Genomic DNA, 57,671 nt, shown 5'->3' with positions numbered 1-57,671 from the left:
CGCCGGTCTGATCGGGCTGGACGGCGAGAAGATGTCGAAGTCCAAGGGCAATCTCGTGCTGGTCTCCACGCTGCGCCGCAGCGGGGTGGACCCGGCCGCCATCCGCCTCGGGCTGCTGGCCGGGCACTACCGGCAGGATCGGATGTGGACCGACGCGGTGCTCGAGCAGGCGAAGTCCCGCCTGGACCAGTGGCGTCGCGCGACCGCCCTCACCTCCGGGCCCGCGGCTGCCGACACCATCGCGCGTGTCCGTCAGCATCTGGCCGATGATCTCGATACGCCGAAAGCTCTGGATGCGCTGGACAATTGGGCTCGTCAAGCGTTGGATTACGGTGGGGCGGACGATGATGCTCCGGCGTCGATCAAAGCGGCTGTCGACGCGCTTCTCGGTATAAGCCTGTAGTTTTCCGCGGATCAGTCACCTCGCGGATGCGCGAGGTGACTGGTGAAGTGTGCGGAATGGCAGTCGAGTCTGCGACGCGACGGCGGGCTTTGCGAAGGGGGCGGCAGGATGGGCAATCCGTTCGACAGTGCGGCGATCGCCGAGCGTTATGTGCGCGGGCGGCTTTACTATCATCCGCAGGCGCTGCGGATTGCCCTGCGGCAGTTGGCGATCGATCGAGCAGGTGTCGCGGTGGACGTCGCCTGCGGTACGGGACTGTCGACCCGCGCAGTGCTCGACGTGGCAAGACGGGTCGTAGCCTGCGATGCGTCCGTGGCGATGGTGCGCACCGCCGAACGGAACCCGCGGGCGCAATTCGTCACCGCGGCAGCCGAACAGCTTCCGCTGAAAGACGGCATCGCCGAGTTGGCCACTGTCGCTGCGGCATTCCACTGGTTCGACCCGGCGCAGGTGCTCGCCGAGCTGGCCCGCGTGCTGCGACGCGGCGGTGGGCTCGCCGTCTACAGCGACTACTTCCACGGCCGCCTGGTGGAACGGCCCGCGTTCGCGGAGTGGATGCGCGGCGAGTACATGTCCCGATATCCATCGGTACGCCGCCGGCCGCACTTCGACCCCGACGCCGCCACCGCAGCGGGCTTCGGCCCCACCACCAGCTCCGACCATGAATGGCGAGCTCCGATGACCTGCGAGGCGGCAGCGGCCTATCTCGTGAGCCAAAGCAACACGGCCGCCGCGACCAGCGAGGCGAACCTGCCGGAGCTACAGCACGCGCTCACCGAAGAGATCCGGCCGTTCTTTCCCGAGAACGGTCCTGCCGAGGCCGTGTTCACCCTCCGGGTCTGCACCACGACGTTGCGGCGTTGAGCGAGCTCGCGGGAGACGGAACTGCCGCGATGAGGCATGGTGCGTAGGCGAACGGTTCGCCTGAAATGGTTGCCGGGGGAGACGTTCCGTGATGTGGTACTGCGGTGTGCAACATTCCTGGGCGGGGCTTGATCGGCCGGCGGACAATGCTGGGTGGCGTGTTCGGAGCGGGGGTTCTGCTGGCGGCGGGACGGTTGACCGCCGCTGCTGAACCGGCGGCCCCGAAGACCGTGGCCGCTAGGCAGCGGTTCTTCGGAGTCGACACCGTCGATGCGGCAACGGGTGCGGTGCGCGCCGATCGGGTGGTGCTGGCATGGGTGGGGTGCACCACGTATGCGATGGCCATCGGCGGGTCGGTCTTCCTGCTGGACGCGTGGGTGCCGCGGCTGACCAGCACGGGGTACGTGCCCGCGACACCGCAGGATTTGGCTGACCTCGCACCCGAGGCGATCTTCATCGGGCATGGGCATTTCGATCACGCCGGTGACGCGGGGCGGATCGCGCAGGCGTCCGGCGCGGTGGTCTACGGGACCGCCGATCACGGGGTGAGTATCCGTGCGCAGGTGAGCGATTCGGCGTTCCGGACCGTCGCGCTCGGCGACGCGAATTCGGCACCGGGGGAGCGGCACGACTTCACCGTCGGCGCCGTCGAGGTGACCGCAATCCGGCACGTGCACTCCGCCCCCACCGCACCGGAACGACCAGGCGGCTCGTCCCCGTTCTTCCCGATGCCGGACCTCTGTGCCCTCGTGCAACACCCGCCGACCCTGGGCGGTGTCTTGCAGAACGTGCCCCGGCTGAACGACCCGGAAGGCGGATCCCTCCTCTACCAATTCCGCGTCCCCGGTTTCTCGCTGGTCTGGCACGACTCCACCGGCCCGCTCACTGAGAAAGCCCCGAACGTCTTCGACGTCTTCGCCGCCCTACCCCCGACCGACGTCCAAATCGGCGCAGTCCAAGGCTTCAACCAAATCACCAACGGGCTCCGCGACCCCCGCCGCTACATCGAAGCCATCGCCCCCGCCCTGTTCGTCCCCACCCACCACGACAACTGGCTCCCCGGCATCACCGCAGGCGCCGCCACCTACGACCCACCCCTGCGCGACGAACTGACCCGAATCCCCACCCCCGACCGTCCCGAACTCCGCGCCCTCTACGACCCCACCGACTACATCCGCCCAGAACGCCTGACTTTCCCGCTATGACGTAGCCCCGAACACCTTCCAGCTCCCGTTCGGCGACTGCTCGCTTGCCGGGTGGGACGTGGTGGCGTGAACGTGCGAGTGCTCCCGCCGCGACGTCCCGTTCAGCGACGGCCCTCGCGTGTCCCTGCTCGGGAAGCGGTGGGCTACGTGGTGGATTCGACTGGGACGGTGGGTTCATGGACTCCGGGGAGTAGGTCGGGGGTGTACAGGCGGTCGATGTCGAGGGCGTACTTGGCGGCGATGGGTTTGCGGCGGAGTTTCATGGTGAGGGTGATTTCGTCGCCGCCGGGTTCCCAGAAGGTGGGCAGGACGGTGAAGCGTTTGATCTGTTCTACCCGAGACAGTTTGGTGTTGCCGGCGGCGACACCGCGGGCGATCTCGGCGATCACTCCGGGGTCGGCGGCCAGGGCGGCGGCGGAGGCATCGGGTAAATCGTGTTGGGCGGCATAGGGTTCGGCGGTTTCGGCGTCGATGACGATGAGCGCGGTGTTGAACGGACGCTGATCGCCGACGGTGGCGATGGAGCCGATGAGTGGGGTCGCCGCTTTGATGGCGTTCTCGATGTTGGCCGGGGACATGTTCTTTCCGGCGGAGTTGATGATGAGTTCTTTCTTGCGGTCGACGACGCGTAGGTAGCCGTCGGGGTCCTGGGTGAGGATGTCGCCGGTGTGCAGCCAGCCGTCGGCATCGAGAGCTTCGGCGGTTTTGACCGGCTCTTCGCGGTAGGCGCGCATGATCGACGGGCCGCGGACCAGGAATTCGCCGTCCTCGGCGATGGTGGCCTCGAGGCCGGGTAGCAGCTTGCCGACCGTGCCGAGCCGGGCTTGCTCGGGCGGGCTGACGCTGCCGATGCAGGTCACCTCGGACATGCCCCACACTTCGGAGATGGGGATGCCGAGTCCGTAGAAGAAGCCCAACGTCTCCGCCGGAATCGGGGCGGCACCCGACATCGCCCACTTCACTTGGTCGAGACCGAGTTTCGCGCGCAGCGTGGACAGCACGGCGGCGTCGGCCTTCGCCCACTCGGCGGCCAGCGCGTCATCGACCGGCTCGCCGGTGAGCCCCGCGCCGGCCTTGCGTGCGGCGACGCCGAGCGCCCACTGCAAGCCGGCCCGGGTGGCGTCGTCGGGTTCGTTGGCGACCGCGAATTCCAGTGCGGCCTTGAACTTTTCCCACACGCGGGGGACGGCGCCCCAGATTGTCGGCCTGGCATCGAGCAGTGCGGCGAGCAGTTGGTTGCGGTCGGGCACGACGGTGATCTGGATACCGAACACCTCCTGCAAGTACAACGCGGTGAAGCGGTCGGCCATGTGTGCGGTGGGTAGATACGAGGTTTGGCGGTCGCCGAAGTCGACGGGCAGGACCGAGGCGAAGGCGTGGGCGTCGAACAGCAGATTGGCGTGCGTCAGTTCGACGCCCTTCGGATTGCCGGTGGTCCCGGAGGTGTAGCACAGCGTCACGATGTCGTCCGGCTGCACCGCGCGCCAGCTGGCTTCGAAGTCGAAGTCGCTGCGCCCCAATGACTTCAGTTCGTCAACGCCGATCGTTCCTGGCGGCGTGCCGTCCAGGCAGACGATGGTCTCGATCGGCACCCCGCACGACCGGATCCGGTCCACGTACTGCGCCTCGCAGAAAACCACTCGATTGCCCGCGTTGCCGAACACGTAATTCAGCTGCTCCGGGACGAGTGTGTTGTACACGGAAAACGAGGTCGCCCCGGCGTGCTGCGCGCCCACCTCCAGCGGATAGAACTCGACCCGATTGGCCATCATCAGCGCGACCGTGTCACCGCGGCCGATCCCGAGCGCGCTCAATCCCGCCGCGACTTCCCGCACCTGCGCGGCATAGTCCCGCCAGGTCAAACTCTGCGCACCGCCGATCGACCGGACCGCGACCGCGTCGGGATCGATGGCCGCGACCCGCTGAAAAGCGGCACAGGAGGTGTTCGGTTCGGTCATGGTGCAACCCCGTTCGATCCAGCTGTCTATCTCTCTGAGACGGTAAATGGCGAGAACTGGCACGGGGACGTTTCGAGTGATTTCCGTGCCGACGGGTGAATGCGGCGGGTGGTGCTGCTGCTGAGATGCACGCCGCGAGCTCACCTGGCATCGCCGCGACTTGGTTGCAGCCTCGGAGACGGCGATTCACGTTAGACACCTACCCCGTAGGGGTATATGGTCAGACAGGTCAACCGCACGCCTCGGTTCGTCCCCTCGAGCCGAGCTCTGCGAACGAGGAGTGAGCTACGTGAACCACGACACGCACCGCCGCACCGCAGTTCTCGATGTGCGCGGCGTCCGCTGGGCCAGCCAGGCCAACGTCGTCACCGCCGTCCTCCGCCGCAGACCGGGCGTGCTCGACGTCGCCGCCAACCCCACCGCCCAAACCGCCACCATTTCCTACGACCCCACCCGCACCTCGGTCGCCGAACTCGCAGGCTGGATCCGCGACTGCGGATACCACTGCGCAGGCCGCTCGGTCCCCACCCACACCTGCGACCCGATGATCGAACCGGACGCGCGCGGTGACGTGCGCAGTTCCGCCGGGGCTACGCCTGGCTACGCCGCGCAGCAGGCGAGTGATGGGGACGGCGATCGGGCTGAGCGCGGCGGGCGCACTCGACACGTGGAACGGGATGGGAGCGCTGACCGTGCCGACACCGGCGATCGACGCGGGCAACTGCAGGCTGATCACGGCGATCACGGCGATCACGGCGATCACGGCGATCACGGCGATCACGGCGGACATGGCGGACATGGCGGACATGGCGATCATGCCGGACATGGCGGACATGCCGGAATGTCCATGGCGGACATGGCCGCCGATATGCGAAACAGGTTCGTTGTCGCGGCCGTGTTCTCCGTGCTGGTGATGCTGTGGTCGCCGATGGCTACCGACATGTTCGGGTGGCATCTGCCGGTGCCGTTCGGGGTGCGGCAGGACATTTGGGCGCTGGTGTTGAGTTTGCCGGTGGTCTTCTATTCGTCGGCGATCTTCTTCACCGGCGCGGTGGCGGCGTTGCGTGCGCGGACGTTGGACATGATGGTGTTGGTCGCGGTGGGGATCGGGGCGGGCTGGCTGTATTCGCTGGCGATCACACTGACCGGCGGCGGTGAGGTGTTCTATGAGGCCTCGACGATGCTGGCAACCTTTGTGCTGCTCGGCCATTGGTTCGAGATGCGGGCGCGCGGCGGGGCCAACGACGCCATCCGCGCACTGCTGGATCTCGCGCCGCCCAAGGCGGAGGTGCTCCGCGACGGCGTGCCGGTCGAGGTACCTACCGCCGAGGTGGTGGTCGGTGACCTGCTGCTGGTGCGACCCGGCGCGAAGATCGCCGTCGACGGCGTGGTCGAGGAGGGCGACAGCGAGGTCGACGAGTCGATGGTGACCGGCGAAAGTATGCCGGTCCATAAGGAATCAGGCGCGACGGTAATCGGTGCGTCGTTGAACACGAACGGCACGCTGCGCGTCCGCGCGACCAAGGTCGGCGCCGACACCGCGCTGGCGCAGATCGTGGAACTGGTTCAGCAGGCACAGAATTCGAAGGCACCCGGACAGCAGCTCGCCGATCGCGCGGCATTCTGGTTGGTGCTGGTCGCCTTGTTCGGCGGGGCATTGACGTTCACGGTGTGGCTGCTCGTCGGTGCGTCCTTCGCGAAGGCGATGCTGTTCGCGATCACTGTCGTGGTGATCACCTGCCCCGACGCCCTTGGCCTCGCCACCCCCACCGCGATCATGGTCGGCACCGGCCTCGGCGCGAAACGTGGCGTGCTGTTCAAGAATGCGCTGGCGCTGGAGTCCGCGGCGCGCATCCAAACGGTGGTGATGGACAAGACCGGCACCCTGACCAAGGGCGAGCCCGAAGTCACCGATGTAGTTACCGCCGAAGGATATTCAGCCGAGCGGGTGCTGCGCTTGGTCGCCGCCGTCGAGCGCGAATCCGAACATCCGCTTGCTGCGGCGATCGTCCGGCACGCCGAAAACCGCAGTGTCGCACCGGAGACCGCGAGCAAGTTCGAGAATGTTCCGGGTCACGGTGCTGTCGCCGAGGTAGCTGGACATCGGGTAGTGGTCGGAAACCGCCGGTTGTTCGATCGTGAAGGTATCGACATCGGATCGCTCGCCTCGGCACGTGATCGGCTGACGGACTCGGGACATACCGCGGTCCTCGCCGCGATCGACGGCACGGCGAGCGCTGTTATCGCCCTTGCCGACGCACCCCGCGACACCTCCGCGGCCGCGGTCGCGGAGCTGCACGACCTGGGTGTCGAGGTGGTGATGCTGACCGGCGACAATCGCGCGACGGCCGAACGCATCGCCGCCGGCCTCGGTATCGACACCGTGATCGCGGAGGTCCTGCCGAAGGACAAGGCCGCGAAAATCGCTGAGCTGCAACGTGATGGACGCAAAGTCGCGATGGTCGGGGACGGCGTCAACGACGCTCCCGCGTTGGCGGGTGCGGATCTCGGTATCGCTATCGGTGCCGGAACCGATGTCGCCATCGAAACCGCTGACCTGGTCCTGATGCGCTCCGACCCGCTCGATGTACCGACCGCCCTGCGGATCGGCCGGGGCACGCTACGCAAGATGCACCAAAACCTGGCTTGGGCAGTCGGTTACAACACCATCGCGTTGCCCATCGCCGCAGGCGTATTCGTTCCCGCCTTCGGCTTCACGCTGCGGCCCGAGATCGCCGCCATGTCGATGTCGGGTTCCAGCATCATCGTCGCCCTGAATGCGCTGTCGCTCAAACGTCTTCGCCTCCCGGGGCGAGAACCGAGTGCGTCCGCACGCGAGACCACCGAGCTGCACCCCGCGCACCGCTGACAACCGGCGTTCGATCACGGCACCGCGGCGGCCTGACCAGCCGCGCCGGAGCGCCGTGTTCGCGGGCGATCGGTCCCGTCCCTGCGCACTCGATAGGCTGCACGCGCCGGTCGCTATGTGCGGACCGGGCTGCACGAGCAGTTGCTTATGTGCGGACTACTGGGAACGTGTGACCATGCACGGCGCTCGCTATCGCTCACGCCTTCGTGAGTTGCGTTCTTTCCCCAGCCCGCCCTGTACATGTCTGAGACACTGACCTACATTCGATGGCCATGGACACGATTGAGCTCACCGCACCGGATGGACGGCTCGAGGCAATCCTGGCGCGGCCGTCCGGAGACGGGCCGTGGCCTGGGGTTGTCGTAATCCACGATGGGGTGGGGTTCGGTGCGGATTTGCGACGGACCGTGCGCATGCTGGCCGACTACGGATATCTGGTCATCGCGCCCAACTTGTTCTCCCGCGGCCGGGTGCGCTGCATCCGGACGATCTATCGAGCCTTGGTGTTCAGCGGCGACGGCCCGCCGGTGCGTGATGTCCTGGCTGCACGCGACCGGTTGGTCGCCGAACCGGACTGCACCGGTCGCACCGCCGTCGTCGGGTTCTGCATGGGCGGTGGCTTCGCATTGCTGGTCGCGCCGAAGGGTTTCGACGCCGCCGCGCCGTTCTACCCGAGCCTCTACGGCGACTATCGCGCCATGCTCGAGGGCTCGTGCCCGGTGGTCGCCAGCTACGCACAGCGCGACCCGATCCTGATCGGCGCGCCCCGCAAACTGGACGAAGCGTTGACCGAGCTCGGCGTGGAGCACGACATCAAGGTCTATCCGAAGGTGACCCACGCCTTCGCCAACCTCACGCCCGCCGACCCGGTCCTGCGCGTCACCGGCCTGGGCTACAACGAGGATGCGACCCGCGATGCGTGGCAGCGCATCTTCAGCTTTTTCGACACCCACCTCAACGGTGCGGAGAATGCCTGACGCCCAGTCGATCTGTCGAACGCGCCGCCGGCTACTCGCCGCGCCACTGCGGTGGGCGCTTTTCGGCGAACGCACGGGGACCTTCGAGGGCATCCTTGCTGACGAACACCGGACCGGCTTCCGCCACACTCATCTCCCAGATCGGCGTATCCCAGTCCGAGCCGAACTCGTTGACGCGGTGCATGATCCGCTTGGAGGCGCGCACCGACAGTGGTGCGTTCGCGGCGATGGTTTCGGCGAGCCGCAGGGCAGTAGGCAGCACCTGATCGGCGGGCACCACGCGGTTGACCAACCCCCAGTGCGCCGCGCTCGCGGCATCGATCGGCGTGCCCGTCAACGCCATCTCCAGCGCGATCTTCGGTGGCACCGCACGCGGCAACCGCAGCAATCCGCCTGCCGCGGCGACCAATCCGCGCGTCACCTCCGGTAAGCCGAGCGAGGCGTCCTCGCTCATCACCGCGAGGTCGCTGGCCAGCACGATCTCGGTGCCGCCACCGAGCGCGAACCCGTTGACCGCCGCGATCAGCGGCTTGTCCACGAAATGCTGTACCAGTCCGGCGAATCCGTACTCCGGATGCTCCGGATCGTGAATCCCGTTGCCACGCGCCAACTCTTTGAGGTCGGCTCCGGCACAGAAAGCGCGCCCGGCTCCGGTGATCACGCCGACCCGCAGTTCCGGGTCGGCGGCGAGCTCGTCCAGCGCGGCACCTACCGCAGTGGACAACGCGGCATTCACCGCGTTCATCGCCTCGGGGCGATTAAGGGTGATAACGGCGATGTGCCCGTGGCGTTCCAGTGTGGCTGCGGCGGTCAAAGTGCCCTCCTTCAGAAGATCACTCGAACCTACCGGGACAGTGCTGCGGCGCGGGTCGAGATCCCGGTCAGCGGACGGCCGGTGGGACGTATCAGGCTCAGCGCCGACCGGTCGAGATGATGCCATCGTGGGCCCGCAGCGAACTGCCCGCGGAACTCGTGCGGCAACCGAACACAAAGGCGGACCTTTCTGGTGTCGCCGAGTCGAACCCCTTGGCCGGTGCGCTGTGCGGGCCGGCAGGGTGATTGCGTTGACGCAGCGCGGCGGTGCTCGGGAAGCGAGGTGGTGGGTGCCCGGTCGGCGTGGCGCCTGATCGGCGTGACGAGGTGGTGCAGCCTGATCGGCCCGGCGGCACGTGCGGCCGAATCGGTCTGGCGGCGATGACGGGACCGTGCCGGTGCGGTGGAAACGATGCAGCTGTTCGCCGTGGGACCGCCCAGAGTGCTCTGGGACACCGCGGCGCGCGGTAGGTAATGATCTGCTCACGCCGCACCCTCGTGCAAGACTTGGCCCGTGAGTGGGCCGAGCGAAGACATTCAGCACAAGACCAGCAAAGGTCGCGACCAGACCGGCAAGACCAGCGGTAGCCACGCGGTACCGGATCGCGGCGACGTGATCGGGTCCGGCATCATGTGGCTCGCGAAATGGGCGTTGTGCATTGTCGCGATCGCCGCGGGCGCGTGGGTGCTGATGTACGTTTTCGCGAAGCTGTGGGTGGTGCTGCTGCCGGTGGCACTGGCTATCGTCGTCGCGACCGTGCTGTGGCCGCCCACGCGGTGGCTCACAGGGAAAGGCTTGCGGCCGGCTTTGGCGGCGTCCATCACGATGGTCGCGTTCGTCGGCGCGCTGGCCGGCGTGATCGCGCTGATCGTGCCGTCGGTGGTGGACCAGGCGCCGGACCTCGCGGACAAGTCCACCGAGGGTGTCAATCGGGTGCGCGATTGGATGCAGGGACCCCCGCTGCGGATTCGCGACGAGCAACTCGACTCCGCGGTCGACGCGATCGTGTCCCGGTTGCAGTCGAGTGCCGCGCAGATCGCGGGGGGCGTGTTCAGCGGCGTGTCCACCGCGACGTCGGCGATCATCACCCTGTTCCTCGTGCTCGTGCTGAGCTTCTTCTTCGTCAAGGACGGCCCGCGGTTGCTGCCGTGGCTGCACGCCGTGCTCGGCAGCCGGAGCGGCCGTCATGTCGAAGAGGTACTGAATCGGGTGTGGGGCACGCTCGGCGGATTCATCCGGACCCAGGCGCTGGTCAGTTTGATCGATGCGGTGTTCATCGGCGCCGGGCTGGTGATCCTCGGTGTCCCGCTGGCAATGGTGCTCGCGGTGATCACCTTCATCGGTGGCTTCGTCCCGATGGTGGGCGCCTTCGTGGCCGGCGCGCTCGCGGTGCTCGTCGCGCTGGTCGGCAACGGTTTCACGACCGCGTTGATCGTGCTCGGCATCATCATCGCGGTGCAGCAGCTGGAAGGCAATGTGCTGCAACCGGTTCTGCAGAGCCGGAGCATGAAGTTGCACGCGGTGCTCGTGCTGCTCGCGGTCACCGCGGGTGGGTCGATCTACGGCATCGTCGGCGCGTTCCTCGCCGTCCCGGTGGTGGCGGTGATCGCGGTGGTAGTCCGCTACATCGGGGAGCAGATCGATGTGGTCACCGCCGCGCCACCGGAGTCCGACGACGAGGTTCAGCCCGCGACGGAGTAGCTCACTCGGACTGGCGGGCCGCCAGCAGCGCGGTGACCGCGCCGGCGAACATGGTGTTCTTGATAGCGCCGAGGGTGCCGGGATCTTTGCCGCCGAGCGGGGCGAGCAGGGCCAGCGCGGTGTCGGTGATCGCGCCCTCGGCGGCGGTGGCGTCGACGATATCGACTGCGAGAGCGTCGGTTCCGCCGAAGCGCCGGCCCGTCGTCATCGAGGCGACAGCGGTCTTCGGGGTGAGCTTGGCTTGGATGAGCGCGGCCATGCCCTCGGTGAACGGGATGCGGATGTCGACCTCGGGGAAGCAGAAGTAGCCGCGGTCGGCGCGCATGACCCGGTAGTCGTGGGCGATGGCCAGCATGGAGCCCGCGCCGAAGGCGTGACCCGGGAGTGCTGCGACGGTGGGCACCGGCAGGGTGAGCACGCGCGCGAACAGCGCTTGAACTTCACCGACGTACCACTGGCTGCGGTCGCCATTGGCGCCGAGCCAGTCCAGGTCGAGGCCGTTGGAGTAGAACTTGCCGCCTGCGGTGGTGATCAGACCCTGTGCGCCGTCGGCGAGGACGGTGTCGAGTTGGGCGTTGACGGCTTCGATAAATGCTGGCGAGAAACGATTTTCGTCGTCGCCGAGGTTCAGGACGGCGATCTTGTCGTGGTAGCTGAGTGTCGGCATGGGGTTCCTTGTGTTGTGCGGATCGGGACTTGGTGGGACTGCTTTGCTGTCATGGTGGTGGGCCTACATCCAAGACCGCACGCACCGCCGCGCGAAGTTGCCCGCGGGCCAGGGGATTGGCGATCCTGTTGCGGCGCAGCAGGATCGCGGTAGGCAGGTCGACCATGCACACGGTGAGTACGTCGACCGCGCGGCCGTCGCCGCGACCCCACAGATGCCGGGACAGTCGAATCAGTAACTCCACCAACACTTTGTCGGTGTCCGCGAGCTCGGTGGCGATAGCGTCGGGGACGTCACCGAGCAGTTCGTCGCGCTCGACGGTGAGCAGCAGCCGCGACGAGGTCGGGAACTTTTCGGCGAACACCACGGGCGCTTCGGCGGCGGCGATCACCGCATCGATGCCGTCCTGCTGATCCGGTCCGTCCAGCGCGGCGTCGACCAGTTCGGACTGCAAGGCCAAGAAGCGGTGAGCGGCGCGTAACCAGGTGCGGCCGAGCAGCTCCGCGCGCGAACCGAAGGTGTGGTAGATCGCGCCGTTGGATACGCCGGTCGCTGCCGCGACGGCGCGGGTGGTGACCGCGGCCGGGCCTGACCGCACGGCCAGCGACTCCGCGGCATCGAGCACGATGTCGGGGTCGTGGGTGCGGGGGCGAGGCATGCCGGTCACTATAGCAGAGCGCTTGCTCTGTTATCTGGGGTGTGCGTTGATATCCTGTGGCGGCTCTGTGCATCCCTCAAATCAGACCTGCCCTGAACTTGGAGCGAGTGTGTTCACTTCGACCGCTCAAGCTGTGGCCCGACCAGCTTGATTGAGCTGATTCTGGACGGTCCTACGTCCTACGTCGTGCGGTTAAGTGTGACTGTCCTGCCTTTGGGGGTGTAGCGGGTGGTCCAAACGCCGAGATGGCTCGACAGACGTGTTGATGAAGAACTGAGTGCGATCATTTACGACCTGGCTGAGGATGAATGACCAAAACCTCTGTACGATTTCTCGACCCTGGCTAGACTGGGAGACGTCGGGAGCCTCCGCCACGGTGGGGAACCTCCGGCGGCGTGCACGTGCCCGCCTGTACGTAGAGTGAATTATTCGAGTCGGGGAGATAGGGGCCGCATAGGTCGCCTAGTTCGTCGGTGCTGTGCGCGGATCACGGCGGTAGTCCCGTTTGGATCGGGCGAAATCGACCCTTTAGGTCCGCATGTTCGAGCGTAAGCATATCCTTTCTTGATTTCGATCGCTCTGGTGCGTGTCAGGCGAAAACCTCTGTAACGAACCAGGGAATCTACCTTTTGCTTGCACGAGCTGGGAGTGCAAAATGGTTACGGTTCAAATGAAGTCTCAAATTTACACTGCACTCATTCGCGGGGAAGCTGTGTTGGTGACAGGTGCGGGATTTTCGCATGGAGCAGTGGACCGAAATGGTCACCCAATCCCGTTGGGGAGAGAGCTTGCCGAGCAGATTTGGCCCATTGCCTTCGGCAACTCTGCCTTCGATCGAAGTTCTAATCTTGGGGAGGTATTTCGGCTTGCGAACCGAAAGTCTGGAAGGTTGCTGCGTGACCACCTCGAACTAGTTCTTTCCGTTGATGCCGAAAAAGTTCCACGCCGCTACCACGATTGGTTCTCGTTGCCATGGCATCGGATATACACTTTGAATATTGACGACTTGGATCAGGCGGTCGCCAATACGCTCAAGTCGCCTAGGGCGCTTCGTATTCTATCTGCATTTACTTCTACACCCGGCGATGCGGCTTCGCGCGATCATCTTGCGATTGTGCATTTGAACGGGCGGATGGTGGATTTTCCTAACCTCACGTTTGATCCGCCGAGCTATGGCGCCCGCACCAGTCTCCCAGACGCGTGGTATCAGCAGTTTGTGACCGATATAGTCACGCGGCCAACCTTCTTTATCGGAACGGTTCTTGAGGAGCCACCGTTCTGGCACTACCTAAGTCAGCGGGGCTCCAAAGGTGCGACAGCTGAGACCAGACCACGTTCTTGGCTCATTACTAAGAACCTACCAGCTGCCCGTCGCGAGTTACTCTCCGAATTCAACATCTTTCTAGTCGAGCAATATGAAGAAGAATTTTATAGAGAGTTCATTGCTTCAAATGTTGGAGAGCTCAAGCAGGTAGCTAAAGATAGAAGAGCTCGAGAAAATGCTGCCGAGGAATCATATCTTGTGGATGTTGCCGGTGTTATAGCTTTGGGTCCCAAGGGGGATGCCAACTTTCTTCTGGGCCGCGAGCCCACGTGGGGAGATGTGCACGATGGTTTCGCCGCTCAGTTTGACTGGGATGCCGAGGTGATAGAGGATCTGCGGCAAATGAGTGATGGGACGTACATTATTCACGGTGGTTCGGGTACGGGAAAAAGTACGACGATGCTTCGAGCTGCGGCAGTCCTAGCGGCAGATGGGAATCGAGTTCTGTGGGTGTCAAGAGACACGGACAAATCGCCTGGCGAGATCAGATCAAGGATTCTCGATAGGCAGCCCGACTATGTGTTTATTGACAACCTGGACCGGTTCGGCGACTCTGGACCTAGCTTCATGGATTCGCTGATGAATAAGCTCGATACGAGTGTTTTTGTCGGCGCTATGCGTACTCAACGACTCTACAGGCTCGAACTGCCGACAAGGCTGGCAGCGAAATTCAAACCTGCGCCACACCTATCTGACTCGGATGCGATTGGTCTCATAGCCACGCTGGAGAAGGGCAATCGACTGGGTGCATTGCTGCAACTGACGGCATCGGACCGTGTCGATGTAATAACGCGGCGCTCTGGTCGGCAATTGTTGGTGTCGCTCATTGAAGCTACATCAGGGCGCAAATTTCACGACAAGGTCGCCGATGAGTGTCGAAATCTGACCGGAGTGGAGCTTGCCGCCTATGGGGTAGCTTGCTGTGCGGATGCGGCGGATGGCCAATATCTTACAAGCAGCGATATTATGATCGCAATCGGTGCCGCCAACAACGAAGGGGTAAAAGCGGTGCGCGCATTGGCGAGAGATGGCCTATTGACCGATGTTGAGGGAAAATTGAGAGTGCGGCACCGTGTGATTGCCGAATCTGCAGTCAACTACTTCAGATCTGAAGGCAGGTTGCAGGAATGGATGGAACACCTCATTTTTCTGTTTGCTGTCCAGTACACTCCATCCGCAATGACGCGTGGTCGGTACGGGCGCTTGCTGATTCGATTCCTGAATCACGATTTCCTCAAAGAGCAATTGGGCAGTGTAATTGCAGTTCAAACCCTATACGGGTCGGTTGAGGCAATATTAAGTAGCGAGTTCCATTATTGGCTTCAGCGTGGCAGTTTCGAAGTAGAGGTTGGTGATCTAGGCCAGGCCGAAACATTTTTGCTACAGGCGCAAGCCTTGGAGCCTGATGACTTCTTACTCGAAACTGAGTGGTGCTATCTTTTGTTGAAGAGGGCTCTCTGCGCGCCCGAATCGGCCTCATCTGCACCCGATGCCGCGGATGCCCTTCGGCGTCTTGAAGCGCTTATGTTGACGAAATCTGAGCGGTCTCCTCACACGTATCATGTCTACTTAAATTTGGGATTGAAATGGTTGTTGGCCGCCTCCCTGGGGGTGGGTGAAGCTCGCTTGTTGCGAGATAATCTCAGGCGATACGCAGAAATCGCACGACTGCAGTTCCGAAACAGCAGTATGATAAATGACGCTGCCTCACAGGTCGAGCGTAGGTTGATGACCTTTTCACTCGATAGGCAAATCAGCGAATAGTTCCGATGTGGGAAACGGCGCAGTTTAGCGAGGATCGAGTTGGATCTCGATGGCCCCAAGTGAGCTTCTGTCCCTCCAGGCAGCGAGAGTTCGCGGCGCTCGCATTGGTCATCGTGGACTGAAGCAACGATGGGCGGCGGCCGGTCCAGGCGACGTGTTTCTGCGCCGTTGCCGACTCTTCCGGCGGCAACGGCACGGATACGTTTACCGGCTTGATGCCCTCCCGGATCGCTCAGCGAGCTCTATCGAGAAATGCTCCGCAGGCCAATGCATTCATGGATCGAGGGATTCCAACTCGGATCTGCGTCATTTTGAAGGCCGAATGTGACCGACGAGGTCGCAGCCGACGTGTAACGAGCATTGAGTGCAGCATTACTTCTTGGGTTGGGTCGTTACCCGCAGTGTGCTTAGGGCGAGCGCGAGACTTCGCGAACACGAATCTAGGAATACGCAGGAATCCGTTGACTAGAGGGCCCGCGGCGAGGCATGACTGAGCATCTTAACGATGATCATCCCTGTGAGAGGATCAGCAAGAAAGCTCCCCCGAGTTCTGGGGGCGGAGAGAGTCAGGTAGCGGCGGGTCAAATCTTGTTCGCGCGACACTATCGCGGTTGTCTCATGGGTTCTGCGCGGTTGACAGTCGCGGTCGAAAGGCTCCGGTCGTGGAGACCTGCGAAGGTGGGTTGTCTACGCGCACTAGGTATTTCACCAGGTAACAGGTACTTGGGGTCGCTTGAACGGCACGGTAGCGGCTTGGTTATCCTCGTACGAGCCGGCGAGACAATGGGGTACTGTTCGGTCCTCCCACTCCTGCCCGAACGAACAGAACGGCACCCGGCATGTCACGTGTGGTCACCAAGGAGCAGTACTTCGACACCGCTCTGGAGGTGCTCGCCGAATTCGGTTTCAAGGGTCTCAATATCGGTGTGCTGTGCCGACGGCTGGGCGTCACCAGCGGCTCGTTCTATCACCACTTCGGCAGCTGGCAGGGTTTCGTCGACGCGCTGCTCGAGCACTGGGAGAACCGGCAGGTGCTGATCCTGCGCACCCTGAAGTTCAACCAGGGCAACCCCGATGACGACATCCGCGCCATGTCCGACCTCGCCTCCGGCCTGCACCACGCCGCCGAAGCCGCGATCCGCGCCTGGGCCGCCAACGACGAATCGGTGAACCTGGCGCTCAAGCGCGTCGACGAATCGCGCAGGCGCACAGTGCATAAGGCCATCAAGGGCGTGGTCGGCGACGACGATACCTCGGCTGTGGTGACCGGGCTCGGTATGGCAATGCTGATCGGCTACCAGCAGATCGCGGCCGGTGGCGAAGATGTGTCGCTGGACAAGTTGCTCAACGAATACGCGCGCCTGATCTATTCGCACGCCCGCCGCTGAGTACATAGCCCGTTGCGCGTGCGCCCTGCCTGAGTCCCGTTGGTGTGCTGGTCCTGCGGGTTGCGAGTGTCACTCGGCTCGTGCCTCCGCCGGGCGGGCGCGTCTGATCGCGCCGAGCACTCAACCCAACAGCTCGTCCACATAACACCACCGCCATGCCTCCCCGGGTTCCACGCTGCGCATCACCGGATGCCCACTACTGCCGTAATGCGTGGTCGCGTGATTACCGACGGACGAATCACAGCAAGCAATGTGCCCGCAGGACAGGCACATTCGCAGATGAACCCAGCTCATCCCCTCCGCCACGCATTCGGCGCAGACATCCGGGCTCGCCGGGTCCATCACCAGCGGAGCGGCCCGAAGATGTGCGCACGTATCACCAGCCGTAGGCGCGGCGAGCGGTTCGAGACGTTCCTCTTCCGTCTCGTCATACCGGTCGATCATCGACTCCTCGAGGTCGAGCCGAGCCAGCACGTACTGCAGGATCTCGTAGTCGGCGGAGCCCGAATCGCGCACGCGCAGTACGGTTTCCCGTTCCACGCGTAGCATCGCCAGCCGCAGCCGCCGGTATTCCGCTGTCGGAGTGGCCAGCTCGGATTCGGATCGGCCGAGTCGTTCCCACGCCGCGTTGGTCTTCCAGGTGACCCGGTCGCGCAACGAATCGACGACCGAGGCGGGTGTGTCCGGGGTGATCCGCTTGTCGAGCTCGGCGAGCCCCGCCGTCGTCGCCTGCTGAAGCAGGTTCGCCTTCTGTAGCGCCATCTCGGCACGGCTCGGCCCGCGCAGGTGCAGCAACCGCACCAACCACGGCAGCGAAGTACCTTGCAGCAGTAGTGTTCCCGCGACAACGACCAGCGCGAGCAGCTTCAACACCGGCAACTGTGGCGTGTCCTCCGGCAACAGCAGCACCGCGGCCAGCGTGACCACCCCGCGCATCCCCGCCCACGACACCACCGCCGAATGCGTCAACGGAACGCCGCCCGTGGGTCCGATTCGGCGAATCAGCAAGGACCAGGGCAAGACCCACAGCGGTCGCGCCAGCATGGTCGCCAGCAGCACACCGATGGCGGCGACCACCACGGTCCGGTGATCGAGCCCGCTACTCCACGCACCCTCGAGGATCGCGCGCACCTGCAATCCGATGATGACGAATACCGAGCTCTCCAAGATGAATTGGATGGTGCGCCAATTGGTGCGCTCCGCGATCCGCGACGCCGCGCTCTGCCATACCGGCGCACCGTGCCCGAGGATCATGCCGCAGGTGACCACCGCGATCACGCCGGACGCGTGGATCCCTTCGGCGGGCAGGTATGCCGCGAACGGCGCGAGGAACGACAGCGTCGTGTCCAGCACCGGGTCGGTGATCCGACGGCGCAGCAGCGCAAGCAGATACGCCACGACGACGCCCACCGCGGCACCGCCGCCCGCCGCGAGCAGGAAGTCGCCGCCTGCCTGCCACACCGTCACCGTTCCGGCCGACGCGGCGATCGCGGTGCGCAAGGCCACCAGTGCGGTCGCGTCGTTGAACAGCGACTCGTCTTCCAGGATGGTGACGATCTGGCGTGGCATCCCGATCCGCCGGGCCACGGCCGTCGCGGCCACCGCGTCGGGCGGCGCCACCACCGCGCCGAGCGCGACCGCAACCGCGAACGGCACCGGCAGCAACCACCACACCACCGCCGCGACCGCGAAGGTGGTGAACAGCACCAACCCCACCGACAGCGACGCGATGGTGCGCATATTGGCGCGGAAGTCCACCAGCGAAGTCCGGATCGCCGCTGTATAGAGCAGCGGCGGCAGCAATCCGAGCAGGATGATCTCCGGGTCGGGATGGATCTCCGGCACGAACGGCAGATACGACGCCGCGACTCCGGCCAGGGTCAGGACGAGCGGTTCGGATACACCGAACCGGCGGGCCAGCGCCGCCAGCGCCGCCGCCGAGGCAACGAGAACCACCAGGCCGATCGCGACATGCACCGTCGCATTCTCGCAGAGCGCATCTCCGGCAACTCTGCCCGCGGTACATGACACGTCCGCTGTCGACGGATTTCCTGTGCCGGAGGGGTTCAGGGGCCATGCTTGTCGGCGACAAGGAGGTAGGCATGGAGGAGTTTGCGTCCTGGCGGGCGAACGGCAGGCGGTTCACCCACCGCGGCCATCAGATCTTCTATCGCGACGACGGCGGTGGGGCCGACGGCACACTGCTCTGCATCCACGGTTTCCCGACCGCGTCCTGGGACTGGCACCTCGTCTGGCCGGGCCTGTGCGAGCGGTTTGCTCGGGTGCTGGCGCCGGACATGATCGGTTTCGGCTGGTCGGCGAAGCCGCGCAATTATCAATATTCGATCGCCGATCAGGCCGACATTCACGAGAATCTGCTGCGGGAACAGGGCGTGGATCGGGTCCACATCCTGGCTCACGACTACGGGGATACCGTCGCTCAGGAGTTGCTCGCCCGCGATGCCGAGCGCCGCGCCGCGGGGGACGAGTCGCTGGTGATCGAGTCGGTGTGCCTGCTCAACGGTGGATTGTTCCCCGAGACGCACCGGGCGCGGTTGGTGCAGCGGCTGCTGGCGAGTCCGCTCGGACCGGTGTTCAGCTTCCTGGCCAGTGAGCGTGCCTACACCGCGAGCCTGTCCGCGGTCTTCGGCCCCGATACCAAGCCGACGCGCGAAGAGCTGGAGCAGTTCTGGACGTTGTGGTGTGGCAAGCGCGGTAAACGCAACGGCCACAAGCTGATTCGCTATATGGGTGAACGCCGCAAGAATCGCGAGCGCTGGGTCGGCGCCCTCCGTGACACCGTCGTGCCGCTACGCCTCATCGACGGTCTGCTCGACCCGGTCTCCGGGGCGCATATGGCTCGCCGCTACCGCGAACTGATCCCGAATCCCGACGTGATCGAACTGCCGAAGGTCGGGCACTACCCCCAGGTGGAAGCTCCCGCCGACACCCTGTCGGCCTTTCTCGACTTCCATGCCACCCGGGTCGGCCATCGGGCGACGTGAGTTTCGACGGGACATGATGGCGGCATCTCGCGAGTAGGGCCGCCGCGGTGTCCCGTCGACCATGAGTACCGCCTCGGCTGGGGACATCGTCGAGCCGTTATCAGCCGGATCCGTGCGCATCGCGGAGCTGTGTGGTCGGCGCTGCCTGCGATCACTCGACCCATGCCGCGTCACCTTTATGGCACATCCCATAACATGGCGGTATGGCAGGGACACGCCGAGCGCGTAGTGACGGATCCGTACGCCCGCGGCCGGGTGATGCGCGGCGGCGCATGATCGAGGGCGCGGTGGAGTCGTTGCGGGTGCACGGTGCCAGCGCTACGAGTGTGGATCGGGTGCTCAGCAGCACCGGGGCGCCGCGCGGCTCGGTGTATCACCACTTTCCCGGCGGGCGCACGGAGCTGGTCAATGAAGCGGTCGTGACGGCGGGGACCATCATGTCCGAGTTCATCGAGCGGCTGACCAACGACAATGACTCGGTGACGGCGCTCGACCAGTTCGGCGCGATGTGGCGGCGCACCTTGGTCGACAGCGAGTTCCGCGCCGGCTGTCCGATTTTCGCGGTTGCGGTCGAAACCAACGACGACGCACCGGAATTCGCCCGCGCCGCAGCGGAAACCTTCGCTCGCTGGCAAACCTCGCTGGCCGACATGCTTGTCCGCGAAGGGGTTTCGGAAGCGCGCGCCCGCCGCCTCGCCACCCTCACCGTCGCCGCCTTCGAGGGCGCTATCGCGCTGTGCCGAGCCCAGCGCGACATCACACCGCTCGACAACGTCATCGCCGAGCTGCGTGAGCTGCTCCCCACCGCTACCGGCACGGCGGAATCTGGTTCGCAGCAGTAGGTGGTCCACCGCCTCGGCCCCGTCTGGTGACGTGGTCGGTCGTCGACCCGGCTCTAGTGTCAGTCAATCAGGCCGCTACGAGCATCCGAGCGCGAAATGGCCCTCGCGGGTGGCAAGGCCGAGTGAACATCCACCCTGCGTGGTACCCCTTGACACACCTATTATGGTGGACACCATAATCAGAACGGGTTCGGGTGAACCGGGTTTGCGTTGCCGCATTCTCGTGGTCCGGCCGTTGCCATGCGCATCGAAGGAGCCGCCGATGTCCGCCGCCGACCTCCAGCTGGAGACCATCGAACTGGTCCGAGACAGGCGGGTGCTGACGGCGCGGGTCGTCGCGCCACCGCTCAACTTCGCCACTCCCGAATTCGTGCGTGATCTGGATGTGTTGACCGCGGCGGTGGATGCCGACGACACGGTGGGCGCGGTCGTGCTCACCGGCGGGCTGCCCGGCCGGTTCCTCACCCACGCCGACCCGCGCGCGCTGACCGGCATGATCGAACTGCCGCATCCGTTCATCCCCGCGCGAGTTGCCGCGCCGTTCCTGCGGTTCGGTGATGCGGCGATGCGGTTGCCGGGAGCGGCCCGGCTGGCGGAGCGTTTCGGTGGTGGGCTCGGCGCCGGCCTGGTGTGGGGGCATCGGTGGAAGAAGACCACGCTGCGGATGAATCGCTCCGGCGTGGTGTACCTGGCCGCGATCAACGGCCCAGCGCTCGGCGGTGGGCATGAGATCGCGCTGGCGTGTGACCTGCGCTATGCGGCCGACGCCGACCACGTCGAACTCGGACAGATCGAGACCTTGGCCAACCTGATCCCCGGTGGCGGCGGAACTCAGCGGCTGACCCGGCTTCTGGGTGCTGCCAAGGCAATCGAGGTGACTCTCGAAGGCGCACCGCTGTCGGTGCGGGAAGGCTATCGACTCGGTCTGGTGCACCGGCTGGTCCCGGAAGAACAGCTGCTGGCCGAAACCCAAGCGACTGCAGCGAGATTGGCAACTCGCAATCCCGTCGCCGTCGCGGAAGCCAAGCGCGCCATCTACTTCGGCACCGACAAGTCGCTGTCTCGCGGCCTCGACCGTGAGCAAGCCGGGTTCATTTCCGCGGGCACCACAGCCGCGGCCGGCCGCACCACAACGGCCTTCCTCGAGGACCTCGAACGCCTCGGCGACACACCGTTTCTCGCCGATCTCAAACCGTGGCTGGACGGCACCCGCGTGGACCAGGTCAGCAAATGACCGCGGCAGCAACAGGCCGGACCGAGGGTAATGGCAACCGGTCTCACGACGCCAAAACGACGGCATCTCGAGGCGACGCCGCAAACACCGAGTGGCACAAGACCGCCTGCATCCTCTGCGAGAACAACTGCGGCCTGCTGATCCAACTCGACGACCGCCGCTTCGCCAAGATTCGCGGCGACAAAGAACATGTCGCGTCCGCCGGCTACACCTGCAACAAGGCGCTGCGCCTGGACCACTATCAGAACGGTGGTGTCCGCCTCACCGCACCGCTGCGCCGTGAACCCGACGGTAGTTTCACCGAAATCGATTGGGACACGGCCATATCCGAGATCGCCACGCGTCTCGTCGAGGTCAAGAATCGCTACGGCGGCGACAAGATCTTCTACTACGGCGGCGGGGGACAGGGCAACCATCTCGGCGGTGCCTACAGCGGCGCCCTGCGCCGCGCGATCGGCGCCCGCTACCGGTCCAGCGCCTTGGCTCAGGAGAAAACCGGTGAAGGCTGGGTCGACGGGCACCTCACCGGCGGTCACACCACCGGTGACTTCGAGCACGCCGAAGTGTCGGTGTTCCTCGGCAAGAATCCCTGGCAGTCGCACGGCGTCCCGCGGGCCAGAACGGTGTTGCAGCAGATCGCCAAAGACCCGGCTCGCAGCATGATCGTGCTGGACCCGGTGCGCACCGAAACCGCCGATCTCGCCGACGTCCACCTGCAACTTCGTCCGGGCACCGACGCCTGGTGCCTGTCCGCGGTCCTCGCCGTTCTGGTGCAGGACGACCTCGTCGATCATGGTTTCCTCGCCGAACACACCACCGATTCCGAGTCGGTGCTGCGGGAATTCGCCGGAATCGATGTCGCCGCCTATGCCGAAATCTGCGGCGTACCCGAACAGCTCGTACGCGCCGCCGCGCACCGCATCGGAACTGCCGCCAGCGTCGCCACTTATGAAGACCTGGGCGTACAGCAGAGTCCCAACAGCACCCTCATCTCGTATCTGAACAAACTGCTCTGGTTGCTCACCGGGAACTTCGCCAAACCCGGTGCCATGCAGCCACACTCGTGGATGGCACCGCTCGCCGGATACAGCCGCGACATCAAACGCACACCGGTGACGGGTGCGCCGATTCTCGGCGGCATGGTGCCGTGTAACTCCATTGCCGAGGAGATCCTCACCGATCACCCGGACCGTTTCCGCGCGATGATCGTCGAGTCCGCCAATCCCGCCCACTCCCTTGCTGATTCGGCCAAGTTCCGGCAAGCGCTCGACGCGCTCGATCTGGTCGTAGTCTTGGACGTCGCCCTCACCGAAACCGCGCGTCACGCCGACTACGTGCTGCCCGCAGCCAGTCAGTTCGAGAAATGGGAAGCCACCTTCTTCAATCTCGAGTTCCCGCACAACACCTTTCACCTGCGCGCACCGGTGGTCGACCCGCTACCGGGCACGCTGGCCGAGCCGGAGATCTACGCCCGGTTGCTGCGCAGACTCGGCACCGTCGGTGCTGGGAAACTCGCCGTACTACGGACGGCCGCGAAACTCGGTCGCCGACCGTACAAATGGGCGTTCGCCGCGATGCTCGCGGTCGACAAGTCCCTCGCGGGTGTGGCGCCGTATGTGCTGTACGAGACCCTCGGCCCCACCCTGCCCGACGATGCGCGCGCCGCGGCGGTGCTGTGGGGGTTGGCCCAGCGCGTCGCCAAGGTGTACCCCGCCGCCATGCGTCGCGCCGGGCATCGTGACGCCGACGCGCTCTTCGACGCCATCCTCGCAGGCCGCTCCGGGGTCACCTTCACCGTCGACGACTACGCCGACGCCTGGGACTACGTACCGCACCCCGACAAGCGAATTCCGTTGGCAATACCGGAATTACTGCACACACTGCGCGAGCTCGCCAGCACTGCGTCCGTCCACACCAGCGCCGAATTCCCGTTCGTCCTCGCCGCGGGGGAGCGGCGTTCGTTCACCGCCAACACGATCTTCCGCGACAGCACCTGGCGCCATCGCGACCCGAACGGCTCCCTGCGGCTCAACCCCGACGACGCCGCCCACCTCGGCCTCGTCACCGGCGACCGCGCCCGCATCACCACCCGCCGCGGCACCGCCATCTCGACCGTGGAGGTCAACGACCGCATGCAGCGCGGTCACGCGTCGCTGCCCAACGGCCTCGGCCTCGACCTGCCCGATGGCGACGGCACCCAGCGCACCGGCGTCGCCGCCAACGAACTCACCGACGTCACCTGGCGCGACGCCATCGCGGGAACCCCGTGGCACAAGCACGTTCCAGCTCGCATCGAGGCACTTCAGGAGGTCTGAGGGCGTTGCGCCGGGATTCGGCTGCATGCCGGAACGCGGCTGCTGCTGAACCCGACATCGGGTACACGAACGCCCTGGCCGCGTACGTATCACCGTTGATACATACGCGGCCAGGGCGTTCGTTCCTCGCGAGCCCCTCATCGACCCGCGAAGAGCGGCGGACTAAGGCGTGTTGCGCAGGATGTCGACGCCGCGGCTGGCCAACCAGGGCAGCGGGTCGATCGGCTGGCCGCCGGGCAGATGGACTTCGTAGTGCAGGTGCGGGCCGGTGGAGAAGCCGCGGTTGCCGACCGTGGCGATGATGTCGCCCGCGCGGACCTGCTGGCCGACCGTGGCGAGGATATCGTTGACGTGGCCGTAGACGCCGATGGTGCCGTCGTCCTGCTGCACCCGCACCCACATGCCGAAACCGCTGGCCGGTCCGGCCTCGATCACGACGCCGTCGGTGACCGCGGCGATCGGCGTGCCGATCGCGTCGGCCAGGTCGAGGCCCGCGTGCAGCGAGCCCCAGCGCTCGCCGAAGGTGGAGGTCAGGATGCCCGCGATCGGGCGAACGGTCTTGGGGCGGGCCGCTTCGACGGCGAAACGATTCTGCTCCCACACGACGGCCTCCGGCACGATCTGCGGCATCTGCGCCTCACGCGGGGTGAAGGCAGTGAACGCGACCTGCTGTGTGGCGTCGGCGGAGGCGGGGGTTCCGGCGGTCAGGTGGCCGGAGGTGGTGGTCGAGTGCTGATCGGCGGCGGCTAGCACGCCGAGCGAGGCGCTGACGACCGCGGACACGGCCACCGCGCGGGTGGCGGCACGGTGGCGTCGAGTCCGGGTCGCGCCCCGACGAGAAGATAACGGAACGGTCACGGGCATGGAACGAACGTACGGGAGGTTAACGCGAGCTCCGCAATCCTGTGGTTACCGTCACAGGTCGGAAAAGCCCAGTTCGGGTATTACAAGTGTGTAACGCGATCGCGCGCCTCCGATGTTCACCTGGGGGAATTCCGTAGGGCGCCGAGTTGACCAAATGGTCGCTCGGTGATCACACTATTTCAGTGGCGACTAATGGAGTCCGCGCCCTCATGGCGCTGTCCGACCCGACCCGCCGCGCCATCTTCGAGGCGCTGCCGCAGGCTCCGCGCGCGGTCGGCGAACTGGCGGAACTCACCGGGGTGACCAGCTCGGCGGTCTCGCAGCACCTGCGGGTTCTCCGCGAGGCGCGCCTGGTGATGATGCGTCCGGAAGGTAACCGCCGGCTGTACTCGCTCGACCCCCGTGGTCTCGGCGACGCCCGCGACTATCTCGATCAGTTCTGGCCGAGTGCGCTCGCTGCCTACTCGGCGGCGTTGCAGACCGCGCGGACCGACGGCAGAGTTTGAGCGCGATCAATCTGCGCGGCGTGCATCGAGAACCGAGTCTGCCGAGCCGACCGGTGGATGCCGATGATGCGGTTGTGGTGCGGGCCTGCCGACGGTGGGTGGGGCCGTCAGCCGACGCGACGATAAGGAGTGCGGCGGGACTGGGTGGCGGACGCGTTGTTGAGCTGCTTGTCGACCGCGTTGATGACCTCGGTGACACCGATCCGCAGCAGCCCGGGGTCGGGGGTGTCGGCGTACGGGTCGCCGAGCTGACCTGCCCAGAGCACGGCGTGCCGGTTCAGCAGGTGCGGGGGTGGTCCGCCCCAGCGTGGCGGCGTCGGGCCGAACAGCAGCACGGTGCGCGTACCGAAGGCGGTGGCCAGGTGGGCGACCCCGGTGTCGCCGCTGATCACGAGCCCGGCCTCGGCGATCGTCGCGGCCAGTTCGATGAGGTTCTGATCGCCGGCGAGGACTCGGCTGATCGGCAGCCCGGCCCGCGCGGCGATGTTCAGCGCGACTTCCCGTTCGTATTCATCGCCGGTCAGCACCACCTCACGACCGAGCACCAGCAGATGCCGAACGACAGCGGCGAACCGATCGGCCGGCCAGCGCCGCGCAGGCGCACCCGCACCGACGTGTACGACGACGCAGTCGCGGTGGCTCGTGGTCGCCACCGGTGGCACCAGCCCCAGATTGCGCCGGTCGGCGACGATCCCGTCGGATTCGAGCAGGTGGCACCAGCGGTCCACGTGATGCATATCCGTCTGCCACTCGGGGCCGGACAGTTCGGGGAACGCCGGGTTGCGGTAGCTGAGGATCCGGCCCGGGGCCGTCTTCTCCAGCTGCACAATGCTTTCGGTGCTGGGCCCGTGCAGGTTGACGGCGAGCTGCGGGCCGGGCGCGTCCCAGCGCAGACCGCCGATTTCGGCGGTGGGAACCATCGTGTCCACGGACGCGATCAGGTCGACGATCGGCTTCAGCCGGTGCGGCGCGGCGAGTGCGATGTGGTCGTGCGGCCTTGCCCGGCGCAGCGCACGCAGCGCCGGGACCGCAGTGAGTAGATCACCAAGGCCCCGTGCCTGCAGCACGAGTACAACCGCCACCCTCTTCTCCTAGCCACCCGAGACTCACGATTCCCGACCCACCCGCTGCACCACATGGGCGTACACGACCAGAGTCACTTAGGGATTACTACCCGGCCCTGTCAGGCCATAAACCCCGGCGAGTCAGGCGTCACTCATCGCCGCTTTGTCCGCTGGCGCACTAACCTCGTGTCATGACCTCCCGGCTCAACCCGTACCTGACTTTCGGCGACACGGCCCGCGCAGCTCTGGAGTTCTACCGCGACGTGTTCGGCGGCACCCTGACCATCAGCACCTTCAGCGAGTTCAGCGACCAGGAGGCGCCCGGTGCGGACCTGGTCATGCACGGCGTCCTGGAGACCCCGAGCGGCTTCACCTTGATGGCCGCGGACACCCCGCCCGGCATGGAATACACACCGGGAAGCAGCATTTCGATCAGCCTCAGTGGTACGGACTTTGCCGAGTTGCACGGTTATTGGGACCGGCTGTCGGAGGCGGGCACGGTGTCGGTGCCGCTGGAGAAGCAGATGTGGGGGGACGAGTTCGGTTTGTGCCGAGATCGTTTCGGTGTTGCCTGGATGGTGAACATCGTGGCGCCTGCGACAGCGGACTCGGGCGTGTCGAGCACCGACGGGGTGGGCGGTTAGCGGGTCGGATCGGCCGGTGGGCGGGCTGTACGACCGGCAAGTCCACTGAACCGCAGCATTAGGCGAGCAAATATCCAGGAAACCCCGTGACGGGGCATAGCATCGGACTATGACGACAAACAGCGTGCTCGAGGGTCCTTTGCAGTCTCTTGCCCGCAGTGCGTGGCAAACCGTTCTGGTCACCGGCTTACTCTCGGTGATCCTCGGTGTGATCATTCTCGCCTGGCCCGGTGTGACCCTGCTGGCGGCGGGCATCCTTTTCGGAATCTATCTGGTGGTCAGCGGCTTTCTGCAGCTGATGGCCGCGTTCGGCGCACCGAGCAGCACCGGCATTCGCGTGCTCGCCTTCATCAGCGGCGTGCTCTCCATCGCGATCGGCGTCTTCTGCTTCCGTGACGAGCTGACTTCGATTCTGCTGCTTGCCATCTGGATCGGCATCGGGTGGCTGTTCCGCGGTGTGTCCGCGGTGGTGATCGCGATTTCCGAGCCGGACGTGCCGGGTCGCTGGCTGGCCGTCTTCTTCGGCGTGATCACCGTGATCGCCGGCATCGTGCTGATCGCCTGGCCGTTGACCTCGGTGGCCACGTTGGCAGTCGTGGTCGGCGTGTGGTTGATCGTGCTCGGGATCATGGAGGTCATCTTGGCGTTCGGCGTTCGCAAGGATGCCAAGAGGTTCCAGGGAACTGGCATCTGACAGATTCGTTCTCGGCCTGCGGCCGCCGCGTCCACTCGACGCGGCGGCCGTTGTGCGTCCGCGGGGTTGGTTCGGAGGATCTCGCCCGGATGTGCCGGCGAGTGGCTTACGCGGGATGCGAACGACAGCGGTACCGCAGTCGTGTCACGTGACGCCACTGACGACCTCCCCTTCGGTCCCGCTCGGCGAGGGACGAAGGTCCGTTCGGAGGCGCGGGGGACATGGTGGTGGAAAAGTGCGAGTGGCGCCAACCTCATGTCCCGCTAAGTGCGGCAGCAGGGTGCCCGGACGGCCTGCGGTCGGGTCAAGTCGCGGGCCGGCGCTTCCCACCGGCGCGAATAGCAGCGCCTGCTGATTCCGCCCGCGCTCTCCCGACCGACTACGGCTGCTCAGTGGCCGTCAGGATTCGAATAGCGGCTGTCCGATATACCCGCCCGGCGACGGCACCCCCGGCGGGATGACGAACACCGCTGAACCCACCGGTGTAGTCCACACGTTCAAGGCGTCGAACTCTGCGAGTCGTTGCTGGACCGGCAGGAACTGGGTGTCTACGTCGCGTTGGTAGGCGGCGAAGAGAAGTCCGGAGTTCGAGATCGTGCCCGGTGCGGGAGCGTCGTCGTAGTTGTAACCGCGGCGTAGGAAGCGCTCGCCGTCGTGGGTGTGGTGTGCGCGGGCGATGTGGGACGACGGCGGGATGACCGGGATGCCGTTGGCGTCGACGGCGGCGAAATCCGGTTCGTCGAATTCGTCGGTGCCGGTCAGCGGGGCACCGGTGGCGACGGTGCGGCCGACGGTGAGTTCCCTTCCCTCCTGGTCGATTTCGTCCCAGGTGTCCAAGGTCATCGCGATCCGGCGCAGCACGCAGGAGGTGCCGCCGGCGAGCCACGGTTGGGCGGTACCGTCGTCCCACACGAGTCGATCGAAATCGGGGCCGGGCGCGATGTTCACCGTGCCGTCGACTTGGCCCATCAGATTGCGTGGGGTGCGACCGGGGGCGGCGTTGCGGAACCCGCGCTGCACCCAGCGCACGCTGACCAGCGAGGAGACACTCCGGCACAGCACGCGCATCGCATGCGACACGGTGGTCGACTCGTCCGCGCAGACCTGCAGCAGCAGATCGCCGTCGCTCCAGGCGGTTTCGAGACGGTCGATGTCGAACGACGGTAGCGGCCGAAGCCAGGACGGGCGGCGGTGCTCCAGGCCTGCGATGGTGAACACCGCGGGGCCGAGGCCGACCGTGATGGTGAGGCTGGCAGGTCGTTGCGCCAGCTCGGGTTCCGTGTCAGCGAGAGCGGGGTTGCCTTGGGTCAGCCGGGCTGCGTCGGCGGTCCAGATCTTGAGGATGCCGATGATGTCGTCCCTGGTGCCGCCCGGCTTCAGGTCGAACGCGACGAATGCCGCCTGCGCTTGCGGATCGGTCGCGATGCCGGACTGGTGTGGTCCGTAGAACGGTTCGGTCGCCGAAGTCCGGGGCGCCTCGTCGCGGCCGGTGAGCGCGACCGCGCCCCACCCGAGACCCGTCGCGCCCGCCACGGCGGCACCGCCACCGAGCAGGCGTCGACGGTTGAGGCGTCCGGGGTGAGACTCAGCCACCGTGCGCCGGCATCTGCGCGCCGTTCGCGTGATCGGGCGCGTAATTCTCCTGGTTGCCGGAGAAATCGCGGACCTGTGCGGTGAACGTAGTCGTTGACCCGTCCTCGAAGGTGAGGGTGACGGAAGTTTCGGTACCGGTGCGCAGCGGACCGTTGAGACCCATGAACATGATGTGGTCGCCACCCGGGCGCAGCTCGGTCTTACCGTGCGCCGGGATCACGAAACCGCCCGCCTTGGGTCGCATCGTCTTCACACCGGTCGAGTCCGCGACCACCTCGTGCAGTTCGACCTGATTCGACGCCGGGCTCGTCGCCGACACGATCGTGCGCGGCTTGTCGCCCGCATTGCTGAGCTCGCCGAACGCCGCCGACATCCCACCGTCCGCCGCCTTCACCCACTGGTCCGTGACCGTGACCGAGTCGGCGGCCTTGGCTTCCGGCTTGTCGTTGGACGAACAGGCAACCAGGAGTAGTGGGGCTGCCAAAGCTGCTGCTGCGGTGCGCAGTACACGCGCTGTGGGGCGGAGATGGGTGGTCGAGTTCGTTGTGCGGATACGCATGAAAGTCTCCAATTCTTGGGAATGTTTGTCGTGAGCTGCGCGGCAGACAGTGGTGCGTCGACACGCTGCTGGTGTCGGCGAGCGAGCTGTCCGAACCCGTCCTCCGTGCGCTGCGGCGGCCTCGCCTGCCCATGCGGTCGGCGACCACGTGAGCTGCCGTGTGGACTGCGCGCTGTCGTGAGTGCTACGCACCGACCGCGCGGACCACGCCATCGACCGCTCGAGCTGCTGTGCGGACTGCGCGGGCGGTCGTACGAATTACGCGTGAGGCGCTGCACCGCCCGCCGCCACCGACCAGCCCATACCCCGGCTCTTGGTGAGCGCACTCGTGCGGGATGGTGCTGGTGCCCGTGTAGGCGGCCGCACGGGCTGCGTGGCTACCTGTGGACTGCACAGCGGCCGTACGGACTACACACGCGAGCTGTCGGACTGACCGCGAGCTGTCGCACTGACCACGAGCTGTCGCACTGACCGCAAGCCGTTGCGCCACCCGCGAGCCGTTGCACTGACTGCGCGGGTCGCGCACAGAACGGGTGAGCTGCCGCAAACCGACCGCACGGACTGTCATGGTGACCGCCTGGGCTGTCGCGCCGACCGCGCCGCTGTCGCGCCGACCGCGCCGCTGTCGCGCCGACCGCGCCGCTGTCGCAACGACTGCGCGGCTGCCACACCAACTGCGCGACCTACCGCACGAACCGGCCCGTGCTGCCGAGTCGACTGCGTGAGCTTCGCACCAGCAGTGCACGGTTGACGAACCTCGGCCCTACCAGCGCGATATGGCCCACCAGCAGTGTGCGTCGGCCAGGCGAGCTGTGATCAGCGCTGACAGGGCATGCACGTGCCGCGTATTCGCGCGAATCGCATTGTCCAGCAAGCTTTGCGTCGAGTCGGGCCTTGGCGCGAGGAGGATGGGCTCAATGGCTCAGCGGTGGCCCGCGCAAGCCGAATCCAGAGCTGAACAACAATCGTCTAGCCGGGACAAGCGGCCCGATCGGGACGGTGTAGGCGACCGCGAAAGGTACAGCGGGGCGGGTGCTGAGTACGCGGGCAGTACGGTTCGCGGCGGATATCCCGCGCGTGACAGCGATTTCGGCGCCGCGAATGAGCAGCGCGCCCACCGGAATAGCGAGGAGGTGCGCCACGCCCATGATCGCCGTCGTCCCGGCCCCGTGGTGATGACCGGGCGACATCGTCAGGGCGACATGCCCGACCGCCTGCCCGATCGTCAGCAGCGCCATCACTTCGACCAGACCGTGCCGAGTCCGCCGTGCCCCGACTGCCACACCGACCGCCGTGCACGCCGCGATCAACAAGGCGATCGAGGACTGACCCGGAGCGACAACACCCCCACCGAGGGCATGTGCCGCGATGCTCACCGCACCGGACGCGGATCCGACGAACGCACCACGCAATCGCGCTGTTGCCTCCGCCGATGTTCGCACCGCGCCATACTACTTCCGGTCGTAGGTCCGGATCGCACCGGTTTGTGCCAACCCGGTGATGCGTGACAGCCGCCACCCGGCTCGAGCGTTCAGAGCGGCCGGAATCCCGACCCGACGCCGCCGGCCTGATCGATATCGTCGAGCACCATGCCGATCTGGGTCGCCACGGCCGGATCGTGGAACGGCACCGCCGGCGGATGGCACACCATGTCGAACACCGTGACACCCCCCAATTGCACGCCCATGTGTCCGACGTTCATGCCGACCAGTCGATCGCCGATGGTGACGGGTCCGCCGGAATCGCCTGGCTGGGAACAGGATTGGTTCTGGAACCACCACCGATGCGTGTCCCACACGATTCCGCAGTTGTATCCGGAGGTCCGCCCGTTCTTACACACCACATCGCCCTGCTGCGGTGGTGCGCCGATGCCGCCGATCACGGTCGCGGCCACCTGCCGGACCGGCACCACCTTCGTTCGGTCGAACTCGAGCACCGCGTAGTCGTCCTGGTGATCGACTGCCGCGACGGTGCCGACAATCCCCGCGTCCGGCATCCGCTCCGCGCGCACCGACATCCCGATTTCCGCGCAGTGTCCCGCGGTGAGCCCGACCAGGCGATCGGTGTTGTCGTAGCCGATGGTGGTCAGCGTGCATGCCGCGCGTCCGAGCAGAATCCCCGAACCGCCGCCGAGGGATGCCGTAGGCACGGCCGCGGCGACGCCGGGTACGCCGATGACAGTGCAGGTCATGGTGACCGCGAAGAGTGCCAGGTGGATACCGAACCGTCCTAGAGCGACCATTTCGCACCCTTCATTCCGGGGATGTACCAGGTCACGTGCGGGTACTCGGTGGAGCCGATCCGATCCTTTCAGACTGGTCGGTCTCTACGCGGCGTGATAATCGTTCCGTGATCAGATCTTGGGTGAAGCGCAACCACCGCAGTGCTGCTGGTGCGTCTCCTGCCAGATGTCGTCAGTGCTGCCAATGGCGGCCGGGCAGTCGATTGCTCAGTCGACAGGGCACGCACGACTCTTGTGTTGCGTTGATCGAACGCAGCACGTCAGAGGAATTCGTCCAGATGCGCCAGTAATGCTTCCGGTCGCTCCTCGGCGATGAAATGCCCGCACTCAGGAATAGCCGCGCCCCGCACATTTTCGGCATAGTCACGCCAAATCTCCAGGGCCGGAATCTCTTCGAGGAAACTGGTCGCGCCCCAGAGGGCGAGCACCGGCATGGTGAGCAGGTGCCCCGCATCGGTGTTGTCGTGTTCGTTGTCGAGGTCGGCGGCGCGGTAATCATCGAAGCCCGCTCGCAATGCCCCGGGTGTGCTGAAGGCGCGGATGTATTCGTCGATGGCTTCGCCGGGCAGACCGTGCCGGTTGACCGTCCAGGTCTCGAAGAAATAGCGCAGGTATCCGGGGATATCATGGCCGACAAGACGTTCCGGCAGATCCGGCTGCAGATGGAACAACCAGTGGAAGTATCGGCGACCGAGTGCGGCGTCCATCCGGCGCCAGGTCTCCCTGGTGGGAATGATGTCGAGCACCACGAGCTTGCTGACCTGGTCCGGCCGGTCCAGCGCCCAGCGGTGGGCCACCCGCGCGCCGCGGTCGTGCCCGACGACGGCGGCCGAGGTGAATCCCAGCGATTCGATCAGCGCGGCCACGTCGGCGGCCATGCTGCGTTTGTCGTAGCCGGTGGTCGGTTTGTCGGTGTATCCGTAACCGCGCAGGTCGGGGGCGATGACGGTGTGGCGTTCGGCCAGCGCGGGCAGCACCTTGCGCCAGCAGTAGCCGGTCTGCGGCCAGCCGTGCAGCAACACCAGCGCGGGCCCCGAGCCGGCCCGGCGGTAGTGCATGTGAATGCCGTTGACGGTGGCTACCCCGCGGCTGATCTCGACCATACGAGCATTCTCGGTCCGCCGGACATCGGTGGCAGGGGAATCGCGCCAACTGCCGTCGTCGCCTGTTGCGGCAGCGAATGTTGGCATGGCGGACGGACTCCGGTGTTCGCCGTGATCACGACGTCGGCGGGGTGACGGTGGACGTTGCCGGGGTTGTCGACGGGGTGGGCTCTGGGGGATTGGAAGTCGTCACGGGCGGTGCGCTCGACGTGGTGACGGTCGGTGTCTCCGAGGTTGTGACGGGGGCCGGGGTGGGACGTTGCGGTTCGGGGCAGGTGCCGGTTTGTTCGCCGACGGTGTTGATTTCGGCATTGGCGCGCGGGTCGCCGGTGTAGTCGACGCGGTCGGTGCACTCGACGTAGTTGTCGGCGGGTGCCCGTGGTTCGGGGCAGGTACCGGTTTGTTCGCCGACGGTGTTGATTTCGGCGTTCGCGCGCGGGTCGCCGGTGTAGTCGATCCGATCGGTGCACTTGACGTAGTCGGGGGTCGGCCCCTGAGGTGCGGCGGCGACCTGCGGGGGTGCTGTTTGTCCAGGTGGCGGAGCTGATCGGGTGGGCGTGAGCGGCCCGCTGGTCGGCGCCGGTGTCGTCGTGGCACTCGGCAAAGGCGTTCTCGTGGCAGCGGGTTGGTCAACCGACGAACACCCGGCCAGCGCTAGGAGCGTCGCTGCGAGTGCGAATAACAGTGCCGCTGAGTGCTTCTGGGCGGGTAAGTGCGCGAGCCCGGTGCGGGACATGGCTTCTCCTGGTATCCCGATCCGATCGGCGGAACGGCCGCTGGGGTGATGGGCCGGGCAAGGCTGCGCCGCGTGCAGTCGCGTCATCATGTCCCCTCCCGCTGCCGCCTCCAGATGCCGAATCGGCAACCCGCAGAACCCTAATCGCCGGTCGCGACGGACAGCAGACACCAGAATCACGGGGTTGGCGCACCGGCCTCGGTATGCCCCACCTGCGACTACGAATATCGTGACGTCACAACGCGATTGCCGCGCGCACGAGATTGTGGTCGGACAAGCCACCGGAGTCCTCGACCACTACCTCGCGCAACGTCGCATCACGCACGACAACATGATCGATGAACTGCGACTTCGCCCCCGAGGTACGCGGCCGTGTCGGCAGGGCGTCCGACGGCGGATCGGCGATAGTGAACCCCTCGCCGAGGCTCGCCGCGACGGTCTCGCGGTCGACATTGAAATCCCCGAGTAGCACCGCCGCGTATTCCGGTGTGGCGGAAGCCACTTCGGCCAGCCGGGCGAGCTGCTTCACCCGCCGTCGATCGCCGCTGACGTGTGTCGCGATGACCACCGCGCCGCCCGCGCTGATCGCCAGCAGGCCTTTGCCGCCGTCGTCGGCGAAAGACTCGGCGGCGATCTCCCGGCTCGGTCCCTCGACGATGAGCACCAGGTGCTCACTCGGATCGCGTAGCGCACTGGCGTGCCGACGGGCGGTGGGCACCCGCGGATACTGCATGGCGTGGATCGTCCGGTCGGGCAATGCGGCCCGTAGGCTGATCAGTTGGTCACCGCTGACCTCCTGCAAGGCGATGACCTGCTCGGTCCGCGCCGTCACGTGCGCGGTCACCGCGTCGATGCGCGCCGCCTCGTCCGGCCACCGGGTGGAGACGTCCTCGTACCAATTCTCGGCGTGGATGCGGTGGAGAACGTTCCACGTAGCAACGGTGATCACAGGTCGCGATGCTAGGTCACGGCGTTCGAACGCTGTCTGGCGGAGCGGTATCCGTTCGAGTGATGCCTGGTGTACATCGGGGGAGTGCGAGGTCGGTGCGTTGTCGGTCGGGGGAGGTGTTGCGGTGTCGTGGCTTTCGGGGATGTGCTGCCACGTGCGTGAAGGCTGCCAATTATGTCCGAGGCTGCCAATCTGCGTCGCGGGCGTGACACATGCCGACGCGGTCGAGTCGGAGTAAGAAGGATCTTCTCGAGCTGTGCGGGCGCGGATCATCGGCAAAACATAACTATGCATATATTGCGATCTATGCATATGATGGGAGGCATGAGCACAGAGGCGCGAGCAAGCGAACACGGCCATGGTGCCGCGTTGTTGGGGGAGCGGTCGGAACTGATCTTCGCGATCGCCTCCGGCGTGACCTATGCCGGCGGCATGACGGCGAAGTATCTGGTGTCCGCGCCGGAGTGGGTGGCGATCGCGTTGTTCGCGGCGACCTACTTCTTCGGCGGCTACTTCACCATCCGCACCGCGGTATCCACCGTGCGCCGCGGCCGGTTCGAGGTCGACTTCCTGATGCTGGTCGCGGCGGCGGGTGCGGCCATGGTCGGCAAGTGGGCGGAAGGATCAGTACTGCTGTTCCTGTTCAGCCTCGGGCACGCGCTCGAGGAGTATGCGATGGGACGCGCCCAGCGTTCGATCGAGGCACTCGCCGAACTCGCCCCGGCGACCGCGCTCGTGCGTGCTCCCGACGGGGTGGTGCGTGAAGTCGAGGTGAACGACCTCGTGATCGGCGATGTGGTTGTCGTGCTGCCGAATTCGCGGCTCGCCGCGGACGGTGTAGTGGTCGACGGTGTGAGCAGCGTCGACGAGTCGTCGGTGACCGGTGAGAGTATTCCGGTAGAGAAGGCGCCGATCGCCGACGCCGGGGCCGCGTTGGCGAGTGGCACAGCCGTGCCGGAATCGCATCGAGTGTTCGCAGGCACGATGAACGGCGCCGGGGCGATGGACGTCCTGGTGACCAGCCGCGCCGGGGACAGCATGCTCGCCAGGGTCATCACGATGGTGCGCGAGGCCGACACCCAGAAGTCGCCGACGCAGCGGTTCATCGACCGATTCCAACTGTTCTACGTGCCCGTTGTGCTCGCCGGAGTGCTCGGCGTGCTGGCCTTCGGCGTGTTCGCTGCGGCAGAGCCGTTCGCCGACAGCTTCTATCGCGCCATGGTGGTACTGGTCGCGGCCAGCCCCTGTGCGCTGGCGATCGCGACGCCGAGCGCGGTACTCGCCGGAATCGCCCGCGCCGCGCAGGCCGGTGTCCTCGCCAAGGGCGGTGGACCCCTGGAGACCCTCGGCCGGGTGCGGTCGATGGCGTTCGACAAGACCGGCACCCTCACCTGGGGACAGCCGAAGGTCACCGACATCGTCCCGGCCCGTCCGGAACTGCGCGACGAACTGATCAGCACGTTGTTCGCGGTCGAGTCCTACAGCGACCATCCGCTCGCCGGTGCCATCACCCGTGATCTCGCGCTGCTGGTGCCCGCGGGCACCGAACGAACCACGACCTCCGTGAATTCGGTGACCGGACGCGGCATCACCGCCCTGGTCGACGGCCACACCACCGAGGTCGGCAACCGCACCATGTTCTTCGAGTTGGACCCCGAGGGCGTGCCGAGCGAGATCGCCCGGACCGTCGACGAGCTACACGAGCGTGGACGCACCACGATGATCGTCCGGCACGCGGGCGTGTACCTGGGTGTCGTCGGCGTCATGGACATCCCGCGCGCCGAAGCAGCACCGGTGGTCGCTCGACTGCGCGAACTCGGCATCGACGACATCGTCCTCATCTCCGGCGACAACCAGCGCGTCGCCGACGCCGTAGCCGCGGACATGGGTCTGAACGCCGCACACGGCGGACTGCTGCCCGAAGACAAGGTCACCATGATCGGCAAACTCGGCGGTCGCAACGGCACCGCCATGGTCGGTGACGGCGTCAACGACGCCCCCGCCATGGTCAACGCCTCGGTCGGCATCGCCATGGGCGCGAGCGGTTCCGCCGTCGCGCTGGAAACCGCCGACATCGCGCTGATGGTCGACGACATCGGGCGCCTGCCCTTCGCCGTAGCCCTGAGCCGCCGCACCGCCCGCATCATCCGCCAAAACCTGACCTTCTCCCTCCTGATAGTCCTCGCCCTCGTCCCCGCCACCCTCCTCGGCCTCCCCATCGGCCCAGCCGTCTTCATCCACGAAGGCTCCACCCTCCTCGTAGTCGCCAACGCCCTCCGCCTCCTACGCTTCGCCCGCGGCGCCGAGCACGAAGGCATCACCCACGAGCCCCGCCCCTCCACATAAACGCGGATACCGAGCTCCCGTCCGACGTGGTCGCCGAACGGGACTCGGCTGTGTCCATGGGCGAGTGAGCTCACCATCGTGTCCCGTCGCACCCTCGGGGCTGAGTGGTCCGCGACTTCCGTTGGCCGCTTGCTGCAAGCAAGAGGGTGTCGACCCCGGCATAGCGCGCTGGAACCCGAGTCAGCCGCCGTCGTGCCCCGTTCGGGCCGAGCTCGGACGGGACATGACTGCGCGGAACGACGAGTGAACCCGTCGTGATGTCCCCTTGGTGGCCCGCGGTGAGTGGGCTGGGCGTGGAACGGGATATGGGGGCGATAGCTGGCTGGCAGGTAATGCGGACTACTAGGTGGCGGAAACGCGAGACCGTGCAGGGCTGGTAGCAGGGTGTGCCAGCAGTGGGTGCGAGCAACGCGGCGTGGCGGACACGACGACGGTGGCAGGGCATCGTCGTGGCGAGTGGCGAGTGGCGAGTGGGGCGTCGACACGGAATCTCCACATTTGGTGCCGGACCTCTCCACAGGGGGTGGCTAGGGTTCCGAGCATGGAACAGAGCGGAGCGGCCGGGGGACAGGTGGCGCGGCGGATTCTGGTGGTCGACGATGAAGTGACCATCGCGGAGTCGGTGGCGGCGCGGCTGCGGGCCGAAGGGTTCACGGTGGATTTGGCGCACGACGGGCCTGCCGCGGTGGCCGCGGCGTCGTCGCTCGCACCCGATCTGGTGGTGCTGGATGTGATGCTGCCGGGTTTCGACGGGCTCGAGGTGTGTCGACGGATCCAAGCGGAACGTCCGGTGCCGGTGCTGATGTTGACCGCACGTACCGACGAGACCGACCAACTCGTCGGCCTCGGTGTCGGCGCGGATGACTATCTGACCAAACCGTTCTCGCTGCGTGTCCTCACCGCACGGGTGCACGCACTGCTGCGCCGCATGGACCGCGCCGCCGACCGGGACGCCGATACCATCATCGTCGGCGACCTCCGCATCGATGTCGACCAGCGCCGAGTCTGGCGCGCCGACGTCGAAGCCCAGCTCACCCCACTCGAATTCGACCTCCTCGCCCGACTGGCTCGCCGCCCCCGCGTGGTCCTGGCCCGCGAACGTCTTCTCGAGGAAGTCTGGGACTGGGCCGATGCCGCGGGCACCCGAGCGGTCGACAGCCACGTCAAAGCTTTGCGGCGCAAGCTCGGCGCCGACCTGATCCGCACCGTGCACGGCGTGGGGTATGCGCTGGAAGCCCGATGAAGCGCCGCAACGCGACGAAACGATTACCACCCCGCACACGAGAAACCAAGAGGTGTGCATGAACCAGCGAACGACGCGAGGTGCAATGGGGAGTACTCGAGCTCGTGGACCGATGGAATGCCAGTGCTCCCGCACAGCGCTGGAGGCACGATGAGCACGAACCCGGCGGTACCCGACGAGGAGTTCGTACAGGGCGACCTTTCTGCGCAGAACGACAGCGCCCACAGCGCGCACGACCAGTCCGCCGTGCAGAACGACACCTCGTCTCCGGCGAAGGTTTCGGCGCCGAACGTGGGCGCGCAGCGAAGCACAGCATCGGACGACGGTTCGCTCAAACTAGACGGGACGGCCGACATTCACACGGCAGGTGTCGGACGGCGGGGCCGTGCGCGCGGCGAAGCGGATGACGACCACCCCACCGCGAGTGGCCTGAACCGCGGACGCGACGTCGGCCCCGTCCAGCGTCGTACGCTCGTGGACCGATTGCGTGCCATCTCGGACATGGTGGCCGAGGTACTCCCGCGACCGTTGGATCGAGTGCGCTCGATCAAGTTGAAGCTGGCGATTCTGATGCTGTGTGCCGGCGGGATCGCGTTCGGTTACTTTCGATTCAAGATCGGATGGCTGCCGCCGAAGACGACACTCGCCTCGGTGGCAATCGCACTGGTCGCCTCGCAGTTCCTCGCCCACGGCATCACCAGACCACTACGCGAGATGACGGCCGCGGCCAAAACGATGGCACACGGCGACTACACACGGCGGGTGCGGGCGACGTCCCGCGACGAGGTCGGGCAACTGGCCGAAGCGTTCAATCAGATGGCCGCCGATCTGGCCGCCGCCGACCAGCAGCGCCGCGACCTCATCGCGAACGTCTCGCACGAACTCCGTACGCCGATCACTGCGCTGAACGCGCTGCTGGAGAACGTCGTCGACGGCGTCTCCGAGCCGGACCCGAAAACGCTGCGCACCGCCCTCGCGCAGACCGAGCGGCTGAGCCTGCTGGTCTCCGAACTGCTCGACCTGTCCAGCATCGAGGCGGGCGCCTTCCCGCTCGACCGCGAAAGTCTCGACGTCGCACCGCTGTTGGCCGAGGTCGTCGCCGAGGCGGACGTCGCCGCCGCGGCACTCGGCCGTGGCGTGCGATTCACGACCGACGTGCAGCCCAGCACTATACGCGTATTCGCCGACAGTGCACGTTTGCATCAAGTGCTACTCAACCTGCTCGACAACGCCGCCCGGCACGGCCCGGCCGGGGGCGAGGTTCGGGTGACGGCCCGCAGGCAGTCCGGCAAGTTGGTGATCGAGGTAGCCGACGACGGCCCCGGTATCCCACCGGCCGAACGCGCCCGCGTCTTCGACCGTTTCACCCGGGGCGGCCGCACCGACGGCGGTGGCACCGGTCTCGGCCTCGCCATCTCCCGCTGGATCGTCGACCTGCACGGCGGCACCATCGCCGTTGCCGACCCCGGCTCCCGTATCCGCGTGGTCCTACCCGGCCACTGACCCCAGCCCTACCCGCCGACCCGGACCCAGCAGGGCCCGCGGGGCGATCCCGCACACCCACAGAAAGCGAATCATGCCCGATAAACCCGCAGCGCCGATACCGCCGGAAGCGGACAAGTCCGCGGCTTCCCAACCCCGGACCCCGGCACCCGACTCACCGCTGGGAGCGCTACTGACCGCCGACCAGCCGGTGCCCGCAACCCCTACTGGCCCGCAACCCGTTCCCGCGTATCCCGAGTACCCGATACGGCAGGTAGCGCAACCGCCGGCGAAATGGCGCCGCGTCGTCTGCCCGCCCGGCGTCCTGCCTGCGGCCTGTCTCACGGGCTTCGCCGGCGCGATGTTGATTCCGTTGGACCGTCCAGGAATCGGCTGGTTGCTCGCCGGATCGGTGGGCGTCGGCGCGGTGCTCATGGTGGATCGCAACGCGCGCAAGTCAGTGCCTGACTCCGCCGAAGCGCCGGCATCCATCGAAAGCGGCGGAAGCGGAACTGAAGTCGAAGCGGCCGGTCCGTCACAGGGTGTGCAGGCGACATCGTCGGCCGCTGCGTCGAATCCCGGAGGGGAGGATTCGACGCGTGGCGCGCGGGCCGAGAGATCCGACGCGCGAGCCGACCAGAGCTCTGAACCCGGCACGCACAAGGGTTCGGACGGAGCGAAGTCGCAACCCGATGAGCTCAGGAAGTCCACCCGGTCGGGAGCGGCAATCCCGGCAGACGACAGCGATTCGAAACTAGATGCAGCGGTGTCGAAGTCTGGTGTTTCACCGACACGCGCTGCTGGTACTGCCGATCTTGCGGGTGCAGGTGGTGCTGCCGAGGACACCGATGCACGCGTCGCACCGCTGGCTGCGACGGATTCCGCCACTGCTGAGGACGCCACTACTCGGGAGGTGAAATCTGCGGAGACGGAGTCGCCCTCCAGTCAACCCGGCGAGCTGGCCGATGCGAGCTCGCGCACGGCGGTGGGTTCCCGCATCGATGGTGCGAAGTCAGATCCTGTCGATGCCGCCGAACCGGAGGGCACTCGGCAAGAGTCGGCCATCCGTCGCCGACTCGGCGAGCACGGCGCTCGAAACTTCTGGACCGGAATGCTGCTGGCCCTCTTGGCGGTGGGCACTTTCCGCGCGGCGGGCTGGTTGTTCACCCTGTGCGTACTGGCAGCGTGTGTAGCCGGGTCGCTGGCGGTGGTGGGGCGGCGTTCGGTGCATGGTGTCCTCTATGACGTGATCGCTTGGCCGCTCGCGTCGTTGAGCAGTGTGCCGTGGGTGTATGCCGGGGCCAAACAGATGCGTGGCAGTAAGTCGCGGCGGGAGCAGGGGGTTGTGCTGTCGGTGGTGGTGACCATCGCGTTGCTCGCGGTGTTCATCCCGTTGCTCGGTGGCGCCGATGCGACGTTCGCGAAGCTGCTGGAGCCGCTGACACCGGAGATCGCGACGGACCGGGTCGTCCAGAAGATCGTGCTGTTCGTGGTGGTCGGGCTCGCTGCGGTCGGTGCACTGTATGTGCTGGCCGGACCGCCGCAGCCCGCAACGGAATCGGGGAACGAGCCGGTTCGGACGCTGCGCCGCGTGGAGTGGGCACTCCCGGTGAGCGCACTCACCGTCTTGTTCGCGGTGTTCGTCGGCGCGCAGTTCGTGGCGCTGTTCGGTGGCGACGACTACGTGCAGCGCACGGCGGGTCTCACCTACGCCGAGTACGCGCGCACGGGATTCTGGCAGCTGTCGCTGGTCACCATCCTCACCCTCGCGGTGATCCTGGTGGTGCTGCGCTGGGCCGGGCAGGAGTCGGCGGCGGACCGCTTGTGGTTGCGTGTGCTGCTGTCCGCAGTGAGCGTGCTCTCGCTGGTGATCGTCGCCTCCGCCCTCGGGCGCATGTGGACTTATCAGCAGGCGTACGGCTTCACGTTGCTCCGGTTGCTCGTCGAGGTCTGCGAGCTGTGGCTCGGTCTTGTCTATCTGCTGGTGCTCGCCGCAGTGTTCAGCCTGCGCCGGATGTGGTTGCCGCGCGCGGTCATCGGCACCGCCATGGCCACCTTGCTCGCGCTGGCCGTGCTGAATCCGGAGCGACTGATCGCCGACCAGAACATCGACCGCTGGGAACGCGGGAAGCCGCTCGACACCAGCTACCTGTCCGAACTGTCGACCGACATCCTGCCTGCGATCGATCGTCTCCCGGAACCGATGCGCACCCAAGTGCGCGAGCGGGTCCGCGCCCAGCTCGATGCCGACACCTGGCAGAGCTGGAACCTCTCCCGCTCGGACGCCGCTCGCTGACCACGGGCGAATGTGCGCTCGGCGGTTTCCATGAATCGGCTCTCGCGGAGATCGTGCCAGCCTGACACCAGGGCGTGTGCCGAGCTCTGTGACGCCGCGCGCATCGTCACCGAACGGAGTCAGGGCCGCAATTTGGTTCGGCTGCGACGAGCTTCGATCCGATGTCGACGAGCGGGCGGCTCAGCCCTTCCGCTCGTCGCCGGAGAGGAGCATCCGGGGGCGGAGCGGGCGGCTGGTCGGAGCGCGCCTCGGTAGGGGTCGACGTGCACGCGGCCGGGCGGGTGTTTGCGACTCGTAAAGCTAGCTTCCTGCCCCTAGTGCACGCGCGACGGCATCGGCCGGATCGTTCGCTGAAATGCTTGCGTCCAAAGGGTTTCCGTCGGCATCGAGTAGCTGCCAACCGCCGAGTGCGACGACCGGGATGCCGCCGCGATGTCGAGCGAGAGCGAGTTCCGACAGCGTGCCCCACGATCCGCCGATGATGATCACCGCGTCCGCGGACGCCACCAGGATCGCGTTGCGCGCCTCACCCATACCGGTGAACAGCACCGCCGACAATCCGGCGCACACCGCCCCTCGCTCGGTATCCGGCCGCACCCCGATCACGAGCCCGCCCGCACCGGATGCGCCCTCCGCCACCGCGGCCATCACCCCGCCGCCCCCGCCGCACAGCACGGTCACCCCGGCCTCGGCCAGCAACCGACCGACCGTCCGCGCCCACTGCGCCTCGACGTCACTGCATTCCCTCGGTCCACACACCGCGACTTGCCGCACCGGCCACCCTCCTCGAATCCGAGCGGGACAGCACCGAGGGAGTTACTCGATCGTTGCCGCCGCCATGTCCATCCGGCAGCGTATCGACGTGCCGGCGGAGAGTGGGCGGGTCGGCACGGCCATGCCCGGTATCGCATGCGACGGAACCGGCTCGTGACGCGGTAGCTGTTGCGGCGAATCGCGGGTTCGCGCTCCGCCCGACACCGACCGGTGAAGCGCGCCAAGGAAACCGGCAGAGTGGTCTGTAGCTCATTCGACCGGCACGCCGTGCAAAGGTGTGCAATGTTGTTACTGCGCAACGGCATTGAGGGGTGTCCGGCGGCGCTGAGTAGGCACCGGTAAAGGGGGTGCGGCGCAATGATGTCGTCGTCCAACGTCTCCGGGGGGAGTGCCGCCGCGCAGCGCAGGCGGCACACGGCAGCAGAACCGTTGTGGCCGGGCATGATTCCGCCACCACGACCCCAACGCTGGCACGCACAGCGCAGAGGGCGACCTTTCCTGGTCGGCTCGGCCGCGGTGGTCGGATCGATGGCGGCGGTGGCAGTAGTGCTGGTCTACACGGCGGCCGCGAGCCCGCCGCGACAGTCGGCCACCTATGTGGATCCGGTGCTCGGCGGCGCACCCGCCTGCCAGCCGACCAGGAACGATCAGCTGGTGCGCGGCAACGGAACCGGCTCGACCGCTTCGGGACCCGACGTCATCCTGGCCTTCCAATACGCCTACTACGTGTCCCGATCCGGCACCGACGCCCGAGCCGTGACCACCCCGGACGCGGCCGTCCCCTCGGTCGAAGTGATCAGCGCGGGCATCAACTCCGTCCCCGCGGGCACCCAGCACTGCGTACTGGTCAGCCCCATGGCAGACGGCCGGTTCGACGTGGTCATCACCGAAATCCGCCCCACTGCCGCAATCCGCACCTACCGCCAGTTCGTCACGGTCACAGCCGGTTCGGGACCGGTATCCATCGTGAAGATCGCACCACCCTCCTGACCGACCTGACCGGGACATATGATTCGTCGCAGGATCTGAACGTGGGGGTGCAGGGTGGATTTTCCGATCAGGCAGCGACGCGCGGCACTCGGTCGCAAGCTCCGGGGACGTCTGACGACCGCCGTGACCCTGACAGCTGTCGCGCTGAGCCTGGTGAGTTGCGAGACCGAGCCCGCCCGTCCTCCCGCGCCACCGGACATCGTCTACGGGGCGGCGCGACCGGCGGGTGACAAGCTGGAGGTCACCCTCACCGACAGAGGGGTGCCCACCGTGTGGCCCGATGCATGTACGACGCTGAAAGAGGAGGAGATCAGGGCGATCCTGCCGCAGGCGGCGATGATCCAGCGGACTCCGGAACCGATCAAATTTCTGCCGAGCTTCAAAGTCCGGCCAGACGGGAGTTTCGCGGGCGGCCACTCACTCGATGCGCCACGAGGAAGCTGTGTGTTCGGGTTCGATCTGCCCAGCGAGTACGCCGAGCAGCGGAGCACTTCCGCGATCACGGTAACGCTGACAGCTGTCGGCAGCCCGGAAGCCATTGCCGAGTATTACGACGACCGGGCACGGGAGCACCGCGACTACATCGACTTCGCCGAGGTCGGCGCCGTCTGGGGTGCTGAGGCGTGCTTCCTGAAGATCGAGGGAGCGCACTGCCGCAACGGACGCTTCTACTTCGAGGTAAAGCCGTGGACCACGCGGTGGCGCTTGGGCCAGCAGGAGGGCGAGGACAAGCTGATCTTCTGGCGCGACAAGGTCGTACCGCACCTCGTCACCACCTTGACCGCGCGACTGAGCTGACCTTGGACCGCCCGCCCACCGCTTACGTCGAAACGATCGCCAGCTGCCGCGACTGAGCGACCAAAACCCCGGTGCTGTCCCAGATCTCGAAGTCCTCGTCGTGGAACCCGTCCATCAGATAGTTGGTGGACACCCGACACGCCAGCCAACCGGGTGCGGGACGTTTGCGGATATGAACGGTCAGTTCTATCGTGGCCGACCCGGAGACCCCGAGGTCGAAAACGATCGGCGCGGCGGCGTCGACCAGGCACGCGAGAGCGATCGGATCGGCCGCACGGCCATCGGCCAGCCGCATCCAGAACTCGGCGGCCGTGGTGCCGCCGGGCTCACCGCGCCAGAACCCGGGTACCTCCGGCATCCGGATCTCGACCCTTTCGAAGAGCGACGGCGGCTTGCTCGGATAACTGTCGGCGGGATCGAAGCACTGCTCCGGCGGCGGCAACACCGGCGGTTCACCGCGGATCAGCGTCGGCCCTTCCGCGGCCGCCAGATCGGTGAAAGTGGCCAGCACACGCAGGATTTCGCGGTCATCGCGCAGCAGCGTCGCCTGACCGGTCGCGGTGCGGCGCCCGACCCGGGCGATCTCGGTGGTGATCCGCGCGGGCCCGGGACTGCCTGGGCGCAGGAAATGTGCTGACGCAGACAGCAAATCAGGCTGCGGCAACTCGCGCCGTAGTGCCTGCAAACAGCTGGCAAGCAGATACCCTCCATTCGAAGTGCCGATGAAGGTGGTCCACCGGTCCGACAACGTCAGCCCGAACTCATGCTCCCCAACCGGTTCGCTGGTCGTATCGCGGTCGAATACGAAACCCGCCGTAGTAGTCATCCCACGATCCTGCCTGTCGAACGGGGCTGGGGCGAGCGCGCACTCGATTTTCGCGGCCTTACCGCCCGCTCGAAAACTAGCCAGTCCTTTGCTGGCAGCAGTACGAAGTACTCGGTGAGGACCGATGGATGTGCGCTCCCGGCGAACGGCGAGCGCCCCGGCGAAAGGAGAAACAGATGCAGACAGTTGCCATGGATGCGGGTATCGCTGAGTGCGGGATCGATCCCGGCCCGATGTCGGCCGCGCGGGCTCACCGAGCCATGCAGATCCATTTGGACTGTTCGGTGGACATCTGCCGGGTCCGCCGGCGCGCCCGCAGCACCCTCGTCCAGGACGGTCTGATGGTCCTCGACCCGCGCGCTGACCGTTAGCCGAGAAATCGGCAAGAGATCCGACCCATCCGGGTCACCGACCCAGGCGAATTCCGTTCCGTCCACTCCCAGCACGGCTACCAGCCGTCTCGACGGAAGCGAAAACACGATGACTGCAATGCGACGTTCGGTCGTGGCGGCGATGCTGCTGACCGCGGTAGTGGGTGCCTCGGCCTGTTCGAGCGACAAGTCCGACGACACCGCGGCCCCCTCGACCACCGCCGCGCCGACCATGTCGACCGCCGCGTCCGGCGATCTGGTCGGCGCGGGCTGCAAGACCTACGCTCAGCAGGTGCCGACCGGCGCCGGCTCGGTCAGCGGCATGGCCCAGGACCCGGTCGCCACCGCGGCTTCACACAATCCGTTGCTGACGACGTTGGTCGCCGCGGTGTCCGGTCAGCTCAATCCGCAGGTGAATCTGGTCGACACCCTCAACGGCGGCCAGTTCACCGTGTTCGCCCCGGTCGACGCGGCGTTCGCCAAGATAGACCCGGCGACGCTGAATTCGCTGAAGACCGACTCCGCCACGCTGACCAAGATTCTCACCTATCACGTGGTGCCGGGCCAGGTCGCGCCGGACAAGATCGCGGGCACGCACAAGACGGTCGAGGGCGCGAACGTGACCGTCACCCGCACCGGTGACGACATCAAGGTCGCCGACGCCTCGGTGATCTGCGGCGGCGTGAAGACGGCAAATGCGACGGTATACATGATCGACGCCGTGCTGATGCCGCCCGCCGCGTAGCCTCGCTACGCACTGGTTCGGAATGGTCCCTCCCATCAGGAGTCGAGCTCGACGTGTTGCTGCCGCAGATCCATTCCCTGTTCGCCCCCGCCGTCGATCGACGCGGAGGTGACCATGCCGAATGAACCGAAGCTCACCGCGATCCGCCTGCGCCGCAACACCGGCGCGGGCGGGCCACCGGCGACACCGTCGTGCCCGACCCGGGAGGATCCGGAAGAGGCGGCGCGGACGCGGCGGCTGCTCGAGCTGCTCGATGCGATCGCAACCGGCGACCGCGACGCCTTCACCGAGTTCTACCGCGCGACCAGCCACCGCGTCTTCGGCTTGGCGCTGCGGATCCTGCGCAGTCACGCCGCGGCCGAGGAGATCACCCAGGAGGTGTATCTGCAGGCGTGGTCGCTGGCGACGGGATACGACCGGAAGCTGTCCAGTCCGATGGGCTGGCTGATGATGCTGGCCCATCGGCGGGCGGTGGACCGGGTGCGCCGCGAGCAGTCCGCCGCCAGCCGCGACATCGTCTACGGCCAAGCGAATCTCGGCCGCGACCACGATGTCGTCGCCGAGGAGGTCGGGCAGCTGCTCGACGAGCAGTCGGTGCTCGACTGCCTGGACACGTTGACCGCGATCCAGCGCGAAGCCGTCGGGCTGGCGTACTACAGCGGCCGGACCTACAGCGAGGTCGCCGACCATCTCGAGGTTCCGCTGCCGACGATAAAAAGCCGGATTCGGGACGGCTTGAAGCGGCTCGAGGACTGTTTGACAGGAGGTGAGACCGCATGAGCGGGAAGCGAATCCTGTCCCGGCGCGGTACTTCCGGCTGCGTGGTTCGGGCATGAGCGAGAACGGGCAGCGCGGGAGCGACCTGCTCGACCTGGCCTATCCGTACGCGATGGACGCGGTTGCCGAGCTCGAGCGGCGCAGTATCGAGCATCGGCTTCGCGAAGCCGACCCGGTTACCGTGGATGCCTTTGCCGCGATCGTTTTCGGGGTACGGGAAACGTTGGCGGCGCTGACGGTGCTCGATGCGACGCCGCCGCCGGCGGAGTTGGAGACGACGTTGCTGCGGGCGTTGGATGACGCGGCCGGTCCGTTGGGCGAGCGACGCGATGGATCTCAGCGGTCCGGGGACGCACCTGGTTCACCGGCTGCGGGTGGCGATCGATTCCAGGGGGTGGATGAAGCACCCGGGTTGCCGGGCACGGCTCGCAATTCATTCCGCCAGGGCAATGACGCATCCGGTAGTTCGGGAAGGGGCCGCAATACTTTCCACCGGGCCGACGCAGATGCTGACGCATCGGCTGCCGACCACAAACGGTTCCAGCGGCTGCGCTGGCTGGCGGCGGCGGTCGCGGTGGTCGTGGCGATCGGCGCCGGCGTGGGCGTGCTGGTGAACCGTGCCGGCGACCCGGGCGCACCGGAGTTGACCGCGCAGATGGTGCTCGAGCAGCCCGACGTCACGGTGAAGTCGGTCCCGGTCGCGGGCGGCGGCACCCTCACCGTCCGAACCTCTGCTCGAATGGCCGCTGCCACAGTATCTTTCGAGTCCGTATCGGCACCGTCACCAGGCCGGTCCTATCAGGTCTGGTTGGTGCCACTGGGTGGAAAGGCGCAATCGGCCACTGTGCTGACCGAATTGCCTTCCACCGGTCCCGCTTTGGTGACCCGCTTCGACCCGGTCGACACCTTGGCCGTCACGGTCGAGCCGTCCACCGGTTCCCCGACACCGACCGGAGACATGATCGCGAGCGTGAATCTCGCCTGACCGAGCTGCCGCGCGAGTCGCAGCTCCCCACGAACAACAGGAGCCTGCGATGAAACAGCTTGGGGATCAATCACGTCCGAAACGCGTGCTCAACAGAGAGTCGGCAGCGCTGGCCGGGGTGCTCGCCGCACTCACCGTCCTGGGTGTCGGCCATCTGGCCGCCGCACTCATCGATCCCGCCGCCTCGCCGTTCTACGCGATGGGCGCCTCGGTGGTCGACCATACGCCACATGCGTTGAAGGACGCGGCAATCCGCCGTTTCGGCAGTAACGACAAACTCGCACTGTTCCTGTCGATGGCCGCGGTGATGGTCGTCTTCGCGGCGATCCTCGGTGTGCTGGAACGAAGACGCCCGCTCGGGAGCGTGCTGCTGATCCTGCTCGGCGGTGTCGTCCTCGGAGCCGCACTGCAACGCCCCACAGCGACAATATGGTTCGCGCTACCGACGGTCGTCGGCGTCGTGGCGGGAGTGGTCGTCCTGCGCCTGCTGATCGGCTGTGGCTCGGAGGGGCGCGCTAACGAACCAGTGGCCAGGGCCGCTGTACCGACGAACGACGGGCCGGTAGCGGACGCCGATACGTCGGTGACTGTCGGCGCGGCGGCGAGCGGTGATGTGGCGGCGAACGTCCAGGGAAAAGCTTCGCGGCGTCGATTTCTTCTGTTGTCAGCGGGAGTAGGCGCCGTGGCCGTGGGCGCGGCCGTTGCCGGGCAGTGGATAGGTGCGCGGCTGCGTGATGTGGTGGCCGACCGGGCCGGTTTCGTTGTTCCGCGAGCGGTTCCGGCCGCGCCGCTGGGAGCCGGTGCGCGGCTGGCGGTTCCAGGCCTGACCGACTTCGTGACGCCGAACGATCGCTTCTACCGCGTCGACACCGCCTTGCAATTGCCGGCGCTGACGAGCGGTGATTGGCGGCTGCGCATCCACGGAATGGTAGATCGGCCAATGCAATTGGACTTCGACCAGCTACGACAACGGACGGCGGTCGAGCGGATGATCACCATGACCTGCGTGTCCAACGAAGTCGGCGGCGAGCTGGCAGGCACCGCTGTCTGGACGGGGTACCGGCTGGCGGATCTGCTCGCCGAGGCAGGTGTCCATCCCGAGGCCGACATGCTGCTATCGCGCAGTATCGACGGATTCACCGCGAGTACACCGGTTTCCGCGGTAACCGATGGTCGTGACGCACTGCTGGCGGTCGGTATGAACGGTGAACCGCTGCCGATCGCGCACGGCTACCCCGCCCGGCTGATCGTCCCGGGCCTGTACGGATACGTCTCCGCCACCAAGTGGGTCATCGACCTCGAGCTCACCCGATTCGACCGCGCCGAGGCGTACTGGACCGAACGAGGGTGGGCGGCACAGGCACTCATCAAGACCGCAGCGCGGATCGATGTCCCCGCTGCCTTCGCCACCGTACCTGCCGGCGATGTCACGATCGCCGGAGTCGCCTGGGCCCAGCACCGCGGCATCGACGCCGTCGAAGTCCAGGTCGACGATCAACCATGGCAACCGGCCACCCTCGCCGACGAATACTCCACCGACACCTGGCGCCAATGGACCTGGCGCTGGACCGCCACCCCAGGCGCCCACACCCTGCGTGTCCGGGCCACCGACCGCGACGGCATCACCCAAACCGACCGCCGCACCCCACCCTTCCCCGACGGCTCCACCGGCTGGCACAGCCGCGTGATCACCGTGCGCTGATCCGCCGCGAGCGGGAGGGCGCAACCTGGAAGCCAACCGTTCCGCCAGCCTGGCGTGGGCGCGATCGCCGCCGCCGCGGCGGCCGCCTTGGTCGCCACCGCCGCCCCTGCCGCACTGGGTGGCTGCGCGGCCGGGTTGCGACGTTCCGGAACCGGTGTCGATTACCTGTCAGGTAATCGTCGTGACCCCCGGTGCTTCGTAGGATCGGGGAGTGAACACACAAACGGCCGGTGACCTCCTGCGACATTGGCGACTGGAGCGCAGGCTGAGCCAGCTGGAGCTGGCCGGGCGCTCGGACACGTCGGCGCGGCACCTGAGCTTCATCGAGACCGGTCGCGCCAAACCGAGCCGCGCCATGCTGGTGCATCTGAGCGAGCACCTGGAAATCCCACTGCGCGAACGCAATCGGCTGCTGCTGGCCGCTGGTTACGCACCCGTCTATGCCGAACCCGCCCTCGATGCCCCCGCGATGGACGCGGTCCGCAGCGCGATGAGCCAAATCCTGACCGGCCATCAGCCATATCCCGCGCTCGCCATCGACCATAGCTGGACCATGATCGACGCCAACGCCGGTGTCACCCTGCTGCTCGACGGTATCGACCCCGCGCTGCTGACCCCACCGATCAACGCCCTGCGGTTGAGCCTGCACCCCGACGGTATGGCAGGCCAGATCGTCAATCTCGCGGAGTGGCGCGGCCACCTCTTCGCGCGACTGTCTCGCCAGATCGAGGTCACCGGCTCGCCCGAACTGGTGGAACTGCGCGACGAGCTCCGTGCTTACCCCGGTGGGGAAGTCGACCCGGCGCTGCCCGACCCCGACCAATCCGTGGTGCCGCTGCGCCTGCTGCGCGATGGTCACGAACTGTCCTTCATCAGCATCACCTCGGTCTTCGGCACACCCATGAACGTCACCGTCGCCGAACTGGCCATCGAGTCATTCTTCCCCGCCGACGAGGACACCATGAAGCGCCTCACCGCTGCGACCTCATGACGCTCGCCGACCACCTCGGCGCACTCCTCGACACCCCCGTCCGCGCCGTCACCGATCTCGGGGCCAGTCACGAGTGGACAACACACCGCGCCACCCTCGCCGACGGGCGCGAGGTTTTCGTGAAAGCCGCCGTCGAGCCGACCACTGTCTTCGCCGCCGAAGCAGCCGGGCTGCGCTGGCTCGCTACCGGATCGGCCGACGGACTGCGCGGGTCGGCGCGACCCGACTCAGGCGAGTCGATGCGACAGGCTCATTCACGCGGGCCGACAGGTGGCACCGAAGCAGACACCGCTGTCGGGCACGCCAGCGCGCTACTCCCAGCAGTACTGGCCGCCGACGACCGAATGATCGTGCTGCCCTGGCTCGACGACACCGGCGCCACCCCCGACACCGCAGCCCACCTCGGCCGCGAACTGGCAGCGCTGCACGCGAATACACCGACGAAGTTCGGCGCACCGTGGCCGGGCTGGATCGCCGAACTCCCACTGGACAACACACTCTCCGCAGGCCCCTGGCCCCAGTGGTACGCCGAGCGCCGCCTCGCCCCCTACCTACCCCGCGCCGCCGCCCACCTCGGCCCCGACGGAACCCACCTGCTGGAACAAGTCATCGACCGCATCGAGACCCTGGCAGGCCCACCGGAACCACCCGCCCGCATCCACGGCGACCTCTGGTCCGGCAACATCGTCTGGACCCCCGACCGCGCCGTCCTCATCGACCCCGCCGCCCACGGCGGCCACCGCGAAACCGACCTGGCCGTGCTCGCCCTCTTCGGCGCCCCTCACCTCGACCGAATCCTGAACGCCTACAACGAAACCCACCCACTCGCCGACGGCTGGCGCACCCGCATCCCCCTCCACCAACTCCACCACCTGCTGGTCCACGTAGTCCTCTTCGGCGCGAGCTACCGTGCCCAAACCCTCGCCGCGGCCACCGCCGCCCTACGCGGCTGACACCACCTCATACGCTCAGCTCGTCGACCGCCATGCAGGAAGGACTACCGCCGATCAAGCCACGAGGGCCAGCCCGCAGCGGCGAGCCGGGCGCATCGAGCAGCATGCGGCCGACCCGCTCCTCGGATGAACTACTCCCCGGCAGTTCGACTGAGAAACGTAGTTCCGATCTCCGGGAGCAGTTCAGCATCTCACCGCCTCTCTCGGTGACCTCGCCACAGGTCAGTTGATGTCGAACTCGTTCCCTTCGGGGTCCTTCATCCCGACCGCATAGTGGTCGATTTCTTCCTGGTACATGACGCCAGGTGATGGTGGCGCCGAGGCCTACGAGGCGGTCGGCTTCGGTGTCGACTCGCCTCTTGCGCGTCTGGATCGGGTCTGTCCGGTCGCCGCTGGCGTGGATGTCGATGTGCAGCCGGTTCTTCACGGCCTTCGCGTCCTGGACGACCTGAAACCAGATGTCCGGTCCACCGCCCTGCGGGTCGCTGATCCGGTCCACGCCGCCGGTCGATGCTGCTTCCGGCAGCCCCAGATCACGGTAGTACTCGTCCCACGTGGCGAAACCGGTTGGGGACGGCGCGAATTCATAGCCCAGGTTCGTCACTGTCAACTCACCCTCCATCATGGCCGCCGCACCGATCTCGTGTGTTGCGGCATGTCCGAGATCGCGCAGCTGAAGAACGGGTCCGGTAGGCGGACCGTTAGCTTGCCGCCCGATGATCGTGCCGCTCACCATGAGACCACTGTTCTCGCCGTTGCTCCGGTGGCTAACGCGGCGGGCTGGGAGGGAGAGCTGTCATGTCGATGCCTTTGCAGGGTGTTTCCGGCGACGCCGCGCAGGCCGGCGTCACGGGCAAGAATTCCGCGGGCGGAGCGGGCGTGTGGGGTGAGGGGTCGGCGAGCGGCGGTGAAGGCGTGCACGGTGTCAGCTACGGCAACACCGCGGGCGTCGCCGGCTACAACGAGAGCCCGAACGGTGGCAGCGGCGTATGGGGGCGGGGGGCTGAGTCCGGTGGTGAGGGTGTCACCGGCCATTCCCGCACTGGATACGCCGGCGTAGGCGGCTACAACCACAACCCCAACGGCGGTGTCGGCGTGTGGGGTGAGGGTGCGAAGAGCGGCGGTGAGGGCGTGCACGGTGTCAGCCATGGCAACACCGCAGGCGTTGCCGGCTACAACGAGAGCCCCGGCGGAGGCAGTGGCGTGTGGGGACGCGGTGCTGAATCCGGTGGCGAAGGGGTGACGGGGTATTCCCGTACCGCCCATGCCGGCGTCGGCGGCTACAACCTCAGCAACGGCCCAGGGGTCTGGGGCATCGGAGGACCGCACGGCGGTGAGGGGGTGCACGGTGAAACCCATTCGAATCACGCGGCGGTCGCCGGCTACAACAAGGGGCGCGGCGACGCGGGCTATTTCGAGGGAAACGTGACCGTCAAAGGCAATATCACCGTGACGGGCGATCTGTTCTTGGCCGGCGCCGATTACGCGGAGGCACTGACCTGTGGTGAGCCGGGGATCGCCGCGGGCACGGTGGTAGTCGTCGGCGAGAGCGGCGCGGTGCATCCGTGCCGCCAGGAGTACGACACCGCGGTCGCCGGAATCGTCTCGGGCGCAGGCGGGGTCGCGCCCGCGATCGTGCTCGACCGCCATGCCGACGGCGTGAACATCGCACTGATGGGCAAGGTGTGGTGTGCCGCCGACGCGACGCAGAGCCCCATCCGCCCCGGCGACCTGCTGACCACCTCGACCACCACCGGCCACGCGCGCCGAGTGTCCGACATGAGCCGCGCCCTGGGATCCATCATCGGCAAGGCGCTGACCGCCCTGGACTCCGGCCAAGGCCTCGTCCGCGTTCTCGTCAGCCCGCGATGATCGGCGGCCGTCCGATGGCTTTCGATGACCCGCGCCCGGCCAACGGCCCCAGCCTGCGCGCCTTCCTCCGCGAGCACGGCTTGGCACCCGCTCCGGGACTTCGCTCCCTGGCCCCGGGCGAGCCCATGAGCGTGTGCCAGCTCATGAGCTAGTCGCTGTTGAACAGCTCAACTCGCGGTCCGCGCGATGACCTTTTCGGCGAAACGGGACAGGTTGGCGATCTTCGTGTCGAGCGCTTCGGTGTCCTGTTCGAGGGTGTAGGGGAGACGGAAGCCGACGATGACGTCGGTAACTCCCTTGTCCTCCAGGCGTTTGATGCCGTCGACGGTGAATCCGTCGAGGGAGATCACGTGCACCTCGAAGTCCTTGCGCGTCCCGTATTCGGCACGCAACGCGTCCAGTTCAACCAGCAGCCGGTCTAGTTCGGCGCCATCGCCACCGGCGTGCATCCAGCCGTCACCGCGTTGCGCGGCCCGTCGCAGCGCGGGCTTGCTGTGCCCACCGATGAGGATCGGTACCGGCTCGGTCGGCACCGGAGAGATCTTGATCGGCGGTATGTCGTAGAACTTGCCGTGGAACTCGAAGTACCCGCCCGCGGTCAACCCGCGCACGATGTCGATGCACTCGTCCATCCGTGCACCACGCTTCTCGAACGGCACACCCATGATCTCGAAGTCATCGGGCCACGGGCTGATCCCGACGCCGAGCCCGAACCGGTTGCCGCTCAACGCCGCCACCGACGCGGCCTGCTTGGCCACCAGCACCGGCGGCCGGATCGGCAGTTTCAGCACGAACGGGGTGAACCGCAACGTCGTGGTCACCGCCGCCATCGCCGCACTGAGCACGAACGCCTCCACGAACGGCTTGTCCTCCAGGAATTCCCGGCTCCCATCGGGCGTGTACGGATACTTGGCGTCGGAGTCCCGCGGGTAGGCGATGCTGTCCGCGACCGCCATCGACGAGTACCCGGCCTCCTCGGCGGCCCGGGCCAACGGCACGTAGTACGCCGGGTCCGTCATCGTCTCGGCATAGGTGAAGCGCATATCAGTCGCCTTCCTGACGCCGCGAACGCAGCGCCGTGGGTGCCCGGTGCCCGAAGTACGAGCCTTTCCCGAGGCAGGTTGTACTCACGTCTACTGCCATGGATTCGAGAATCCGTCCGGAATCAAGGTGTCGAACATCGCCTTCATGGCATCGGAGAGCCGCATCAACTCGAAGTACGACCCGATCGGCCCGCCTTCGAGATAGGCGAACTCCATTCCGACGCCGTCGAACTTCCCGCGCGCCACCATCTCGATGCCCGCCGCCCGCGCCTCGTGCAGCGCACCGTCGTAGTCCTCGGGCACCCACCCCGTGTGGTGCAGCCCAGGCCCGAACCGCTCGAGATGCTCGGCATACAAACTGACCCCGCCCCGCGGCTCGATCAGCTCCAACTGCTGCCCACCCGCATACCCCAGCGCGACCGTGATCGTGTAATCGGCAGGCTCGCCACGTAATTCGCACGATGCCGGCCCGAAGTGCACATCCGGAATCGTGAACCAGTGCGCCACCCCGTACCGCTCGGTGAACTCCTGTTGCGCCGCCGCGATATCGCGCACGACCCAGCACAGCTGGAAGATCGGACCCGCCGTGATCATGGATTGCCTTGTGCCGCAAGGCTTCGGCAGACCAGTGTGCCCACCTCTCGCACCCAACCGGCGGCCATCAGGTGCGCTCTATCCATCTCTTCAACTAAACACGTGTGCTTAACCCAGTCAAGGCCAGGGTTTAGTACAGTGCCACTATGCTGATCGCCGATTCGCGCGCGTCACTGCTCGACGCGGGGGAGCGACTCATCGCCGAACGCGGAGTAGAGGTTCCGCTGCGAGAGATCGCCGCAGCCGCGGGCCACCGCAACAACTCCGCGGTGCACTACTACTTCGACTCCCGCCACGGCCTGATCGAAACCATCGTCGAGCGCCGGATGAACTGGCTCGAAGAACGCCGCATGCACCTGCTCGCCACCCACGAGGCCGACGGCACCGCCCACGAAATCAACACCCTGGTCGCCATGCTCGCCGACCCGATCCTCGAGCTCATCACCCACGACGAGGTCACCCACTTCGGACGCTTCCTCGAAGTAGTGCGCGCCCACCCGGTGATCGCCGACCCGCGCCGCCTCGCAGGAACCGACCGCGCCGCCGTGCGCATCATCGCCACCCGCCTCGCCGCCGCCCTACCCCAACTCACCCCACGCAGACGCCGCCAACGTCTCGAAACAATGGCCACCGTCATGTTCGCCCTCATGGCCGACTACGAACGCACCCTCGAAGCAGGCGTACGCACGCCCCACCCCGACGACGCCGCCGAAATCACCGACATGATCGTCGCCATGCTGACGGTGCCCACCCACGACACGAAGGCTGCCAAGCGCCGCCACTGACGCCGTCACCACCGCAGCCGCAGAACGCTGGCCGAACGCGGCAACCGTCGGCTGACGCTGATCTCAACCCCGGCCCAACCGTGGTTCTGGCCCACATTTCATGATCGGCGCAGCGGCAGGCATGCCCGAAGCTATGCCGCTCAGCCGATCTGACGCGACTACGTCGAAGACCAGGCCGACGGTGTCAGGTCGGTGTCAGTCAGACCGGCGACAGTACAAACCGCCCGGGCGGTCTGACCCGGGCGATCACCGGCGGTCTCCATCGCCGAATCTCAGGAGGAAATTTTGACGCGCGAACTGGTCTACACGGGCTTCATGTCGCTGGACGGTGTAGTGGACTCGCCGGGCGGCAAGGAGGAGGGGCACCGCAGCGGCGGTTGGGTGATGGACACCGAGTTCGTTCCCGAGGCTTACTCGCTCAAGGGCGAAGAACTAGCCGACACGACGGCACTGATGTTCGGTCGCCGCAGCTACGAGGCTTTCGCTCCGTTCTGGCGCGACTCCGCCGATCACGCCGCGTACAAGGAACTGCCGAAGTACGTGGTCTCGACCAGCCTCGCCGACGACGCTGCGGTCGAGGGCTGGGGCCCGATCACGATCTTGCGGTCCACCGAGGATATCGCCGAGCTGAAACAGGGCGACGGCGGCGCGATCTTCATCCACGGAAGCGCCGAGCTGGCCCAGCGGCTGGGTGCGGCTGATCTGATCGACCGGTACAACCTGCTGGTATTTCCGGTGCTGCTAGGCGCGGGCAAATACCTGTTCACCCGGTCCGACCGGGACAAACAACAACTGCGCCTACGGGAGTCAGCGACCTACTCCAACGGCGTGGCCAAGCTCGTATACGACGTCGTGCACTGAGCAGCAGCTGCCGTGTGGTACGCCCGACGTACCGCACGGCAGCCCGGACGCGGCAGCCCGGACGCGGCAGCATCACCCACGAGGGGTTACCAGGGCCCGCGTACCCGCTGGGATACGGTCGCTGAGTGGAACTACTAGGAATTCATCACGTGGCGATCATCGCCTCCGACTATGTGCGCTCCAAACGGTTCTACACCGAGACCCTCGGCCTCGCGGTGATCGCCGAGCAGTATCGCGCCACCCGCCGCTCCTACAAGCTCGACCTGGCCATCCCGGGCGGCAGCCGGATCGAACT

General features: G+C 66.5%; 51 protein-coding genes (2 of these 51 cut by a window edge). 32 read left to right on the top strand and 19 right to left on the bottom strand.

What is annotated here, in order from left to right; translation table 11 throughout:
* The 3 genes from mshC to DMB37_RS01595 all read left to right on the top strand — a co-directional run.
* Positions 1-403 carry the 3' end of a cysteine--1-D-myo-inosityl 2-amino-2-deoxy-alpha-D-glucopyranoside ligase gene (gene mshC, locus DMB37_RS01605; protein WP_135231105.1) on the top strand. Its footprint begins 836 nt before the window's first position, so the window shows 403 of its 1,239 coding nt (coding positions 837-1,239); its start codon lies off the left edge, out of view; its stop codon occupies positions 401-403.
* Positions 404-511: 108 nt separating this feature from the next.
* Positions 512-1,267, top strand: coding sequence for a class I SAM-dependent methyltransferase (locus DMB37_RS01600; protein WP_135231104.1), 756 nt, complete (start codon positions 512-514; stop codon positions 1,265-1,267).
* 158 nt (positions 1,268-1,425) lie between these two features.
* Complete coding sequence (locus DMB37_RS01595; protein ID WP_240772194.1) at positions 1,426-2,472, top strand: MBL fold metallo-hydrolase; 1,047 nt, start codon at positions 1,426-1,428, stop codon at positions 2,470-2,472.
* Positions 2,473-2,615: 143 nt separating this feature from the next.
* Here DMB37_RS01595 and fadD11 read toward each other — a convergent pair whose 3' ends face one another.
* Entirely contained in the window at positions 2,616-4,430 is a 1,815-nt protein-coding gene (fadD11, locus tag DMB37_RS01590) for a fatty acid--CoA ligase FadD11 (protein WP_135231103.1), read from the bottom strand.
* A gap of 289 nt (positions 4,431-4,719) precedes the next feature.
* On the opposite strand from fadD11, the gene DMB37_RS01585 reads away from it, so the two are divergent.
* Together DMB37_RS01585 and DMB37_RS01580 are read left to right on the top strand one after the other, a co-directional pair.
* Positions 4,720-7,299, top strand: a complete 2,580-nt coding sequence (locus DMB37_RS01585) for a cation-translocating P-type ATPase (RefSeq protein WP_135237274.1) — start codon at positions 4,720-4,722, stop codon at positions 7,297-7,299.
* A 272-nt stretch (positions 7,300-7,571) separates the two neighbouring features.
* A complete protein-coding gene (locus tag DMB37_RS01580) occupies positions 7,572-8,276 on the top strand; it encodes a dienelactone hydrolase family protein (RefSeq protein ID WP_135231102.1) in 705 nt (234 codons plus the stop codon).
* A 31-nt stretch (positions 8,277-8,307) separates the two neighbouring features.
* On the opposite strand, the gene DMB37_RS01575 is transcribed toward DMB37_RS01580, so the two are convergent.
* A complete protein-coding gene (locus tag DMB37_RS01575; protein ID WP_240772193.1) occupies positions 8,308-9,090 on the bottom strand; it encodes a crotonase/enoyl-CoA hydratase family protein in 783 nt (260 codons plus the stop codon).
* Positions 9,091-9,603: 513 nt separating this feature from the next.
* Between DMB37_RS01575 and DMB37_RS01570 the strand changes: the two genes are divergently transcribed.
* Complete coding sequence (locus DMB37_RS01570) at positions 9,604-10,791, top strand: AI-2E family transporter (RefSeq protein WP_370465305.1); 1,188 nt, start codon at positions 9,604-9,606, stop codon at positions 10,789-10,791.
* Between the two features lies 1 nt (position 10,792).
* Here the strand turns inward: DMB37_RS01570 and DMB37_RS01565 are convergent, their stop codons facing one another.
* The gene (locus tag DMB37_RS01565) at positions 10,793-11,458 is read right to left on the bottom strand and encodes an enoyl-CoA hydratase-related protein (RefSeq protein ID WP_135231100.1); all 666 of its coding nucleotides are present in this window, start codon (positions 11,456-11,458) and stop codon (positions 10,793-10,795) included.
* A gap of 49 nt (positions 11,459-11,507) precedes the next feature.
* Positions 11,508-12,116: a TetR/AcrR family transcriptional regulator gene (locus tag DMB37_RS01560; RefSeq protein ID WP_135231099.1), complete on the bottom strand. Its 609-nt coding sequence runs from the start codon at positions 12,114-12,116 to the stop codon at positions 11,508-11,510.
* A 655-nt stretch (positions 12,117-12,771) separates the two neighbouring features.
* On the opposite strand from DMB37_RS01560, the gene DMB37_RS01555 reads away from it, so the two are divergent.
* Entirely contained in the window at positions 12,772-15,204 is a 2,433-nt protein-coding gene (locus tag DMB37_RS01555; RefSeq protein ID WP_135231098.1) for an ATP-binding protein, read from the top strand.
* 839 nt (positions 15,205-16,043) lie between these two features.
* Positions 16,044-16,592, top strand: coding sequence for a TetR/AcrR family transcriptional regulator (locus DMB37_RS01550; protein ID WP_135231097.1), 549 nt, complete (start codon positions 16,044-16,046; stop codon positions 16,590-16,592).
* A gap of 120 nt (positions 16,593-16,712) precedes the next feature.
* On the opposite strand, the gene DMB37_RS01545 is transcribed toward DMB37_RS01550, so the two are convergent.
* Positions 16,713-18,569, bottom strand: coding sequence for a Na+/H+ antiporter (locus DMB37_RS01545; protein ID WP_135231096.1), 1,857 nt, complete (start codon positions 18,567-18,569; stop codon positions 16,713-16,715).
* 125 nt (positions 18,570-18,694) lie between these two features.
* Here DMB37_RS01545 and DMB37_RS01540 point away from each other — a divergent pair, with 125 nt between their 5' ends.
* From DMB37_RS01540 to DMB37_RS01525, 4 genes are all read left to right on the top strand, one after another.
* Positions 18,695-19,597 (top strand): alpha/beta fold hydrolase, encoded by a 903-nt coding sequence (locus DMB37_RS01540; protein ID WP_135231095.1) that lies wholly within the window; start codon positions 18,695-18,697, stop codon positions 19,595-19,597.
* A gap of 203 nt (positions 19,598-19,800) precedes the next feature.
* Positions 19,801-20,439 carry a TetR/AcrR family transcriptional regulator gene (locus tag DMB37_RS01535; RefSeq protein WP_240772192.1) on the top strand — a complete coding sequence of 213 codons (639 nt, stop codon included), beginning with the start codon at positions 19,801-19,803 and terminating at the stop codon, positions 20,437-20,439.
* A 262-nt stretch (positions 20,440-20,701) separates the two neighbouring features.
* Positions 20,702-21,673 carry an enoyl-CoA hydratase/isomerase family protein gene (locus DMB37_RS41155; RefSeq protein WP_167768675.1) on the top strand — a complete coding sequence of 324 codons (972 nt, stop codon included), beginning with the start codon at positions 20,702-20,704 and terminating at the stop codon, positions 21,671-21,673.
* The gene (locus DMB37_RS01525; RefSeq protein WP_135231093.1) at positions 21,670-23,988 is read left to right on the top strand and encodes a molybdopterin-dependent oxidoreductase; all 2,319 of its coding nucleotides are present in this window, start codon (positions 21,670-21,672) and stop codon (positions 23,986-23,988) included. Before DMB37_RS41155 ends, DMB37_RS01525 begins: the two co-directional genes overlap by 4 nt.
* A 162-nt stretch (positions 23,989-24,150) precedes the next feature.
* Here the strand turns inward: DMB37_RS01525 and DMB37_RS01520 are convergent, their stop codons facing one another.
* Positions 24,151-24,852 (bottom strand): M23 family metallopeptidase, encoded by a 702-nt coding sequence (locus DMB37_RS01520; RefSeq protein WP_135231092.1) that lies wholly within the window; start codon positions 24,850-24,852, stop codon positions 24,151-24,153.
* A gap of 209 nt (positions 24,853-25,061) precedes the next feature.
* Between DMB37_RS01520 and DMB37_RS01515 the strand changes: the two genes are divergently transcribed.
* Complete coding sequence (locus tag DMB37_RS01515) at positions 25,062-25,358, top strand: metalloregulator ArsR/SmtB family transcription factor (RefSeq protein WP_240772470.1); 297 nt, start codon at positions 25,062-25,064, stop codon at positions 25,356-25,358.
* A gap of 107 nt (positions 25,359-25,465) precedes the next feature.
* On the opposite strand, the gene DMB37_RS01510 is transcribed toward DMB37_RS01515, so the two are convergent.
* Complete coding sequence (locus DMB37_RS01510; protein WP_135231090.1) at positions 25,466-26,440, bottom strand: glycosyltransferase family 9 protein; 975 nt, start codon at positions 26,438-26,440, stop codon at positions 25,466-25,468.
* Positions 26,441-26,613: 173 nt separating this feature from the next.
* Between DMB37_RS01510 and DMB37_RS01505 the strand changes: the two genes are divergently transcribed.
* Positions 26,614-27,066 (top strand): VOC family protein, encoded by a 453-nt coding sequence (locus tag DMB37_RS01505; RefSeq protein ID WP_135231089.1) that lies wholly within the window; start codon positions 26,614-26,616, stop codon positions 27,064-27,066.
* A gap of 109 nt (positions 27,067-27,175) precedes the next feature.
* Entirely contained in the window at positions 27,176-27,760 is a 585-nt protein-coding gene (locus tag DMB37_RS01500) for an HdeD family acid-resistance protein (RefSeq protein WP_135231088.1), read from the top strand.
* Positions 27,761-28,159: 399 nt separating this feature from the next.
* On the opposite strand, the gene DMB37_RS01495 is transcribed toward DMB37_RS01500, so the two are convergent.
* The 7 genes from DMB37_RS01495 to DMB37_RS01465 form a co-directional block, all read right to left on the bottom strand.
* Entirely contained in the window at positions 28,160-29,353 is a 1,194-nt protein-coding gene (locus DMB37_RS01495; protein ID WP_135231087.1) for a Dyp-type peroxidase, read from the bottom strand.
* Complete coding sequence (locus DMB37_RS01490) at positions 29,346-29,912, bottom strand: copper chaperone PCu(A)C (RefSeq protein ID WP_135231086.1); 567 nt, start codon at positions 29,910-29,912, stop codon at positions 29,346-29,348. Before DMB37_RS01490 ends, DMB37_RS01495 begins: the two co-directional genes overlap by 8 nt.
* A 914-nt stretch (positions 29,913-30,826) precedes the next feature.
* Complete coding sequence (locus DMB37_RS01485) at positions 30,827-31,354, bottom strand: hypothetical protein (RefSeq protein WP_240772191.1); 528 nt, start codon at positions 31,352-31,354, stop codon at positions 30,827-30,829.
* A gap of 89 nt (positions 31,355-31,443) precedes the next feature.
* Positions 31,444-32,154 (bottom strand): S1 family peptidase, encoded by a 711-nt coding sequence (locus DMB37_RS01480; protein WP_240772190.1) that lies wholly within the window; start codon positions 32,152-32,154, stop codon positions 31,444-31,446.
* 260 nt (positions 32,155-32,414) lie between these two features.
* Complete coding sequence (locus tag DMB37_RS01475; RefSeq protein ID WP_135231085.1) at positions 32,415-33,257, bottom strand: alpha/beta fold hydrolase; 843 nt, start codon at positions 33,255-33,257, stop codon at positions 32,415-32,417.
* Positions 33,258-33,372: 115 nt separating this feature from the next.
* Positions 33,373-33,861, bottom strand: coding sequence for a hypothetical protein (locus DMB37_RS01470; RefSeq protein ID WP_135231084.1), 489 nt, complete (start codon positions 33,859-33,861; stop codon positions 33,373-33,375).
* Between the two features lie 367 nt (positions 33,862-34,228).
* On the bottom strand, positions 34,229-34,942 hold the full coding sequence (locus DMB37_RS01465) for an endonuclease/exonuclease/phosphatase family protein (RefSeq protein ID WP_135231083.1): 714 nt from the start codon (positions 34,940-34,942) through the stop codon (positions 34,229-34,231).
* Between the two features lie 324 nt (positions 34,943-35,266).
* On the opposite strand from DMB37_RS01465, the gene DMB37_RS01460 reads away from it, so the two are divergent.
* The 4 genes from DMB37_RS01460 (at position 35,267) to DMB37_RS01445 (ending at position 42,309) form a co-directional block, all read left to right on the top strand.
* Positions 35,267-37,288, top strand: coding sequence for a heavy metal translocating P-type ATPase (locus DMB37_RS01460; RefSeq protein WP_240772189.1), 2,022 nt, complete (start codon positions 35,267-35,269; stop codon positions 37,286-37,288).
* Positions 37,289-37,829: 541 nt separating this feature from the next.
* Positions 37,830-38,531, top strand: a complete 702-nt coding sequence (locus tag DMB37_RS01455; RefSeq protein ID WP_135231081.1) for a response regulator transcription factor — start codon at positions 37,830-37,832, stop codon at positions 38,529-38,531.
* Between the two features lie 501 nt (positions 38,532-39,032).
* Complete coding sequence (locus tag DMB37_RS01450) at positions 39,033-40,034, top strand: ATP-binding protein (RefSeq protein WP_135237269.1); 1,002 nt, start codon at positions 39,033-39,035, stop codon at positions 40,032-40,034.
* 892 nt (positions 40,035-40,926) lie between these two features.
* Positions 40,927-42,309, top strand: a complete 1,383-nt coding sequence (locus tag DMB37_RS01445; RefSeq protein ID WP_240772188.1) for a DUF4153 domain-containing protein — start codon at positions 40,927-40,929, stop codon at positions 42,307-42,309.
* A 300-nt stretch (positions 42,310-42,609) separates the two neighbouring features.
* On the opposite strand, the gene DMB37_RS01440 is transcribed toward DMB37_RS01445, so the two are convergent.
* Complete coding sequence (locus DMB37_RS01440; RefSeq protein WP_135231080.1) at positions 42,610-43,083, bottom strand: LOG family protein; 474 nt, start codon at positions 43,081-43,083, stop codon at positions 42,610-42,612.
* A 357-nt stretch (positions 43,084-43,440) separates the two neighbouring features.
* Between DMB37_RS01440 and DMB37_RS01435 the strand changes: the two genes are divergently transcribed.
* Both DMB37_RS01435 and DMB37_RS01430 read left to right on the top strand, forming a co-directional pair.
* Positions 43,441-44,073, top strand: coding sequence for a hypothetical protein (locus DMB37_RS01435; RefSeq protein ID WP_240772187.1), 633 nt, complete (start codon positions 43,441-43,443; stop codon positions 44,071-44,073).
* Between the two features lie 123 nt (positions 44,074-44,196).
* On the top strand, positions 44,197-44,871 hold the full coding sequence (locus tag DMB37_RS01430; RefSeq protein ID WP_135231079.1) for a hypothetical protein: 675 nt from the start codon (positions 44,197-44,199) through the stop codon (positions 44,869-44,871).
* Positions 44,872-44,893: 22 nt separating this feature from the next.
* On the opposite strand, the gene DMB37_RS01425 is transcribed toward DMB37_RS01430, so the two are convergent.
* Complete coding sequence (locus DMB37_RS01425; RefSeq protein ID WP_135231078.1) at positions 44,894-45,697, bottom strand: thioesterase family protein; 804 nt, start codon at positions 45,695-45,697, stop codon at positions 44,894-44,896.
* Positions 45,698-45,873: 176 nt separating this feature from the next.
* Between DMB37_RS01425 and DMB37_RS01420 the strand changes: the two genes are divergently transcribed.
* The 7 genes from DMB37_RS01420 to DMB37_RS01390 all read left to right on the top strand — a co-directional run bounded on the left by DMB37_RS01420 (position 45,874) and on the right by DMB37_RS01390 (position 52,221).
* Positions 45,874-46,068: a hypothetical protein gene (locus DMB37_RS01420; protein ID WP_135231077.1), complete on the top strand. Its 195-nt coding sequence runs from the start codon at positions 45,874-45,876 to the stop codon at positions 46,066-46,068.
* A 109-nt stretch (positions 46,069-46,177) separates the two neighbouring features.
* Positions 46,178-46,813, top strand: coding sequence for a fasciclin domain-containing protein (locus DMB37_RS01415; protein WP_167768674.1), 636 nt, complete (start codon positions 46,178-46,180; stop codon positions 46,811-46,813).
* Positions 46,814-46,927: 114 nt separating this feature from the next.
* Positions 46,928-47,593, top strand: a complete 666-nt coding sequence (gene sigK / locus DMB37_RS01410) for an ECF RNA polymerase sigma factor SigK (protein WP_135231075.1) — start codon at positions 46,928-46,930, stop codon at positions 47,591-47,593.
* 52 nt (positions 47,594-47,645) lie between these two features.
* Entirely contained in the window at positions 47,646-48,575 is a 930-nt protein-coding gene (locus tag DMB37_RS01405) for an anti-sigma factor (protein ID WP_135231074.1), read from the top strand.
* 49 nt (positions 48,576-48,624) lie between these two features.
* The gene (locus tag DMB37_RS01400; RefSeq protein WP_135231073.1) at positions 48,625-50,277 is read left to right on the top strand and encodes a molybdopterin-dependent oxidoreductase; all 1,653 of its coding nucleotides are present in this window, start codon (positions 48,625-48,627) and stop codon (positions 50,275-50,277) included.
* A 211-nt stretch (positions 50,278-50,488) separates the two neighbouring features.
* Positions 50,489-51,268, top strand: coding sequence for a helix-turn-helix domain-containing protein (locus DMB37_RS01395; RefSeq protein ID WP_135231072.1), 780 nt, complete (start codon positions 50,489-50,491; stop codon positions 51,266-51,268).
* Positions 51,265-52,221: a fructosamine kinase family protein gene (locus DMB37_RS01390; RefSeq protein ID WP_135231071.1), complete on the top strand. Its 957-nt coding sequence runs from the start codon at positions 51,265-51,267 to the stop codon at positions 52,219-52,221. The genes DMB37_RS01395 and DMB37_RS01390 overlap by 4 nt, the downstream gene beginning before the upstream one ends.
* A 7-nt stretch (positions 52,222-52,228) precedes the next feature.
* Here DMB37_RS01390 and DMB37_RS40905 read toward each other — a convergent pair whose 3' ends face one another.
* A complete protein-coding gene (locus DMB37_RS40905) occupies positions 52,229-52,957 on the bottom strand; it encodes a VOC family protein (protein WP_206055154.1) in 729 nt (242 codons plus the stop codon).
* A gap of 62 nt (positions 52,958-53,019) precedes the next feature.
* Between DMB37_RS40905 and DMB37_RS01380 the strand changes: the two genes are divergently transcribed.
* Positions 53,020-54,093, top strand: coding sequence for a hypothetical protein (locus tag DMB37_RS01380; RefSeq protein WP_135231070.1), 1,074 nt, complete (start codon positions 53,020-53,022; stop codon positions 54,091-54,093).
* A gap of 167 nt (positions 54,094-54,260) precedes the next feature.
* Here DMB37_RS01380 and DMB37_RS01375 read toward each other — a convergent pair whose 3' ends face one another.
* On the bottom strand, positions 54,261-55,136 hold the full coding sequence (locus tag DMB37_RS01375; RefSeq protein ID WP_135231069.1) for a TIGR03619 family F420-dependent LLM class oxidoreductase: 876 nt from the start codon (positions 55,134-55,136) through the stop codon (positions 54,261-54,263).
* A gap of 90 nt (positions 55,137-55,226) precedes the next feature.
* A complete protein-coding gene (locus tag DMB37_RS01370) occupies positions 55,227-55,730 on the bottom strand; it encodes a VOC family protein (protein ID WP_135231068.1) in 504 nt (167 codons plus the stop codon).
* Between the two features lie 146 nt (positions 55,731-55,876).
* Between DMB37_RS01370 and DMB37_RS01365 the strand changes: the two genes are divergently transcribed.
* From DMB37_RS01365 to DMB37_RS01355, 3 genes are all read left to right on the top strand, one after another.
* Positions 55,877-56,515, top strand: coding sequence for a TetR/AcrR family transcriptional regulator (locus tag DMB37_RS01365; protein ID WP_135231067.1), 639 nt, complete (start codon positions 55,877-55,879; stop codon positions 56,513-56,515).
* Positions 56,516-56,800: 285 nt separating this feature from the next.
* The gene (locus tag DMB37_RS01360; protein WP_135231066.1) at positions 56,801-57,376 is read left to right on the top strand and encodes a dihydrofolate reductase family protein; all 576 of its coding nucleotides are present in this window, start codon (positions 56,801-56,803) and stop codon (positions 57,374-57,376) included.
* 125 nt (positions 57,377-57,501) lie between these two features.
* Positions 57,502-57,671: the start of a VOC family protein gene (locus tag DMB37_RS01355; RefSeq protein ID WP_135231065.1), read on the top strand. It continues 217 nt past the right edge of the window; 170 of the gene's 387 nt are visible here — the first part of the coding sequence; it begins with the start codon at positions 57,502-57,504; its stop codon lies beyond the right edge, outside the window.

It is taken from the genome of Nocardia sp. CS682, assembly GCF_004634405.1.
Taxonomy (GTDB): Bacteria; Actinomycetota; Actinomycetes; order Mycobacteriales; family Mycobacteriaceae; genus Nocardia; species Nocardia ninae.
Note: the sequence above shows the minus strand (reverse complement) of the source record. Positions and strands in the feature narration are given on the sequence as shown.

Bases quoted from the DNA above. Each gene is read 5' to 3' on its own strand.
- DMB37_RS01600 (WP_135231104.1), top strand. From the start codon at position 512: ATGGGCAATCCGTTCGACAGTGCGGCGATCGCCGAGCGTTATGTGCGC.
- fadD11 (WP_135231103.1), bottom strand. From the start codon at position 4,430: ATGACCGAACCGAACACCTCCTGTGCCGCTTTTCAGCGGGTCGCGGCC.
- DMB37_RS01580 (WP_135231102.1), top strand. From the start codon at position 7,572: ATGGACACGATTGAGCTCACCGCACCGGATGGACGGCTCGAGGCAATC.
- DMB37_RS01565 (WP_135231100.1), bottom strand. From the start codon at position 11,458: ATGCCGACACTCAGCTACCACGACAAGATCGCCGTCCTGAACCTCGGC.
- DMB37_RS01560 (WP_135231099.1), bottom strand. From the start codon at position 12,116: ATGCCTCGCCCCCGCACCCACGACCCCGACATCGTGCTCGATGCCGCG.
- DMB37_RS01555 (WP_135231098.1), top strand. From the start codon at position 12,772: ATGGTTACGGTTCAAATGAAGTCTCAAATTTACACTGCACTCATTCGC.
- DMB37_RS01550 (WP_135231097.1), top strand. From the start codon at position 16,044: ATGTCACGTGTGGTCACCAAGGAGCAGTACTTCGACACCGCTCTGGAG.
- DMB37_RS01540 (WP_135231095.1), top strand. From the start codon at position 18,695: ATGGAGGAGTTTGCGTCCTGGCGGGCGAACGGCAGGCGGTTCACCCAC.
- DMB37_RS01535 (WP_240772192.1), top strand. From the start codon at position 19,801: ATGGCAGGGACACGCCGAGCGCGTAGTGACGGATCCGTACGCCCGCGG.
- DMB37_RS41155 (WP_167768675.1), top strand. From the start codon at position 20,702: ATGTCCGCCGCCGACCTCCAGCTGGAGACCATCGAACTGGTCCGAGAC.
- DMB37_RS01525 (WP_135231093.1), top strand. From the start codon at position 21,670: ATGACCGCGGCAGCAACAGGCCGGACCGAGGGTAATGGCAACCGGTCT.
- DMB37_RS01520 (WP_135231092.1), bottom strand. From the start codon at position 24,852: ATGCCCGTGACCGTTCCGTTATCTTCTCGTCGGGGCGCGACCCGGACT.
- DMB37_RS01515 (WP_240772470.1), top strand. From the start codon at position 25,062: ATGGCGCTGTCCGACCCGACCCGCCGCGCCATCTTCGAGGCGCTGCCG.
- DMB37_RS01505 (WP_135231089.1), top strand. From the start codon at position 26,614: ATGACCTCCCGGCTCAACCCGTACCTGACTTTCGGCGACACGGCCCGC.
- DMB37_RS01500 (WP_135231088.1), top strand. From the start codon at position 27,176: ATGACGACAAACAGCGTGCTCGAGGGTCCTTTGCAGTCTCTTGCCCGC.
- DMB37_RS01490 (WP_135231086.1), bottom strand. From the start codon at position 29,912: ATGCGTATCCGCACAACGAACTCGACCACCCATCTCCGCCCCACAGCG.
- DMB37_RS01480 (WP_240772190.1), bottom strand. From the start codon at position 32,154: ATGGTCGCTCTAGGACGGTTCGGTATCCACCTGGCACTCTTCGCGGTC.
- DMB37_RS01475 (WP_135231085.1), bottom strand. From the start codon at position 33,257: ATGGTCGAGATCAGCCGCGGGGTAGCCACCGTCAACGGCATTCACATG.
- DMB37_RS01460 (WP_240772189.1), top strand. From the start codon at position 35,267: ATGAGCACAGAGGCGCGAGCAAGCGAACACGGCCATGGTGCCGCGTTG.
- DMB37_RS01455 (WP_135231081.1), top strand. From the start codon at position 37,830: ATGGAACAGAGCGGAGCGGCCGGGGGACAGGTGGCGCGGCGGATTCTG.
- DMB37_RS01450 (WP_135237269.1), top strand. From the start codon at position 39,033: ATGGTGGCCGAGGTACTCCCGCGACCGTTGGATCGAGTGCGCTCGATC.
- DMB37_RS01435 (WP_240772187.1), top strand. From the start codon at position 43,441: ATGATGTCGTCGTCCAACGTCTCCGGGGGGAGTGCCGCCGCGCAGCGC.
- DMB37_RS01425 (WP_135231078.1), bottom strand. From the start codon at position 45,697: ATGACTACTACGGCGGGTTTCGTATTCGACCGCGATACGACCAGCGAA.
- DMB37_RS01420 (WP_135231077.1), top strand. From the start codon at position 45,874: ATGCAGACAGTTGCCATGGATGCGGGTATCGCTGAGTGCGGGATCGAT.
- DMB37_RS01415 (WP_167768674.1), top strand. From the start codon at position 46,178: ATGACTGCAATGCGACGTTCGGTCGTGGCGGCGATGCTGCTGACCGCG.
- sigK (WP_135231075.1), top strand. From the start codon at position 46,928: ATGCCGAATGAACCGAAGCTCACCGCGATCCGCCTGCGCCGCAACACC.
- DMB37_RS01405 (WP_135231074.1), top strand. From the start codon at position 47,646: ATGAGCGAGAACGGGCAGCGCGGGAGCGACCTGCTCGACCTGGCCTAT.
- DMB37_RS01400 (WP_135231073.1), top strand. From the start codon at position 48,625: ATGAAACAGCTTGGGGATCAATCACGTCCGAAACGCGTGCTCAACAGA.
- DMB37_RS01390 (WP_135231071.1), top strand. From the start codon at position 51,265: ATGACGCTCGCCGACCACCTCGGCGCACTCCTCGACACCCCCGTCCGC.
- DMB37_RS40905 (WP_206055154.1), bottom strand. From the start codon at position 52,957: ATGGTGAGCGGCACGATCATCGGGCGGCAAGCTAACGGTCCGCCTACC.
- DMB37_RS01380 (WP_135231070.1), top strand. From the start codon at position 53,020: ATGTCGATGCCTTTGCAGGGTGTTTCCGGCGACGCCGCGCAGGCCGGC.
- DMB37_RS01375 (WP_135231069.1), bottom strand. From the start codon at position 55,136: ATGCGCTTCACCTATGCCGAGACGATGACGGACCCGGCGTACTACGTG.
- DMB37_RS01370 (WP_135231068.1), bottom strand. From the start codon at position 55,730: ATGATCACGGCGGGTCCGATCTTCCAGCTGTGCTGGGTCGTGCGCGAT.
- DMB37_RS01365 (WP_135231067.1), top strand. From the start codon at position 55,877: ATGCTGATCGCCGATTCGCGCGCGTCACTGCTCGACGCGGGGGAGCGA.